We start from the raw sequence: 51,333 nt of genomic DNA on the forward strand, positions 1-51,333 counted from the left end.
TGGGTCCGATCAAGAGCCGCATCTGGCGGGCCGCTGACGGCAACACCAACCGTGTCGTCTACCTGCTCGACGGTCTGCGCGCGCAGGACGACCTGAGCGGCTGGGAAGTCAACACCGACGCGGGCCCGTTCCTCGCCTCGCAGAACATCAACGTCGTCCAGCCGGTCGGCGGGCAGTCCAGCTTCTACTCCGACTGGTTGTCGAACTCGAACCTCAACGGGCAGAAGACCCCGTACAAGTGGGAGACGTTCCTCACCGAGGAACTGCGCGACGCACTGGCGAACCGCCTCGGCTTCCAGCCCACCCGCAACGGCGTCATCGGCCTGTCGATGGGTGGCAGCGCCGCCCTGACGCTCGCCGCCTACCACCCGGAGCAGTTCAACTACGCCGGCTCGCTGTCCGGTTACCTGAACATCTCCGCTCCCGGCATGCGTGAGGCGATCCGCATCGCGATGCTCGACGCCGGCCGCTACAACGTCGACGCCATGTGGGGCCCGCCGTGGAACCCGGCGTGGCTGCGCAACGACCCGTTCGTCTTCGCGAACAAGCTTCGCGACAACAACACCCGCCTGTGGGTGTCGGCCGCCAACGGCATCCCCGCCCCCGGCGGAGCCGCACCGACCGGACCCATGGACGTGTTCAACGCGACCACCGGTGCGAGCCTCGAGGCGCTGTCGCTGGCGAACACCCGTGCCTTCCAGGTCAAGATGGCGACCCTCGGCGCGAAGAACGTCACCTACAGCTTCCCGCCCCGCGGCATCCACACGTGGCGCTACTGGCAGCAGCAGATCCACGATCTGGCAGGCGACCTCGGCAACACGATCGGGTAGCTCGGAAGTAACAATTGCACCAGCTGTAACAGCGCGGCACTCCCACTCGTCTGTTGTTTGCGTGTAGAAAGAACCGGAACGCGAGGCCGTGCTCCGTGTTGGCCTCGACGCGCAGAGAGAGAGTGAACGTCATGCGAGTAGGCCTGTTCAGGGCAGAACGTCAGCGTTCGTCGACCGGAAACGTTCGAAGGCGCGCGCTCGCCTCGCTTGCCGCTGTGCTCGTGGTGCCGGTGGCGGTCGGGTTCACCCAGACCGCCACCGTCTCGGCTGCGCCCGTCGCCGCGCAGGCTCCGGTGGCTACCCAGGCCCCGGGCGGCGCGACGATCCATCACGTCGACTGGCTCACCGACCGTCGCGTGGCGATCTGGATCAACTCTCCGTCGATGGGTGTACCGATCCAGGTGCAGATGCTGCTGGCGCGGGACTGGAACTCGAAGCCGACGGAGAAGTTCCCGTCCGTCTACATGCTCGACGGCCTCCGCGCGCAGGACAACGAAAACGGCTGGACGCTCGAGACCGACGCCGAATCGTTCTTCGCGGACAAGAACATCAACGTCGTCCTCCCGGTCGGCGGCCAGTCCAGCTTCTACTCCGACTGGGTGGCCCAGGACAACGGCCAGAACTACCAGTGGGAGACGTTCCTCACTAAGGAACTGCCCCCGATCCTCGAAAGCGATTGGCGCACCACGCAGACACGTGGCGTCGTCGGACTGTCGATGGGCGGCACGTCCGCGATGTTCCTCGCGGCCCGCAACCAGGGATTCTTCAAGTTCGCCGCGTCGCTGTCGGGCATGCTCACCACCACGGCGCTCGGCATGCCGCAGGCCGTCGCCTACGCGATGAGCGACGCAGGCGGATTCGACGCGGACGCGATGTGGGGTCCCCCGACCAGTTCCGCGTGGGAGGAACACGATCCGTACCTGCTGGCCGACAAGCTCAAGGGCGTCAGCCTGTACATCTCCAGCGGCAGCGGCACCACGGGCCCGTACGACCAGCCGTCCGGAATCCCGGGCGTCAGCACCAACTACGCGGGCATGGGACTCGAGATCCTCTCGCGACTGACGTCCCAGACGTTCGCGACCAAGCTCAACAAGCTGGGCATCCCCGCCCAGGTCAACTACCGGCCGTCCGGCACGCACTCGTGGCCGTACTGGCAGTTCGAACTGCACCAGCTGTGGCCGCAGCTCGCGAGCGCCGTCAATGTCGAACCCGAGAAGCCGGTGTGCACCACCGGTGGCTCCATCGCCGGTGTCGCAGGCGCGAACCCGTGGATCGGCGACTGCCTGACCCCTGAATACAGCCTCGCGGGCGGAACGGTCCAGGACTTCCGCAACGGCCGGATCTTCGCCAAGTCCGACACCGGCGCACAGCCGGTGGCCGGTGCCATCGGCGGCGTCTACCAGGCGACCGGCGGTCCCGGCGGGCCGCTCGGCTACCCGACGACGCCCGAACTGGCCACCCCCGACGGACGCGGTCGCTTCAACCACTTCGAGCACGGGTCCGTCTACTGGTCGCCGCAGACCGGGGCGCACGCCGTCCGCGGCGCGATCCGTGACGAGTGGGCCCGGCAGGGCTGGGAGTCCGGACCCCTCGGATACCCGGTGGCCGAGGAAGTTCCCACGCCCGGCAAGGACGGCGCGGTGCAGGGCTTCGAGATCGGCGCCATGTACTTCAGTCCTGCCAACGGCACCCACCGCGTGCAGGGAATGATCATGGGCAAATACGCCGAACTCGGTTACGAGGGCGGCTGGCTCGGATTCCCGAAGACCAGCGAGATCCCCGTCAAGGACGGCGGCCGGTTCAACCAGTTCGAGGGCGGCAACATCTACTGGAGTCCGCTGTCGGGCGCCTGGGCCGTCGAGAACGGGCCGATCTTCGACGCCTGGAAGAGCGCAGGCTACGAGGGTGGCCGCCTCGGCTTCCCGATCAGCGACAAATTCGCCATTCCCGGTGGCGTTCAGCAGAACTTCCAGACCGGATTCGTCACAGTGATCGACAACAAGGCCGAGATTCACTGATGGCCGGACCGTACTAGAAATCTCACACGCAGCGGGCGGGGCCGGGTCCGGCGGACCAGGTTTCCGCCCGAACTGCGTCTGTACCCTGTCGAGAGACAACGACTTGGAAAGCAAGGACGGAAATAGATGCCGCAGCACTCACGTATCAGCACCACCTTCCGACGGTCGATCGCGGTAGGCGCGCTCGCCGTCGCAGCGAGCGGATTGTTGGTCGGGTGCGGTAGCGACGACTCCACGGCGACGTCCAACCCGTCCACCAGCGCGCCCACGACGTCCGCGGCCGCGTCCAGTTCCGCCGAGAGTTCGGCGTCCGCCGCGCCCAGCGCGAGCGCGTCCGCGTCGGCCTCCGCGCCGGTGACGAGCCCCGGCGAAGCGGCCACCGCACCGCCCGCGCAGCCCGAGGAAGTTCCGGGCGACTTCCCCGGCCCCAGCGAGGTCCCGGTCAGCGCCGACGGCCAGAAGTTCCTCGACGCGCTGAAGGCCAAGGGCATCGAGCCCGCCGCCGACGGCACCATGGCCGTCAGCACCGCCGACTTCATCTGCCAGGCCAAGGCCGAAGGCAAGAGCGACCCCGAGACGATGGTGTTCGTCACAGCGATGGTCGGCACCGAGGCGTCCGCTGCGGGGAAGGAACTGACCCAGGAGCAGGCGACGGCCAACGCCACGACCTACATGAACGTCGCCCACGCGACCTACTGCAAGTAGACGCCGATGTCGGTGACCGGGCGCGGAACGCGGAAGAAGAAGAGCAGCCTCCTGCGCAAACTGCTGGTGCTGATCGTGATCCTGCTGGTGATTCTCGTCGCAGTGATCGCGCTCTGGTATCTGCTCGCAGGGCGGCTGCCCAAACCGATCCCGACCCCGCCCGGTCCCGAGCGTCCCAATGCCCAGCCGGCGAGTTGTCCCGACGTCCAGGTGGTCGTCGTCCCCGGCACGTGGGAGTCCAGCGCAACCGACGACCCGTACAACCCGACGGCCAACCCGGCGTCGCTGATGCTCAACGTGTCGCGGCCGTTGCAGGAGCAGTTCGAGTCCTCGCGCGCCGACGTGTACACGGTTCCGTACGTCGCGCAGTTCTCCAACCCGGTCGCGTTCCCGCCGGACGGGCAGCAGTCGTACAACAACAGCCGCGGCGCCGGCACCGCCGCCACCAACGACATCCTGATCCGCCGGCACGCCGAGTGCCCGCTGACCAGCTTCCTGCTCACCGGCTTCTCCCAGGGCGCCGTCATCGCCGGCGACGTCGCGTCGAGCATCGGCGCAGGTAACGGCCCTGTTCCGGCGGACCTGGTGCTGGGTGTCGGGCTCATCGCCGATGGTCGCCGCGACCCGGCCGCCGCGACGAACGTCGGGCAGCCGGTCGCCGGTGTCGGAGCCGAACTGTCCCTGGCCGGTCTGCAGATCCCGGGAATCACGATGACCGGTCAGCGGCCCGGCGGTTTCGGGGAACTCGCCGACCGGGCGGTCGAGATCTGCGCCCCCACGGACGGGATCTGCGACGCGCCGGCGCAGGCGCTGAAGCCGAGCAACTGGATCGGCAGCGGATTGCGTCTTCTCGAGTACAACAACAACCCGGTCCACGCGATGTACAACTCGTACGTCGTCGACGACTCCGGCACGACGGCCACGCAGTGGATCGCCGGATGGGCAGCCCAGAAGATAGAGGCCGCCCCGACCCCGGCCCACAGTTGATTTTGTGGCGGGTGGGTTCACCGTGGTCGGTGAGCCGTGAATCGTCCCGAACAGATAGGCACGACGCGTACTCGCCGGTAGTGTGCGTTTCCCGGCACCGGTAGAGTGCTGCACTGTTGCTGCACCACCCGTGCCCGACCCACCGATGTTCACGTCCTGAACGGGGGCGTTTCACCACAGGAGAAGCTATTCATGAGTTCCGACGCCAGCTCGTTGCGTAAGTTCCGATTCGCCGCAGGCGGAGAGGGCAACGCGGACGAGGGCGGCGCGCGTCGGTTCGTCAAGCTTGCGCAGAAGGCCGAGGAACTCGGGTTCGACAGCTTCATGATCCCCGACCACCTCGGTAACCAGGTCGGACCGATCGCCGCGCTGGGTGCGCTCGCGATCGCGACGGACAAGATTCGGCTCGGCACCGCCGTCCTCGCCAACGGCTTCCGGCATCCGGCGATCCTCGCCAAGGACGCCGCCACCATCGACGTGCTGTCGGGTGGCCGCCTCGAACTCGGCATCGGCGCAGGCTGGATGAAGGAAGAGTTCGACAAGGGCGGCATCGACTACGAGCGTCCGGGCGTCCGGATCGCCAAGCTCGAGGAGACCCTGCAGATTCTCGATGTGCTGCTGCGCGGTCAGGAGTGCAACTTCGACGGCAAGTACTACCAGATCAAGGGGTTGACGGGCAGCCCGCGGCCGCGGCAGGGTCCGCGTCCCCCGATCGCCGTCGGCGGCGGTGGCCCCAAGATGCTGGCGCTCGCCGCCAAGTACGCCGACATCATCTCCGTGGCGACGCCGACCAGCAAGGAAGGCAAGCTCCTCCTGTCGGGTGTCACGCTCGAGAAGACGATGGAGCGCGTCGACCGGATCCGGGAGGCTGCCGGTGACCGGTTCGACGACATCGAACTGAACTGGACGATCACCACCATCGTCATCACCGACGACCGTGAGCAGACCGCCGAGATGGCGCTCGCCGCAATCGACCAGGGCTTCCCGCCCAACATCGAGGCCGACGTGAAGCTGTCCGTCGAAGACATCCTGAGCTCGCCGTATCTCGCGATCGGAAGCTTCGAGGAGATCGCCGATCAGATCCGTATGGTGCGAGAAAAGACGACAATGTCCTACGTCGGTGTGTTCCCCACACAGATGGATGCGTTCGCGCCGATCATCTCCCAACTGAAGGGCGAGTAGACGCAGCGTACCGAGGGCGGCGATGCCAATCTGTAACATATCGATGGTTTGGAATCGATGAACTTATTCGGGTGAGTGGCGTGTTACGTCCTTTCCCATGAGTTTTACAAGATCCGATTCGGCGAAGGAAGTCTGGGGCGCAGTCATGCTGGGGCATGCCTGTGTGATCGCTTCGGAGGAGATGGAATGAACGCGAAGTTCGATGATTTTATCGACGAGAAGGGCCACATCAGGCTCGACTCGGGAAGCACGCTGGTCGACTACGTCCAGCGGCACACCCGGGAGAACTCGGACGAGCTGGCATACCGCTACATCGACTACTCGCGGGACAGAGACGGCGAAGCGCAGGAGCTGACCTGGGAACAGTTCGGCTACCGGCTGCGTGCCGTCGCGGCTCGCCTCCAGCAGGTCACCAAACCCGGCGACCGTGTCGCGGTCCTGGCGCCGCAGGGTCTCGACTACGTCATCTCCTTCTTCGCCGCCATCCACGCCGGAGCGATTTCGGTGCCGCTGTTCGACCCCGACGAACCCGGCCACACCGACCGTCTGCACGCCGTCCTCGGTGACTGCAAGCCTGCCGCCATCCTCACGGCCACCTCCTCCGCCGCGGGTGTTCGACAGTTCTTCCGGTCCCTCCCGGCCGCCGAGCGCCCCCGGATCATCGCCGTCGACGCCATCCCCGACAGCGTCGGCGAGTCCTGGGTGCGCCCCGAGATCGATCTCGACGACATCGCGTACCTGCAGTACACGTCCGGCTCGACCCGGGTGCCCGCCGGTGTGGAGATCACGCACCGCGCCGTCGGCACGAATGCACTGCAAATGGTCGACTCCATCGAGCTCAACGAGAACTCGCGCGGCGTCACCTGGCTGCCGCTGTTCCACGACATGGGGCTGCTGACCGTCATCCTGCCCGCCCTCGGCGGCAAGTACATCACCATCATGAGTCCGCGCGCGTTCGTGCAGCGGCCGTACCGGTGGATCAAGGAACTGGCCGCGGTGTCGGACGGTGCGGGCACGTTCGCGGCCGCACCCAACTTCGCGTTCGAGCACGCGGCCGCCCGCGGCCTGCCGAAGAGCGGCGAGAGCCTCGACCTGAGCAACGTGATCGGCCTCATCAACGGCAGCGAGCCGGTCACCACGTCGTCCATGCGCAAGTTCAACGAGGCGTTCGCGCCGTACGGCCTGCCGAAGACGGCGATCAAGCCCTCGTACGGCATGGCCGAGGCCACGCTGTTCGTGTCCTCCACCCGGCACTCGGACGAGGCCCGCGTCATCTACGTCGATCGCGACGAGCTCAACGCCGGTCGCGTCGTGAAGGTGGACCAGGACGCCGAGAACGCCATCCCGCAGGTGTCCTGCGGCTACGTCGCGCGCAGCCAGTGGGCGGCCATCGTCGACCCCGAGTCGCGCATCGAGCAGCCCGACGACCGGGTCGGTGAGATCTGGCTGCACGGCGAGAACATCGGCATCGGCTACTGGGGACGCACCGACGAGACCGCGGAGACGTTCCACAACAAACTCACCAACCGGCTCGCCGAGGGCAGCCACGCGGAGGGTACGTCCGAGGACGCCAACTGGATGCGCACCGGCGACTACGGCGTCTACATCGACGGCGAGCTGTTCATCACGGGTCGCGTCAAGGACCTCGTGATCGTCGACGGTCGCAACCACTACCCGCAGGACCTCGAGTTCTCGGCGCAGGAGGCCAGCACCGCGCTGCGCCCCGGCTTCGTGGCCGCGTTCGCCGTCCCGGCCAACCAGCTGCCCGCCGTCGTGTTCGAGAACACGCACTCGGGCCTGAACTACGACGCGGACGATTCCTCCGAGCAGCTGGTGATCGTCGCCGAACGCGCACCGGGTGCCGGCAAGGCCGACCCGCAGCCCGTCGCCGACACGGTGCGTGCCGCGCTGTCGACCAGGCACGGGGTCACGGCACGCGACATCCTGCTGGTGCCCGCAGGCTCGATTCCTCGTACGTCGAGCGGCAAGATCGCCCGCCGCGCGTGCAAGGCGAGCTACATCGAGGGGACCCTGCGCGGCGGATACACGCAGACGGCGTTCCCCGACAGCGTTTCCGAATAGTCCACTTCCTGACGGGTAGCTTGGTGAGTTGATGGCTGAAAAAGATGATGACCGGACCAGCACGGGTGACATGACGGTCGCGCAGCTGCGCGACTGGCTGCGCAACTGGATTGCCGACGCAACCGGGCAACCGGTCGGTCAGATCACCGACGACCGCCCGATGGAGGAGTTCGGTCTGTCGTCACGCGACGCCGTCGCACTCAGCGGCGAGATCGAGGAACTGGTCGGAGTCACGCTCACCGCGACGGTCGCCTACCAGCACCCCACCATCGCATCGCTGGCCACTCGCATCATCGAGGGCGAACCCGAGCAGCCCGACGACTCTGCTGACGCCGCGTACTACACGTCGGCGGCGACGTCGGACGCGCACGACATCGCGATCGTGGGCCTGGCCTCACGCTTCCCGGGCGCGGGCAAGACTCCCGCCGAGATGTGGCAGATGCTCGCGGAAGGCCGCGACGGCATCTCCGACCTGCCCGCGGGCCGCTGGGAGGAGTTCACCTCCGACCCGCAGATCAAGGCCGCCGTGGAGAAGGCCAACACGCAGGGCGGCTACCTCGACGACGTGAAGACGTTCGACGCGGAGTTCTTCGCGATGTCCCCGCTGGAGGTCGCGAACGTCGACCCGCAGCAGCGTCTCGCGATGGAACTGACGTGGGAGGCCCTCGAGCACGCCCGCATCCCGGCCAGCGACCTCAAGGGTGAGCAGGTCGGTGTGTTCATCGGCAGCTCGGCCAACGACTACCAATTGCTCGCGGTCAGCGACCCCGTCCACGCGCACCCGTACGCGCTGACCGGCACGTCGACGTCCATCGTCGCCAACCGGGTCTCGTACTTCTACGACTTCCGCGGACCGTCCATCGCCCTCGACACGGCCTGCTCGTCGTCGCTCGTCGCGGTGCACCAGGCGGTGCGCTCGCTGCGGTCCGGTGAATCGGATCTCGCGCTCGCCGGCGGCGTCAACATGCTCGTCGCGCCGCCCGCCACGCTGGGCTTCGACCAGCTGGGTGTGATGGCCCCCAACGGCCGCATCAAGGCGTTTTCCTCCGACGCCGACGGCATGATCCGCGCCGAGGGCGGCGGGCTCGTCGTCCTCAAGCGGCTCGAGGACGCCGAGCGCGACGGCGACGAGATCTTCGCCGTCATCGCCGGCAGCGCCGTCAACCAGGACGGCCGCTCCAACGGTCTCGCGGCCCCGAACCCCGACGCGCAGGCCGACGTCCTGCGGCACGCCTACCGGGACGCGGGCATCAACCCGGCAGGCGTCGACTACATCGAGGCGCACGGTACCGGCACCATCCTCGGCGATCCCATCGAGGCGGACGCGCTCGGACGCGTCGTCGGTCGTGGACGTGCCGACGACAAGCCCGCGCTGCTCGGTTCGGCCAAGACCAACTTCGGTCACCTCGAGGCCGCCGCGGGCGCCGCGGGTCTGATCAAGGTCGTGCTGTCGATGCGGGAGGACACGCTTCCCCCGACGTTGAACTTCGCCGGACCCAACCCGTACATCGCGTTCGACAAGGCGCACCTGCAGGTCATTCCCGAGGGTGCGGCGTGGCCGCGCTACACGGGGACGGCCGTCGCCGGTGTGTCCGGATTCGGGTTCGGTGGCACCAACGCGCACGTCGTCGTGCGCGAATACACCGGGCCTGCCGTCGACGACACCGCCGAGCCCGCCGACACGGTCGCCCCCGCCGCGGTGGCGGTCGCCGAGACCGAGCCGACGGTCGTCCTTGCGGTCTCCGGTGCGCTGCCGTCGCGTCGCCGCCGGGCCGCCGCCGATCTGGCCGACTGGCTGGAAACGGAAGAGGGCAGCACCACCCCGCTCGCCGATGTCGCCCGCGCTCTCGCGCGCCGCAACCACGGCCGCTCGCGGGCCGTCGTCCTGGCGAAGACCCGCTCGGAGGCCGTCACCGGTCTGCGGGCCGTCGCCGCAGGCAAGCCCGGGCAGGGTGTGTTCACCGCGGATTCGCCGTCGTCGAAGGGCGCCGTCTGGGTTCTGTCGGGCTTCGGCTCGCAACACCGCAAGATGGCCAAGCAGCTGTACCTGGAGAACCCGGTGTTCGCCGCGGCCATCGACGAGGTCGACGCGCTGATCGAGGACGAGGCCGGCTACTCCATGAAGGAGAAGTTCCTCGACGACGCGATCGACTACGACGTCGAGACGTCGCAGGTCGGCATCTTCACCATCCAGATCGGTCTGGCGGCGCTGCTGCGTCACCACGGCGCCGAGCCCGAGGCCGTCGTCGGCCACTCCATGGGCGAGGCTGCCGCCGCGTACATCTCGGGTGGTCTGCCGCTCGAGGACGCGGTGCGGGTGATCTGCGCGCGGTCCCGCCTCATGGGTGAGGCCGAAGCCACGCTCGAGGGCGACGACATCCGTCTGATGGCGCTCGTCGAGTACAGCGCATCCGAGATCGAGACCGTTCTCACCGATTTCCCGCACCTCGAGGTCTGCGTGTACGCGGCCCCGACGCACACCGTCATCGGCGGCCCCGAGCCCGAGGTCAACGCCATCGTCGCGCGGGCCGAGGGCGAGGAGAAGCTGGCCCGCGTCCTCAAGACGAAGGGCGCCAGCCACACCTCGCAGGTCGACCCGCTGCTGGGCGAACTGGCCGCGGAACTGGCGGGCATCGAACCGACCAAGCTGAAGCTGGGCGTGTACTCCTCCGTCGACCAGGACACCTACTACCGCGCAGGCCACGAGCCGATCCACCGCGAGGAGTACTGGACCAAGGGTCTGCGCCACAGCGTGTACTTCACCAACGCCGTCCGCCTCGCCGTCGGCAGCGGGCACACCACGTTCGTGGAGCTGGCACCCAACCCGGTGGCCCTGATGTCCGTGGCCGCCACCGCGTTCGACGCCGGCCTGCACGACATGCAGCTCATCCAGACGCTCAAGCGCAAGGAGGACGAGCCGCTCGGTGTTCTCGCCGCGCTCGCGCAGCTGTACGTCCACGGGCACGCCGTCGACCTGTCCTCGCTGCTCCCCGAGGGCGACTTCGCGGCCGTTCCGCGCACCGCGTGGATCCGCAAGCCGTACTGGGTGGAGACCCGGATCGACTCGAGTGGCAACACCCGGGTTCCGGGTGCGCACGTGTCGCTGCCCGACGGCCGCCACGTGTGGGAGGTCCAGGCCGGCGCGGTCACCGACCTGCCCGCACTGGTCACCGCCGCCGCGTCGCAGGTGCTGTCGGACGTGACGCTCGCCGCGTCCGTCCTGCACGCCCACGCGCCCGCCGAGGGAACGCTCACCACCACGCTCAACCCGCATCCGGGTGGCGCGTCGCTGCAGGTGCACGCGAAGAGCGGCGCGAACTTCACGCTGCTGTTCGACGCCGCCGTCACGTCCGGGGACGCACTGCCCGAGCCCGTAGTCGCAGCGCCGGTGCAAGTGGCGTCGCCGGTGGAGGAGCTGCCCGAGGTCGTCGAGGACATCGGCGAGAAGTGGGACCCGAACGGTTCGCAGACCCTCGAAGACCGTCTCGCGCTGATCGTCGCCGAGTCCATGGGTTACGCCCCCGAGGACCTGCCCGCCGAGATCCCGCTCATCGAGCTGGGCCTCGATTCGCTGATGGCCGTCCGCATCAAGAACCGCGTCGAGTACGAGTTCGACATCCCGCAGTTGCAGCTGCAGGCGGTCCGCGACGCGAACCTGATGGAGGTCGGCAAATACCTGCGCTACGCGGTCGAGAACCGCGAAGAGGTGCAGGCGCTGGCGGACAAGCAGAAGGCCGAGAAGGAAGCGGAGGAGGCCGCGGAGGCCGCTGATGCTTCGGAGGCCGACCGTGACGCCGCGGCAGCTTCGGAGGCTTCGCTCGATGCCGAGAACACGTCCGTGGAGGCGGAGGCCGAGGCGATCATCGAGGCCACCCCGGTCCCGCAGCCGGAGGCTGCTCCCGATGTCCCGCAGGCTGCGCCCGATGTCCCGCAGGCTGCGCCCGAGGAAGCCGCTGTGGACAGCAAGGAAGCGTTCGCCGAGGCGACCGGCACGGACGTGCCGCCGCGTGACGCCGCCGAGCGTCTGACGTTCGCCACGTGGGCCGTCGTCACCGGCGAGTCCGCCAAGGGCATCTTCAACACGCTGCCGATCCTGAACGACGACACGGCGGAGAAGCTGGCCGCCCGGTTGTCGGAACGCGCGAACGGTGAGATCACGTTCGACGACGTCCTGGATTCCACCACCATCGAGGAACTGGCCAATGTGGTGCGCGGTTTCCTCGAGGATTCCGGCAAGATCGACGGGCTGGTCCGCGCGCTTCGGGCTCGCCCGGAGGGATCCGACGCCGTCCCCGTGTTCGTGTTCCACCCGGCCGGTGGGTCGACGGTCGCGTACGAGCCGCTGCTGAAGCGTCTGCCCGAGGGCACGCCGATGTACGGGTTCGAGCGCACCGAGGGTCCGATCGACGTGCGGGCGGCGGAGTACCTGCCGTTGATTCGCGAGATCCAGGGTGACGGACCGTACGTGCTGTACGGCTGGTCGCTGGGCGGTGTGCTGGCGTACGCGGTGGCGAAGCTGCTGCGCGAGTCGGGCGCGGACGTCCGGATCGTCGGCCTGATCGACACGGTCATGGCCGGGGAGAAGGTCGAGGACACCCCCGACGAGATCCGTAAGCGCTGGCAGCGGTACGCGGCGTTCGCGAAGAAGACGTACAACGTGGACTACCCGCTGCCGTACGACAAGCTCGCGGCGGCGGAAAGCGACGAAGAGCAGATCAAGATCCTCACGGAACTGCTCAAGCTGAGTGGCACCAAGATTCCGGGCGGAATCATCGAGCACCAGCGCACGTCGTGGCTCGACAACCGGGCCATCCAGACTGCCGAACTCGAGCAGTACGACGGCGACGTCGTCCTGTACATGGCCGACCGCTACCACGACGACGTGATGAACCTGGAGCCCGCGTTCAAGACCCGGAAGCCGGACGGCGGCTGGGGCGACGCGGTGACGAACCTGGAGATCATCCACGTGGGCGGCGATCACATCCAGATCGTCGACGAGCCGTACATCGCGAAGGTCGGTGCCGACCTCACCAAGAAGCTGGCGGCGATCCAGGCCGCCGGAACCGGAGCGCATCAGTGACCACCACGACCGCAGAGAAGCTTGCCGAACTGCGCGAAAAGCTGGAAACGGCGAAGGAACCCGCGGGCGAGCAGGCTATTGCCAAACGCGCGAAGAAGGGCATTCCGAGCGCGCGCGAACGCATCGACATGCTGCTCGACCCGGGAAGTTTCATCGAGGTCGGCGGTCTGATGCGCCAGCCCGGTGACCCGAACGCGCTGTACAGCGACGGCGTCGTCACCGGCCACGGGACCGTCGAGGGACGCCCGGTCGCGGTGTTCTCGCACGATCAGACCGTGTTCGGTGGTTCGGTCGGCGAGATGTTCGGCCGCAAGGTCGCCGCGATCATGGAGTTCGCCGCGAAGATCGGCTGCCCCTGTGTCGGCATCAACGACTCCGGCGGAGCCCGGGTGCAGGATGCGGTGACGTCGCTCGCCTGGTACGCGGAACTGGGCCGTAGGCAGGAGCCGCTGTCGGGCATGTGCCCGCAGATCTCGATGATTCTCGGCAAGTGCGCGGGCGGTGCGGTGTACGCGCCGATCAACACCGACGTGCTGGTGGCCACCGAGGAGTCGTACATGTTCGTCACCGGGCCCGAGGTGGTCCGGAAGATCACCGGCGAGGACGTCAGCCTCGACGAACTCGGTGGTGCCCGGAACCAGGCCCAGTACGGCAACCTGCATCACGTGGCGCCCGACGAGAAGGCCGCGTTCGAGTGGGTGCGCAAGTACCTGAGCTTCCTGCCGTCGAGTTGCATGGAGAAGCCGCCGGTCGTCAATCCTGGTCTCGAGCCGGAGATCACGGACTCCGACCGTGATCTGGACACGTTCATCCCGGACGCCGACAACGCCGGTTACGACATGCACGACATCCTGCTGCGGATCTTCGACGACGGCGAGTTCCACGAGATCGGCGGGCAGGTGGCGCTGAACATCATCACCGGCTTCGCCCGCGTCGACGGCAGCACGGTCGGGGTGATCGCGAACCAGCCGCTGGTGGCGGCGGGTGCGCTGGACGCCCAGGCGTCGGACAAGGCCGCGCATTTCATCCGCATCTGTGACGCCTTCGACATCCCGCTGGTGTTCGCGGTCGACACCCCGGGGTTCCTTCCCGGGCTCGAGCAGGAGCGGATCGGTGTCATCAAGCGCGGTGGCCGGTTCATCTTCGCGTTCGTGACGGCGACGGTGCCGAAGGTGACCGTCGTGATCCGCAAGGCCTACGGCGGCGCCTACGCCGTCATGGGCTCGAAGCAGTTGGGCGCCGACATCAACTTCGCGTGGCCGACCGCCCGCATCGCGGTGATGGGCGCCGAGGGTGCCGTCGACCTGATCGGTCGTAGGCAGATCGAGGCAGCGGGCGAGAACGCGCCCGCCGTCCGCAGGCAGCTGATCAACTTCTACAACGAGAACATCGCGACGCCGTACATCGCCGCGGAGCGCGGATACATCGACGCCGTCATCGAGCCCGCCACCACCCGGCTCGAGATCCGCAAGGCGCTGACGATGCTGCGCGACAAGACGGTGCAGCGCAACCCGCGCAAGCACGACCTGATGCCGCTGTAGTTCGATGCCGCTGTAGTTCGATGCCGCTGTAGTTCGTTTCCGCACCTGCGGTCGGCGGTCATGCCGACCGCAGGTGCGTTTCGGTGTGCACGAACACCGGCGGCCGGGGACGCGACGCGGCCAGCGTGTACGCGGCGCGCAGGTCGGCGAGAACGGTCGACGGGTCGGTCCGGATCTGCTCCTGCAGGTGCGTCACGACGACGATTCCCTCACGTTGCATCCGGGCCCGCCGCGTCCTCGTCGCCTCGTGTAGTTCGGGCGAGAAGTGGTACTTCGGCGAGTCGATCTCCCAGGCGACGGCGACGTCGTCGAGCCAGCCGTCGGGTCGGGCGACCCACAGCCCGGCCGCGGACAGCACGTCGACGTCGTGCCGCATCGGCGGAAGCCCGCTCGTCGCATACAGATTCTGCGCGTGGACCCGGGCGACGGAATGCGCGTCTTCGGTCAGTTCACGCAGGACGGCCCGGGGCAGGTGGTTTCCGCGGTCGCTGCCGTGTGCGAGTTCACGGACCAGTTCGTCTACCGTCACGTCGCCGCGCCGGATGCCTTCCGCCAGGAGCGCGTGACAGGGCTCGGCCGTGAGCGTGCGACGTCCGGCGTCCAGAAGGCAGCGCGGCGGCGGAGCGAGGCGCAGAAGCCCCCGGTGGACGGGTGCGGGCAGGTGCCGCGTCCGCTCGACCTTCACATACGACCAGTCCCGGCGATGCCGGGTGGACGGGATGAGCAGCAGCACGTCGTTCCGGGACGACGACGCCGGGTACCCGAACGCGGCCAGCGCGGCGAGACCCGACAGGAGCGCGTCCGGGCCGCCGTATTCGAGCGCCGCCAGGTTGCGCTGCAGCGTCGTCGGTGGCCCGTCGTGCATAAGGACGACGCCGGGGAGGATCCGCTGCCAGGGACCACCGGCGCGGCAGCGTGCGGCGATCGTGCCCCTCGCGACGCCCAGCCGCTCGAGGGCAGCGACGCGGACTACTCCGTCGCGGCCGACAGCGGCTGTCCCAGGGAGGTCTTCGGCCCAGCTTCCACTTCGCATGGGTTCGAGCCTGCCCTGGGCGCAGCGGCCCGCTGCCGAAAAGCCCAGGTCGGAAATTGGCCTGTGGATGGACGGAAAGTTGTGGACAACTCCGCCCCCGGGCCCGCTACGGGGTGGGGTACACCCGCAGGGTGCCCGGCTTCCACAGACCGGACCGGGTGGCGGTCTCGGTGTCGACGGTGGCCGCAGTGGCGTCCGGGTAGTACCGGTCGAAGCGCTCGAGGGAGCCCCAGTCGCGTCCCCAGTCGTCCCGCATGTACGTGGGGATGGCGGTGGCGCTGGCGAGCAGTTCGGTGAAGCCGAGGGGGCCACCGTTCTCCGCGGACTGCCAGGTGTCGGTGGAGCTGACGGCCAGCGGACGGTCGGGGAGGATGCGGTAGTTCGGCATCTCCGCGACCCCGTACTGGTGGTCGAACGGACGCTGGCACGGGAACTGCAGTCCGACGGCCCAGTCCAGCAGCACGGGCTGCGAACTGCCGATCGTCGAGTTCAGGGTCTCGAGCTTCGGGACCCGCGGCGGGGTGAACGCCAGCCACTGGTCGCCGGTGAGGTTGGGGTCGTTGGCGACGATCCGCACGGAGTCGGCGTCGGGGGACAGTTCGCTGATCGGCACGCGCAGGTTGCGCCACGACGGCGCGGGCCCGATGTCCTTGGGCAGGTAGGTGCCCTGGGCCTGGACGGTGCCGTCGGGCTGACGCTTGCCGTATTCGAGCAGCAGCGACTGCCCGTACGTGAGGGCGCCGGTCGGGTCGACCGACCAGATGCGGCCCGCGGCGGACATGACGATCAGCGGGGTGTCGTCGCTGCGCTCGGGGAGGGCGTACCAGCTGGACGACAGCGTCGCCGGTTCTTGCACGCCTTCCTGGTAGCTGCCCATGACGGGGGTCGTGGCCGGGTTGAGCCCGAACGGCAGCTTGGCGGTGCTGCCGTTGACGCCGACATTTCCGGTGCCGCCGCTGGTTCCGGCGCTCGATCCGGTCTCGAAGCTGGGCCCGACGCTCTGGTTGTCGGTGTTACCCATGCCCTGCTTGACCTCGACGTAGTCGGCGGTCAGGTCGGACGGAACCCCGTTGGGGGAGAAGCCGACGGGGTTCGCTCCGCCGAGCGGGTCGGCGGGGTTCGCCAGCGGCGCTGCGGGATCGTTGATGGGCGTGAGGTTTCCGCTGTTGGTGTCGCCCTCGACGAGGACGTCCTCGGCGAGCCCGCACGTCTGCCCGGTGAGGGAGTCGAAGTTGGAGCGGGCCAGCGAGTACGCCGGGTACTGGGAGACGGCGCCCTTGAGTAGGGAGAGGACTTCGAACAGCACCATGATGCCTGCGATGACGGTGAGCGGGGCGGCCGCGAATTTCCTGATCCGCCTGCCCTTCTCGGTGTTCGCGCGGACGGGTGGCGCGGCGAATCCCTCACGCAGGTACTGCCATGCGGCAAGGGCGACGGCCAGCCCGAACAGGACGAGGAAGAACGTGTTGGACTGGCGGCCGCCGATGGAGACGGTCTTGTCGAACCACGGCACGCCGTAGCTCGAGACGTACCAGTAACCGTTGATGCCTGCGAACGTCAACGCCAGCATGAGCAACAGTCCGGCCAGGAAGATCGTCCGGTTGCGGCGCGAGCGCAGCGCGGACGCCGACACCGCGACGGCGGTGAGTGCGGCCAGTGAACCGGCGATGCCCGCGTACGCCCCGAAGTGGTGGGTCCACTTGGTGGGGTTGAACATCATGAAGAAGATCGTGCCGAACACGACGCCGAGCAGGCGCCACGACGGTCCGGTGGCGGCACCGGGAATCCGCCTGCGGCGCAACAGGATGAACAGTGTCGTCAGCAGGCACAGGATCATCGTCAGGAACGCGAAGCGGCGGGCGACGGAACCGTCGACGGTTGGGACGAACAGGTAGTAGTAGCGCAGGAAGTCCTTGTACCACTCGAGGTTCGGGCCGATCAGGGTGCGAACCCGGGTGGCCTCCATCACCGCGGCGACGGTCTGGTCGGCGAACACGACCACGAGGACGATCGTTCCCGCCGCCGCGATCGGCGCGAGCAGCGGCAGCGTCCCCACCTGGCGGTGACGTTTGACGATGATCCGGATGAGCGGGCGGGCGCCGGCGAGCAGGGCGGCCACACACATCAGGCCCGTGGGAGCGGCCGCGAGAGTGAATGCGCCGATCAGGACGGCGACGGCCGCGGGGAGGAGACGTCCGGTCGCGATGGAACGCTCGATGGAGCACCACGTGAGCAGGGCGCCGAGCGCCACGATGGGCTCGGGCCGCAGACCGTTGTTGTAGGGCAGCCAGAACGCGAGGAACACGAGTCCGCCGGTCCACAGCGCCACCTTGTTGCGCCGGACCGACCGGCCGAGGCGCGGAGCGACCTCCCGGCTGATCACCATCCAGCACAGGATCCCGGCGATGAGGGCGGGCAGTCGCATGAACGGGCTGGCCGTCGAGATCTTGGCCATCGCGGCGAGGACGTCGTAATACCAGCCGAACGGCGCCTCGGGGACACCGAACCAGCGGAAGTAGTTGGCCATGTAGCCGGCGTGGTCGGAGACCCGGGCCATGGTGAGCAGATAGCCGTCGTCGGACGTGTTCGCGCCGATGAAGTGCCACAGCACCAGCGTGCCCACGACGATCGTGTCGAGTCCGGTGAACTTCCACCAGTGCGAAGGCAGGAAGTTGCGGTGCCCGCGCCCGTCCGTGCCGTCGAGGCGGCCGAGGGCGACCAGGGCGATCGCCGTGGCGAGGAGGGCCACGATCATCGCGACCAGCTTGATCAGCGTGGGGCTCGACGAGAACCGGGAGTCCACGTTCATCGTGAACGACAGACCGGCAGGAGCCGCCCCGTCGCGGAGGTCGCTGAACACGCCCACCACCTGCGGGCGGAGGTCGCCGGTGAGGGAACCGGCGATCGGGTCGCCGGTCGGGGTGGTCAGGCCCACGAATTCGGCGGATGTCGCGTCGATGTTCGATGTGATGCGGATCTCGCTGCAGGCGCCCGACTGCACCTGCGCGCGCGGCGCCGTCGCGATGGTGACGTTGCGGTCGAGCACGTCCACGGACTTGTCCGACACCCGCACGAACATCGCGTTCAGCGCGGCACCCTCGCCCTGCGCGGGCGCCGTGGCCAGCAGGATCCCGCCCTGCGCGGGCAGCCCGGCTACCGCCGAACACGGGATCGTCGCCGCCAGGTCGATCGGGACCTGCGACACCAGCGGTGCCTCGAGGTCGCCGACGACGCCGTTCTCCGGCCAGTTCACCGCTGCGGTCGTCTGCTGCACCGGCATGAACGGCGTGGCCACTGCCAGCACGAATCCGATGAGGCCGGTGACGATGGCGATCAGACGAGCGGTCCGGTACTCGCTCCGCCGGTCCTGGCGAGCAGGCGGCGAAGAGACTTCGGGATCGGAGACGGAAGTTGTCAGAGCATCGGGCACGGTTGTCGATGGTATGTCAGGAACCTGAGGAGGCATATTGCCGCCTACCAGAGGGTAGGGGCGTCTCTAGTAGTAGCGCACCGGTCCGGCCGACCACGTACCCGACCTGGTCACCTGTTCGGATTCGACCTGGGCGGGTGTCGCCGACTCGTCCAGCGGTGTGTACCGCTCGAGTGAACCCCAGTCGCGGTCCCAGTCGTTCGACAGGTACGTGGCCAAAGTGCTCGCCGACAGCAGCTGGTCGGTCCAGCCCAGCGGGCCGCCACCGAACTTGTCCTGCCAGGCATTCGTGGACTCGGCCCCGATGCGGTCGGGAAGGACACGCCACTGCGGGACCTCGGCGACCCCGTACCGGTGGTCGAACGGGCGCTGGCAGGGGAATGCGAGCCCGACGGCCCAGTCGAGGAGCACCGGGTCGCTGGACCCGACGACGGTCTGCAGCGTCTGCATCTTCGGCACCCGCGGCGGGGTGACCGCCAGCCACTGGCCGGGATCGGTGTCCGGGTCGTCCGCGACCAGTCGGACGGTGTTCGCCTCGGCGGGGAGCTGATCGAGCGGCACCCGCAGGTTGCGCCACGACGGCGACGGTCCGATGTCGATCGGGTCGACGGTGCCGAGCGCGGTGACGGACCCGTCGGGTCCGGTCACCCCGTACTCGACCTTCAGACTCTGACCGGGGGTGACGACGCCGTCCGCGTCGACCGACCGGATGCGTCCGGCCGCCGAGATCGTGAGGATCGGTGCGTCGTCGCTGCGGTCGGGCAGCCCGTACCAACCGGTGGTGAGAGAAGCGGGTTTCTGCTCCCCACCCCGCTGGTAGCTGCCGAGAACGGGGGTTCGGGCGGGGTCCAGGCCGAACGGCAGCGTCACGGTGCTGCCGTTGACTCCGGCGGTGGCCTCGGTGCCGCCGCCGGTTCCGGAACTGGTGCCGGTGGTCGTCTCGTCGGTCTCGGTGTCGACGGTGTTGGCGCCGCCGGTGGCAATCTTCTCGGAGTCGGCGGTGAGGTCGTCGGCGATGCCGTTGGGGGTGAAGCCCTCCGCGGACGTCGCGCCGAACGCGCCCGCACCGTTCGGATCGGTGACCGGTGTGAGCGGCTGCAGCAGTGCGGCGGTCGGGTCGGTTTCGACGAGGACCTCGTCGGCGAGCGCGCACGTGCCGCCGGTGACCGATTCGATGTTGGCCTTCGCGATGGAGTACCCGGGGTACTGCGCGACCGCGCCCTTCAGCAGCGACAGCACCTCGAACAGGACGACGGCACCGGCGGCGACGGTCAGCGGTGACGGCGCGAGCATCCGGGCGCGCTTCCCGTTGGGCTTCTTGCCCGTCTCGTACGGCTCGCGGACGTGGTACCAGGCGGCGAGAAGCAGCGTGAGGACCGTGAGTCCGAGGAACAGCGTGGAGAAGCCCTTGCCCGCGATCATCGGCGGCTTGTCCCACCACGGGACGCCGTAGCTGGAGACGTACCACCAGCCGTTGGAACTGGTGAACGCGACGGCGAGGATGAACAGGACACCCGCGGCGAACAGCGTGCGGTTCCGTTTGGAGCGGATACTCGCTGCCCCCACCCCGACCGCGGCGAGCACCGCGACCGAACCCGCGAGCCCCGCGTACACCCCGAAGTGGTGGGTCCACTTGGTGGGCGTGAACATCATCAGCAGCAGCGACGCGAACACGATGCCGAGGATGCGGCGCGACGGTCCGATCGCGGTCCCGGGCACCTTCCCCTTGCGCAGGATCAGCATCACGCAGACCACGACGCACAACAGCATCACGAACACACCGAAACGTCGGGCCAGCGAGCCGTCCGGGGAGATCCCCATCAGCGAGTCCCAGCGCAGCCGCTCGTCGAACCAGGCCACGTTGGGGCCGAGGGCGGTGCGCACGCGTGTCGACTCGAGCACCGTCGCGAGTGTCTGATCCGCGAAGACGGCAACCAGCACGACCGTTCCCGCGGCGAGGATCGGCAGGATCTGGGACGCGAATCCCACCCGGTGGCCACGCGCGATGATGATCTGCAGGATCGGCCGTGCACCGGCGATCAGGGCGGCGATACAGATCAGCCCGGACGGTCCGGCGGCGAGCGAGAACGCGGCGATCAGCACGGCGACGGCACCGGGAAGCAGTCGTCCGGTGGCGATGGCCCGCTCGATCGAACACCACGTGAGGAGGGCGCCGAGCGCGATGACCGGTTCGGGACGCAAACCGTTGTCGTACGGCAGCCAGAACGCCAGGAAGACCAGGCCACCGGTCCAGAGGGCAGTCCTGTTGCGGCGCACGGCCACACCGAGGCGGGGAATGACCTCCCGGCTGATCACCATCCAGCAGAGCAGCGCCGCGAGCAGCGTCGGCAGTCGCATCCACATGCTCGCCGTGCTCACCTTCGCCAGCGCCGCGAGCAGTTCGTACGACCAGCCGAACGGCGCCTCGGGGACGCCGAACCAGCGGAAGTAGTTGGCCATGTAGCCGGAATGCTCCGACACCCGCGCCATGCCCAGGAGGTAGCCGTCGTCGGACGTGTTCGCGCCGACCACGTGCCACAGCAGCAGCGTCCCGATCACGACGGCGTCGACGCCGGTGAACTTCCACCAGTGCGCAGGCAGGAAACGTCGGGCGCGCCTGCCGTCGATGCCGTCCACGCGGTGCAGCGCGTACAGCGACGTCAGCGTCGCGAGGACGCACACGATCATCGCGAGCAATTTGAGCAGCGTCGGGCTGGACGAGAACCGGGAGTCGGGCTCGACGTGCACGCTCAGGTCGGCGGGCGCCGCGCCCTGCAGATCGGTGAACAGGCCGACCATCTGCGGTCGCTGGTCGCCCTCGACGGACCCGGCGAGCGGTTCGGCGGTGCCCGTGACCTCGGCCGACGTCCGCTGGTAGTCGGACGTGACGGTGAGTCCGGTGCAGCCCTGCAGATCCGCCGCACCCGCCGAGATCAGGGACCTGCCGCGCAGGGTGACGTCGATCGTGCCGCCGGCGCCCGCCTTCACGACGAGGCCGTTCTTCTCGAAGTCGGGCGCCCGGTTCGGGAGGGTCGAGACGACGGTGCCGCCGTCGGGCCCGAGTTGGGTGAACACCGAGCAGGGAACGTTAACCTGCATGGCCAGCGGCGTGTACGAGACGAGTGGCGCCTCGACACTGGCGAGGGTGCCGCCCTGCGGCCAGTCGATCGTCGCGGCGTCCTGCTTCACCGGCAGGAACGGGGTGGCCAGCGCGAGAACGAAACCGATCAGGCCGGTGACGATCGCGACGAGCCGGGAAGTGCGGATGCTCCGAACGTCGGGCAGCGGCGGTTGTGGCACAGCACGATGTTAGTCACCCGTGAGTACTTGTTAACCGCCGGACGTTAATAAGTACTCACGGGTGGCGCAGCCACCGGACGTCCCACACCCACACGCCGTCGACAGATTTCGCGGGCGCCCCGACGAGTTGCCGGACCGTCTCGCGCAGGACGCGATCGTTCTGGGTGTGCGGCAGGACCAGGACGTCGGCGTTCCAGAACTTCAGGTCGGTCAGCGCCTGGGCCCTTTTCGCGTCGTCGATGGCCGGCACCTGGCCGGACGACTGCGCGGAGGCGAGCAGCAAAGCGGTCGGGCGGTCGTCGGGCCCGTACTTGCCCCGCTGCTCGCTGCCGGCCGGGCCGACGAAATATCCACCGGCAATGGGGAATGCGAGATCCTGCTCGGTTTGCCAGCGCAGCATCCGGGCGTTCTCCGGGGAGGGCAGCGGCACCGTGACGACGGAACCGTCGGTGACGTATTCCCGCCACGTGCCGTCGGCGAAGAAGTTCGGTGCGGTGTCACGCTGCACGACGGCGAGGGGTGTCGGCGTCAGCGGAAGCAGCGCCACCGCGAGCCACCCGACCCACAGCAGGGTGGTGGTCCGCTGGCCCTCGCGGGCGGACGCCAGGGCGCGGTCGGTGCCCAGTGCGAGCAGCAGGGCGGCGGCGGGCAGGCAGCCCATCGCGAAGCGCGATTCGAGGACGGATTCGAGGAGCGGCAGGTGTGAGATCAGCTTCCACGGCAAGGGAATTCCGGTGTCCCAGCCGCCGATCGTCAGCGACATCCCGAGCGACAGGACGCCCATCACGGTGACCGTCGCGGCCGCGGCGCGCGCGAGCGGCATCCGCCACAGCCACAGCGCGGACAGGCCGAGGAGAATCAGCAGGGGCCAGCCGAAGTACGCGTTCTCCTCGGTGGCGTTCATGCTGAACTCGGCGGACCCGGGCTCGCCGGCCAGGGAGGACGTCGGGAAACTGGTGAACGATTCGGTGTCGTTGCCCACCGGGCCGTGCTCGATCGCCCGGTAGCTGTCGGGTCCGAAGAACTGCCACCACAGGGGAACGGCGGCGATGGCCAGCGCGACGCCGCCCGCGATCGCAAAACCCTTGATGCTGTGCCTGACTGCCGCGAACGCGGTCCGCGGTCGCGACGCCGCGTAGGCGACCCCGAAGACCGTGAACGCCAGCGCGTAGATCAGCAGGGGTTCCTCGCCGAGGAAGATCTGGTAGGCGATCAGCAGGCCCAGCGCGATGCCGTCGCGCACGGGTCGCGCGCCGCTGCCCAGCCGGATCACGGCGAGCGCGATGAAGGGCAGCAGGAACAGGGCGACGAAGTTGGGATGCCCGTTGGTGTGCGAGATCAGGGCGGGTGCGAAACCGCACAGACCGCCGCCGACCGCCGCCGCGAGTCGCGAGGACACGACGTGCCGTGAGAAGGCCCAGTACCAGGCAATTGCCGTGCCCGACAGGCCAAGTGTGAGTGCCAGAGTGAATGTGACGTTCGGTCCGAACAACAACGTGACGGGCGCCAGCGGAACGCTGATACCGAACATCGCCGTGTTGCCCATGAGATTGACGCCCAGCGGATAGTTCTGCAGGTCGCTGGACAGCGGGTTCTCCAGATGGACCAGCGAACGTGCGGCGACCGCGAAGAACCATTCCCACATGGTCTGGTCCTGGCCGCTGCGGACCAGATAGCCGGTTCCGAGGTGTTTCCACTGGCGGGCCAACACGAATGCGGCCAAGCCGACGTAGAAGACGACCACTGCGACATCGGCCGGGTGCGGCCGGAAACGCGAGCGGACAGGGCGAGCGGTGGTGCTGGTGCTCTCGGCGGGCCGAGTCGTTTCGACCGGGGTGAGTATCTCAGTCACGCAGCAGCGCCTCCGGTTCTCGGGTCGATGTCAATCGGTCGAGGGTACCGGAGGTCGCTGAGAGCTTCCTGGGTTGCGATCGGGTAATTGTTGCGTGTATCACATCAAGTTGATTTGTGAACTTCTGATCAATACAGGGATATTCTTCTGCCCCACTGGTTACGCTCAGCATGCTTTTCCGTATCGGTTGCAGTGCATTCTGAATGGGGTCGGCATGACGGACATCAGCACATCTCGATTTGGGTACAAACGCTTCACACGGACGGTTGCAGTCGCAGGCATCGCAGCGCTTGCCATGGTAATAGGCAACGGCTCGGCGTCGGCCGGCGTGGACAATTCCAGCTCCGTGATCGATTCACGAGGAAATCGCATCGAAGTCGTCCAGGGCGACACGCAGTATCAGACCGTACCGCCGCTCGACGGCGTACCTACCAGCGTGGAGTTCTTCCACAACGGTTACGCGGGGGTCGCCATCACCGGGCCGAACGCGGAAGAGTTCAAGGGAACTCAGCTCACCGTCGGTTATCAGATCGGTTACCCGGTCTCGTTGGCAGGCGCGACCATCGTTCTCAACTCGCCCGGGCTCGGGTTCGCAATCGGGTCGAGCAATGGAATCAACGTCGATTTCGGCCCGATGGGGATGCTCGAAGGTTTCGGACTGAACGCAGGGACCAACGCGGAACTCGCCGGCGACATCATTCCGTCGCAGGAACTCGACATCGACCTGGAACCGGGTGGAATCACCACCGTCCCGCTCCTGGAGGGTCAGGAGTTCGACGGATCGGCGGCTGTGGTCAGGATGCAGGGAGTTCACGGTTCCATCTCCGGTGCTATCGGACCGGTCACCATCCGTCCGTACGCCATGGCGGTGACGGAGAACGGTGACACCGTGATGACTTACGGTGTGCCGCAGAAGCTCAACTAGGCAGCCCGCCCGACAGGGTGCCTGACAGGGGTCGCCGGACCGAGGTCCGGCGACCTTTGTCGGCTCACATGGACGACGACGTCGCCGGCGACGAACACGGCGGCGCCGAGCAGTGCGATCACGAAAAGCGCCCAGTGCCCGACGTAGACACCGACGATCGCTCCGATCGTCGCGGCTAGTCCGGCATGCACGATCACCTCACCGGGAGCGGTGCCGAGTAGATAGTCTTCGGCACCGTTACCGGCGCGTCGAGGCTCCACTGCATCCGGCATGACCGCTCCTCGCGACGACCCGACATTTCCCCTCGGGGCGCGGAAAATACCCGCTTCCCTGATTGGGTGCGGAGTTCCCGCGGCGCGGCGAAATAAACTCGAACAGACCGATCAGTTTCTTGTGACGACGACGAACGGCCCGGTCTCCGACACCGTGAATCGCGGGTCGTCGAACAGTTCCTTCGGGAACGTGACGGTGTAGCGGCGCACGTTGGGGTCGTTGGGATACACGTCCTCGGCGAGCCGCAGCGTGTACCCGACGGGGCCCTGACGGAACACGAACGCGTCGGGGGCCCGCCACGGCGCCGCGTCGAGTGCGGCCACCAGCTGGTCGGGGGTCTCGAGTTCGCTCCACTCCGCGATGGTCCGCGCGCGTCCGGCGAAGTCCGCCAAAGGATTCGAGTAGTGCGACGTCAGCGCCTGGAATCCGAGGTAGGGGTAGAAGCTGAGGAAGCTGGTGTCGGCGGTGAGGACCACCGTGTCGTCGCGGTCGCGGGGGACCTGCGCCCGGATCAGTTCGTCGACTGCCGCGTAGTGGGCGGCGGCACCGGGTGGACGCTGGTCGGCGCGTTCTCCGTTGCCGTCGGTGTCGGTGTAGGCGACGGCGATGTCGGAGTCGAGGAACTTCGGGATGTTCTGGACGAACGACAGCGCACCGAGCACGCCGATCACCAGGACCGCCCCCTTGACCCGCGGGTTGTCGCTGGTCGCGAGCACGAGCCACCCCGCGAATTCGACGAATCCGAAGACGCCTGCCGCGCCGAGCAGGACGATCAGCACAGGCTCGAGCCGGAACGAGAGCAGGGTGCTGCCAAGCACCGTGAACGCCATCGACAGCAGCGACCACAGGTAGATGGCCACCACGCCGACGCCGAGGGCCTGCGCGCGCCGCGATGTCGACGCGCGGGCGACGAGCCAGATGGTGCCGAGCAGGCACAGCGCCCCGGTGAGGGAGAAGTGGATCATCGGCAGCGGCAGTTGTGCGCCTGCCTCGGGCAGGTAGTGCAGCGCGGTTCCCGACGCGGCGGGCGAACCGCCCACGACCTTCAGCAGATACGGCAACCACACGGTCAGGGCGAGGAGCCCGGACACGGCGGCGATCACGATCAGCCGGACCAGCGGGTCGATCGCTGCCCGCCACGACTTCCGGTCGCGCACCCGCAGCGCCGCCGCCAGTAGTGCGAGCAGGGTGATCGCGAAGGCGGCGAGTCCGAGATAGAGCGTGTAGAACGTGGCGGCGAGACCGAGGAACAGGCCGGTGCCGATCACGGCACCCCAGCCGCCGCGGCCGTCGACACGATTCAGTCCGCCCCAGGCGAGGACGAGCGCGGGACCGATCAGCAGCGTGATGACGGCGCCGTACGGTTCGGGCGAACCGTAGGCCAGGACGAGGGCCGTCGTCGCGAGGGACACGACGATGGCGAGGTCGTGGCGGATCAGGTTGCTCCACAACACCAGTGCCACGACGGCGGCGACGGCGAGGGATCCGATGGCGTACGGCTTGAACGCTTCCCAGCCGTCCATGCCGAGGAGGTTGGCGACGCGCCCGCCGGCCCAGAACCAGCCGGCCGGGTAGTACGGCGGCAGGTCGGCGTACGTCATGTCGCGCAGTGCGGCCGAGTCGGTCAGCCGCGTGAGGTATTCGGTGCGGAATTCCTGGTCGACGGAGACTCCGTGCAGGTACAGCTTGGTCGCGGCGAGCGGCAGACCGAGCGTGACGGTGACGAACCCGGACAGGCTCGCCCACGACAACAGTCGGGCGAATCGCACGGCCCGGTGCAGCCGGACCAGCAGCACCGACACCGCGATCCCCGCGATGGCCACGACCTGGCCGACCGTCGTGACGGCCTGGGTCACGTTGGACGAGTTGAACGCCGGCCACTGCACCCGCCCGAACGCGAACAGTCCGACCGCTGCCACCACCGCGGCCACGACGGCCCCCAGCAGCATTTCGACAGCTGTCGACAGGGACCGTCGGGCCGGTGCTACGTCTGCTTCCGTCACGAGGGCGAAGCTTAGATGGGCAGCTTCTTGAAGATCGGTCGCGGGATGTGCCGCAGGATCATCATCACGTACCGGAACGCGCCGGGCGCCCAGACGAGATCCTTGCCCTTCTCTGCCGACGTGACGGCGAGCTTGGCCACGTCTTCCTTGTTCACCGTCAGCGGCGCTTCCTTCACGTCCGCGGACATGCGGGTGCGGACCTGGCCGGGACGGATGACGAGGACGCGGGGGCCGAACTCGCGCAGGGCCTCACCGAGTCCGAGGTAGAAGCCGTCGAGTCCCGCCTTGGTGGAGCCGTAGACGAAGTTGGAGCGGCGCACGCGCTCGCCCGCGGCGGACGACATGGCGATGATCTGGCCGAAGCCCTGTGCCTTCATCTTCTCGCCGACCAGCACGCCGACGGACACGGCCGCGGTGTAGTTGACCTCGGCGATCTGGACGGCCTTGCGCTGGTTCTGCCACAGTTCCTCGGCGTCGCCGAGCAGGCCGAACGCGACGATGGCAACGTCGACGTCGCCCTTCGCCCAGGCGTCGTCGATGACCTTCGGGTGGGTCTCGGTGTCGACGGCGTCGAAGTCGATGACGTCGACGGCGTTCGCGCCGGCCGCCTTCAGCTGGGCCACCGCGCCGTCGCGCCCGGGGTCGCCCGGCAGTGCGGCGAGGATCACCCGCATCGGCGCCTTCTTCAGGTACTCCTCGCAGATCGCGAGACCGATCTCGGAGGTGCCACCGAGCAGCAGGAGGGTCTGGGGGTTCCCGACAGCGTTGATCACTACAGTTCCAACCTTCTGGACATATCGGAGGCGAAGACATTGGTGGGGTCGTACTTGCGGCGGGTGGCGATCCACTCGTCGATCCGCGGGTACATGGCGTGGAACGTCTCGGCGGTTGTCCGCGAGTCCTTGGCCGTGTAGAGACGGCCGCCGAACTTCAGGACCCGCTTGTCGAGTTCGGTGACGAACTCGTTCAGGCCGGGCTTGATGCGGAAGTCGACGCAGATGTTCCAGCCCGGGATCGGGAAGCTAAGCGGCGCCTGGTTGCCCTCGCCGAACAGCTTGAACACGTTGAGGAACGAGTAGTGCCCCGACGTCTGGATGTCGCGGATGATGGCCTTGAACTCCTCGACCGCGGTGGTCGGGACCACGAACTGGTACTGCAGGAATCCGTTCGATCCGTAGGCGCGGTTCCACTCACCGAACATGTCGAGCGGGTGGTAGAACTGCGTCAAGTTCTGAACCTTGTCGCGGTAGGTGCCGGACTTCCGGAACCACAGCTCGCCGATCATCGAGAAGTTGAACTTGTTCGCGAGGCCGTTCGGGAACACGTCCGGGAACGTCAGCAACTGCGGCGCGTCGAACGCCAGCGGGTTCTTCTGCAGCTTCGCAGGCAACTGGTCGAGCTTCGCCAGCGAGCCACGGGAGATCGCGGCCCGGCCCAGCTTCGGCGGCGCGGCGATGGCGTCGAACCACGCGCTCGAGTACTCGTAGTTGGCCTCGCTGCCGTCGCTGTGCAGCGCGATGGTCTCGTCGAGCGTCTGGGTGACGTCGCCGTCGGCGATGAAATACGCCGTCTCGGTCGGCGTCATCTTGATGGTCGCCTTGAGGATGATGCCCGTCAGGCCCATGCCGCCGATCGTCGCCCAGAACAGCGCGCCCTTGGGGTCGTTGCGACCGCCCTTCGGCGTCAGCGTCCGCACCTTGCCGTCGGCGGTGAGCAGGTCCAGTGACACCACATGGTTGCCGAAGCTGCCGGCGCTGTGATGGTTCTTGCCGTGGATGTCGGAGCCGATGGCCCCGCCGACGGTGACCTGCCGGGTGCCAGGCAGCACCGGAACCCACAGGCCGAACGGCAGCGCCGCCTTCATCAGCTGATCCAGGTTCACACCGGCGTCGACCTCCACCAGGTGGGTGTCGCGGTCGATGCGATGGATCCGGTTCAGCGCATTCATGTCGATGACCAGGCCACCGGCGTTCTGCGCCGGGTCGCCGTAGGAGCGGCCGAGGCCACGGGCGATCACCCCACGCTGCAGGTGAGCCGGCTTCGACTCGTTCTGCTCCGCGACCTGGGCGACCGCTTGCGCGATCACCTCCACGTCGGGAGTGGACAGCACCTGCGCCGTGGTGGGCGCGGTGCGCCCCCAGCCGGTGAGGGTGCGGGTCTGTGTGGGGAGCGCCTGGGTGGGCGTCTCTTCTGCTGTCGTGGACATCGGCATAGAGGCTACCGCCTGTGAGTACTTCTCAACCGCGGGCGGTTAAGAAGTACTCACGGGGCGCTAGCCTCGTCGTCGTGTCAGAAACCCAGCCGAGTCACGAGCACGAACCTCACGTTCCGCTCCCCGTCGAGATCCCCGTCACCGAGAACATCGCCGACGACGCACTGGACCTGAAGACGCAGATCGTCCGTTTCGTCCTGACCGGTGGGCTGTCGGCGGTCGTCGACTTCGGCCTGTACTTCCTGCTGTTCGAGGTGGTCGGGCTGCCCGTCAACGTGGCGAAGTCGATCAGCTTCATCGCGGGCACCACCACCGCATACCTGATCAACCGCCGGTGGACGTTCAAGGCGGAACCGAGCCGCGCCCGCTTCGTCGCCGTCGTGATCCTGTACGCGGTCACGTTCGCGGTGCAGGTGGGCCTCAACTGGGTGATGTACCACGCATTCCCCGACGAATGGTGGCGTCTGCCGCTCGCGTTCGTCATCGCGCAGGGCACGGCGACGGTCATCAACTTCGTGGTGCAGCGCGCGGTGATCTTCAAGATCCACTGAGGCGGCCGCCGGAAGCTTCCACTGACTGGCCCGGCAACCGGGCGGCAATGCCCCGGCGGGTGCTGCGATACCGACTGGTCGGGTGTTTCGGTAACGACTCAGCAACTTCCCTGGCGCTGCCGACGCGTTCGGTGAGAATCGATCAATGCTGATTGTTCTCGATACCTCGGCCGTCACGCGAGACGCGCGCTTCGAGACGTTCGTCCGCGACACCCTCGACCGGGGCAGCCGGGTGCTCGTCCCCCGACTCGTCCTCGTCGAGGTCGCCCACCGGTACCAGCGGGAGTCGGTCGCGATGATCGAGGCCCTCACCGTCCAGGCGCGGATGTACGACCGGCTCGGGCTCCGCGACGACCTGTCGGCGTTCGTGGACGCCGCGCGGGCCAAGGCCGACGGCTACGTCGACTCGCTGGCCCGGCAGCTGGAGGCGATGGGCTGCGACGTGATCGAGCCGGCGTACACCTCGCACCTCGAGGTCGCCGCCCGTGAACTGCAGCGCCGCCGCCCGTACGTGGACCGGAAGCGGCGCGGTTACACGGCCACGGTGAACTGGTTGACGGTCCTGGACATCGCGGATCGCCGCCCGTCCGAGGACGTCGTGTGGGTCAGCGCGAACTCCCGGGGGTTCGGGAGCGGCGAGCCCGGGGCGTGGCACGACGAGATCTGGGCCGAGCTGCAGGACCGCGGTCTCGACCACCGGCTGCGGTGGGTGACCGGGCTCGACGACGTGGATCTGCGGGACACCGGCCTGCCCCGCCGCGAACGGGTCTCCGTGCCGATCGCTGCCCCGCCTGCCGCGGTCCCCGCCCCGCCGTCCGCGGTCGCCGCCCCGCCGTCCGCGGTCGCCTCCCCGCCCGCCGCGGCACCACGACGACCCGTTGTCGCGGCCCCGCCACCCCGGTCGCCCCTCGTCGTTTCCGACCCCGTGGTCCCCCCGGTCGCGCAGACGCCGCGCCCCCGGGTGGCGCCGCAGCGGATCCTGCCCTCGGCCAATGCGGACACCGGTGGCCGCCGCGGTATCGGCCGAATGCGGGGCGGTCGCAAGCGCAAGGTCACCGTGGTGGAGGAGCTGGACGACCTCGATTTCGGCTGAGCCGACCCGCCGGTAACGATTCGGGCACCGGGCATAACGACTTGGGGCCGAAGCCGCCATCAGCGACACACGAGCGTGGCAGGTACTCCAAGGTTGAACTTACGTATCCGTCAACGGCGACGGGTATCGGCGACCAGGGGAGAAGGCATGAAATCTGTGCCGAACGACCGCAAGCCGTCTGCGCAGCAGCGGAATGGGACACCGACCGTCCAATACCGTTCGGGGGCGCGGCTGGCGGGGCCGAGTATTGAATCCCAGGTTCTCTACCAGGCATGCAGATGGTTCCTCCGGCCCGTGGTGCGGATGGCGCCGATCAACGAGTCGGCCATCCGCAGGGCCGCGCTGCTGGACCTCGCGGCGGGGATCCGCCCCGCGTCCGGTATCCGCCGCCAGAAGGTGCGGCTGCCCGGGTTCGATGCGGAGATCGTCCGCGCCCCGGGAGTCTCACCGGAGCTGAGCGACGGCGTCGTCCTCTATCTCCACGGCGGCGGGTTCCTGTGCTGCGGACTGAACACGCACCGGCCGGTGGTCGCGACGATCGCGAAGCTGACCGGACTGCCGGTGATGCACGTCGGCTACCGGCAACTGCCCGACACGAACATCAGCGGTTCCGTCGACGACTGCCTGACGGCGTACAAGTGGTTGCTGGAGAACGGCGCCCGCGCGGGCGGGACGGTGTTCGCCGGTGATTCGGCGGGTGGGTTCCTCGTATTCGCGACGGCGTTGAAGGCCCGCGAGGAGGGTGTCGATCTCCCCGCCGGACTGGTCGGGCTGTCGGCGCTGCTGGACCTGGACTGCGCCGACAAACTGGTGCACGCCAACGCCGCCCGCGACGTGTTCGCTCCCGTGGAGGCGCTCGTCACCATCGGCAAGCTGGGCGGCGAGGTGGACGGCGTGCTCGACCCCGCGCTGTCACCCGTGAACGGCGTGCTCGAGGGTCTGCCGCCGTCGTTGCTGTTCGCCGCGGAAGGGGAGGTGCTGCGGTCGGATTCGGAGCTGATGGCGCATCGGCTGAGCGCTGCGGGTGTGCCGGCGACGCTGCAGATCTGGGACGGTCAGGTGCACGCATTTCCGGCGTTGTGGCCCGGACTGCCGGAAAGTCGTGTGGTGCTTCGGCGTATCGCGCGGTTCGTCGCGTCGCGGGTGCGGCCGGACGACGGTGTGGCCCGGGACAAGACCGCCTGACTACCGCGGCGGTCCCTTCTCCAGGACGATCGTCGTCGACCGCGCACTACCCGCCTCGTCGAGCCAGCGCAGTTCGACCGCGTCGCCGGGGTGCCGCGCGATCATGAGTCCGGTGAGGTCGTCCGAGGAGCGGATGGGGATTCCGTCGAACTCGGTGACGACGTCCCCGATCTCGATGCCCGCATCGTCGGCGGGGGTGCCGATGCTGACCCAGAGGACCTCGGCGCCGCGAGCGTCGTCGGTGACGCTGATCCCGAGGAGGGGAGTGTCGCCGATGTGCACGGTGGCGGACGCCGCCCCGGCGCGGACCTGATCGACGATCGTCATCGCGGTGTCGATGGGCACCGCATACGACCTCGGCTGGGCGGGAGCGGGTTTCGCCGGATCGGAGTCGGCGTTGCCTGCGGTGTTCACGCCGATGACGGCAGCGGCGTCGTCGACGAGGGGGCCACCGGAGTCGCCGGGCCGGACCGCCGCATCGATCTGGATCAACCCGTTCAGCCGGTTCCGGGAACCGTCGGTGGAACTGCGGGCGGTGATCGCCTGCCCGAGATCGGTCACGAAACCCCGCGCCGCCACCGGAACTCCGCCCCCTTCGGCGTTGCCCACCGCGGTCACCGGGTCGCCGATGCCGATTGCGGTGTCCTTCGCGAGGGTCGCGGCGGGGAGGTCGCCCGCGCCCTGGAGCCGGAGGACCGCGATGTCGCGCGAACTGTCGTAACCGAGCACGTCCGCGACGTATTCCGCACCGTTACCGAGGCTCACCGCGCTGATGTCGAGTGCCCCGTCGATCACGTGATGATTGGTGAGGACGACGCCGTCGGGGGTGAGCACGATGCCTGTTCCCGCGGTTTCGACGAGCCCCGAGTCGGCGACGAGGGTGACGATCGCCGGGACCACCCTGGCCTCGACCTCCTCCGGGGTCAGGACGACGGGCGGCGGCGGTGGCGGTGGGGCGGGCTGGGCCACCGTCGCCGCGGGCTGCCGCGATTCGCGGACCGTCGGTGCGCTCAGCAGCAGGCTGCCGATCACCGCCGTGGCCACGGCGAGGACCGTTGCGGCGCGGGGCGTCGTCATGCCCGGGTGTCGTCGTCGCGGATTCGGTCAGGACTGTTTCAGCGACCCCCAGCCGTGCCAGGTGTCGATCTCGATCCACGCGCTGACCCGTTTCCGGTCGCGGACGGGGTACGGCTTGCCGCTGTAATGCGTCGCGAGGCGGTCGATGTCGGCGAGGTCTTCGTCGTCGACGAACTCCGTCACCCGGCCCTGGACGCTGACGTGGGTGATCCAGTCGCCGGGGTCCATCGCGGTGAGGCTGACCCGGGGGTCGCCCCGCAGGTAGTCGAGGCGCTTTCGCTCGGCGTCCATGTTGACCAGCACCCTGCCGTCCTCGTACAGATACCAGGTGGCCACGGACACGGGCTGTCCGTCGGGCCGGACGCAGGCGATGGTGGCGTAATTGGGCCGCGCGAACATCTCGGCGGCCTTCGGTGTCAGAGGTGGCTTCGACATGTCCGAAAGATACTCCCTAGCGTCGGTCCCGGAACTGCGGTTCGCGCTTGTCCTTCCGCGCGGTGGTTGCCTCCTCGAAATTGTCGGTCAGCAGCCGCACCAGCAGCTGTCCCAGGCCTTCCTGCTGGATGTGGGCTTCGAGCGAGGCGGCGTCGAGCCCCGACCACAGCGTGCGCTTCGTCAACTCCAGACCCGGCCGGGAGAAGCGCGACATGCGTTCGGCGAGGTCGAAGCATTCGTCCAGCACGTCCTCGCCGGGCACGCACCGCGACACGAGTCCGATCCGTTCCGCCTCCTCGGCGTGCACGTCGCGCCCGGACAGCATGATCTCGAAGGCCCGGGACGAACCGATCGCGCGGGGCAGGAGGTAGCTCAGCCCCAGTTCGCTGGCCGTCAGTCCGTTGTTGATGCCGGCCGCGCGGAAGTACGCGTCCTCCGCCGCGATCCGGATGTCGGAGGCGAGCGCGAGGCAGAGCCCACCGCCGATGGCGGCACCGTTGACGGCGCTGATCACGGGCTGGTGCATCCGGCGGAGCGAGAGCACCACGTTGTCGAGCATCTCCATGGCCCGCAGTGCCACGGTCGGCGGGGTGAGGCCGTCGACGTGGGGGAGCGGGCCCGCGGACCTCTGGTCGGCGCCGGAGCAGAAGCCGCGGCCCGCGCCGGTGACGACCACCGCGCGGACGGAGTTGTCGTTGCTGATCTCCTCCAGCGCGTCGCGGAACGGGATCATCACGTCGAACGCCATCGCGTTCATGCGTTCCGGGCGGTTGAGCGTCACCAGGGCGATACCCGGCCGGGGGTGGTCGACGACGACGAAGGTCACGCCTCGATACTAGAACACGTTCTCGTAAGTCACCCCCCATGTGAGTGTTTTCGTGTACCCGGGCACACGAAAATACTCACCTGGGGAAGCACACGAAAACACTCACGTGGGGAAGGTGGGGAGCACTCCGGTGGAGATGGCCTGCTTCAGCGACGGCGCCGCCGAATCCTTCTCGGACAGCTGGAACGTCAGCGGGCTGCCGTCCCGGCCCGTCGTCGGCCAGTCGATGCCCAGGTCCGGGTCGAGCGGGTGCAGGTCGTGGTCGAGGGCCGGCGTGTACTCGATCGAACACAGGTACATCACCGTCGACGCGTCTTCGAGGGACAGGATCGCGTGGCCGACACCGGCCGGGAGGTAGACGGCGCGGCGGTCGACGTCGTCGATGAGCACCGAATCCCACTGCCCGAACATCGGCGACCCGACCCGGAGGTCGACGATGACGTCGAGGAACGCGCCCTTGACGCAGGTGACGTATTTCGCCTGCCCGGGCGGGTTGTCGGTGTAGTGGATGCCGCGCAGGACACCGGCGGCCGACACCGAGCAGTTGGCCTGCGCGAGTTCGAGGGGGTGCCCGACGGCGGCCTCGAACTCCGACCCCTTGAACCATTCGAGGAACACGCCGCGGTCGTCGCCGAATTGCCGTGGGGTGATCTCCCACGCGCCGGGGACCTTCAGTTCCCGATACTCCACGTCACCAGTCCTTGCCGCGTTCGAGAAGTTCGAGGAGGTAGTCGCCGTAGCCCGATTTGCCGAGAGCCTCCGCACGCGAACACAGTTCGGCGTCGGTGATGAACCCGCGGCGCCACGCGACCTCTTCCGGGACGCCGATCTTCAGCCCCTGCCGGTGTTCGAGCGTGCGCACGAAGTTCGACGCCTCGAGCAGCGAATCGACGGTGCCCGTGTCGAGCCACGCCGTTCCGCGGGGCAGCACCTCGACCTGCAACCGTCCGGCCTGCAGGTAGGCCTGGTTGACGTCGGTGATCTCGTATTCGCCGCGGTCCGACGGCCTCAGGTCGCGCGCGATGGAGACGACGTCGTTGTCGTAGAAGTACAGCCCGGGGATCGAGAAGTTCGACTTCGGGGTGGCCGGCTTCTCCTCGATCGACATGGCGCGGCCGGTGTCGTCGAACTCGACCACACCGTAGGCGCTGGGATCGGACACCCAGTAGGCGAAGACGGCGCCGCCGTCGATGTTCTCGAAGCGGTTCAGCCGGGAACCGAGACCGGGGCCGTAGAAGATGTTGTCGCCGAGCACGAGGGACACGGACTGGTCGCCGATGTGGTCGGCGCCGAGGACGAACGCCTGCGCGAGGCCGTTCGGTTCCGCCTGCACCTTGTACGTGAGGTTCACCCCGAACTGCGAGCCGTCGCCGAGCAGCCGGCGGAACTGCTCGGCGTCGTGCGGGGTGGTGATGACGAGGATGTCCCGGATGTTCGCCAGCATCAGGGTGGAGAGCGGGTAGTAGATCATCGGCTTGTCGTAGACCGGGACCAGTTGCTTGCTCACTCCGAGGGTGATCGGGTGCAACCGGGACCCGGTGCCGCCTGCCAGGATGATTCCACGCATGTGCGCAGTGTTCCAGTGTTCGCGCCGGATAGAAACTCGGGCTCGCCACTAGGGTGGGTGCACATGAGGCTTCTCGTGACCGGCGGCGCCGGGTTCATCGGTGCGAATTTCGTGCACCAGACGGTCGCCGAGCGGCCGGACGTGCAGGTGACGGTGCTCGACGCGCTGACGTACGCCGGCAACCGGCGCTCGCTCGACGCGGTGGCCGACCGCATCGAGTTCGTGCACGGCGATGTGGCGGATTTCGCGCTGGTGGATCGCCTGGTCGCGGAGTCGGACGCGGTGGTGCACTTCGCCGCGGAATCGCACAACGACAATTCGCTGGCCGATCCGACGCCGTTCGTGCAGACGAACGTGATCGGCACGTTCTCGCTGCTGCAGGCCGTCCGCGCCCACGACGTCCGCTATCACCACATCTCCACCGACGAGGTGTACGGCGACCTCGAACTGGACGACCCCGAGCGCTTCACCGAGTCGACCCCGTACAACCCGTCGAGCCCGTACTCGGCGACCAAGGCGTCGAGCGACCTGCTGGTGCGGGCGTGGGCGCGGTCGTTCGGGGTGCGGGCCACCCTGTCGAACTGTTCCAACAACTACGGCCCCTACCAGCACGTCGAGAAGTTCATTCCGCGTCAGATCACCAACCTGATCGACGGGGTGCGCCCCCGCCTGTACGGCAGCGGGAAGAACGTGCGCGACTGGATCCACGTCGACGACCACAACGCGGCCGTCTGGACCATCCTGGAGAAGGGCAGTCTCGGCCAGACGTACCTGATCGGCGCGGACGGCGAGGTCGACAACCGGACCGTCGTCGGGACGCTGCTCGAACTGTTCGGCCGCGACGCCGACGACCTCGACTTCGTCACCGACCGCCCCGGCCACGACCTGCGCTACGCGATCGACTCGACGCGTCTGCGCACCGAACTGGGCTGGACGCCGCAGTACGAGGATTTCCGCAGCGGGCTCGAGGCCACCGTGCGGTGGTACCGCGACAACGAGTCGTGGTGGCGGGCGCAGAAGGAATCCGCGGAGAAGGCGTACGCGGCTACGGAATCCGTCATCGGCTGAGGCGCGCCGGTCAGGCCGGGACCGACCCGCGGAACGCCCACGCCCGCGCCGTCAGTGCGATGCGCCCGGCGTCGTCGCGCGGCAGTCGGGCATCGAGCAGGTCGCGAAGAGCGGTTCGGCGTCCGGCGGGCAGCGACGTGCAGTAGCCGGGCGCGGGGCCCTGACCGCCGAGGAACGGCCGCCAGAAGTCGTCGAAGCCGGCGAACACGGTGGGAACGTCGAGCGGGTGCACGGTCACCTCGGTGAACCGTGCGGTGGCCAGCGCGTCGCGGAGAGGCTGAGGCCGGCAGAGCGGGAAGCGGACCCCCTCGTCGAGGGTCGCGGCCGCCTCGTCGAGTTCGCGCGCGGCATCCCAGAAGACGCGGATCATCTGCATGCCCTCGGCGTAGTCCCACACGTACCCGGCGACCGTCCCGCCCGCGCGGGTGACGCGGCGCATCTCGGCGAGCCCCTCCACCGGATGCGGCACGAAGTTGAGGACCAGCCCGGACACCACCCGGTCGAACTCGCCGTCCGCGGCAGGGATCGATTCGGCGGTGCCCGGCCGCACGTCGAGGCGGGGATCGTCCGCGCCGGCCCGGGCCGCCGCGGCGAACGGCTCCGAAGGCTCGACCCCGACCACCCCGGCGGGATCGAAGAGGCGGAGCACGGTGTGGGCGAGGGCGCCGGTCCCGCACCCCACGTCGCACCAGACGCCGCCCGGACCCGCGGCCAGCCACCGCAGGAACCGCGGCGCGACCAGCCTGCTCCAGCGACCGATGTAGTTCTCGTACGCGGGATCGACCTCCCAGGCGTCCGTCATCGCGGTCTCCTCACGACGGCTGCGGCACCCGGGAATCCTCGTGCACGAGGGCGTTGCGCAGCGAACGCGAACCGGCGACCGCAGCGACGAAGCCGGCGAGCACCTCGCACAGCGTGAACACCAGGCGGGATGCGAGGGCCAGCCCGAGCGCCACCCCGCTGTCCATGAACGGCGACAGCGCCGCGACGACGACGGCCTCGCGTACCCCGATGCCGGACGGTGCGACGACCACCAGCACCCCGGCGCACATGCCGAGGGCGATCGCGCCGATGCACTGCACCAGGGTGCCCACCGCGAACCCCGACGTGCTCGACGCGAGGAGCCACAGATGCACGCCGTACAGCACCCAGCTGACGGCGCACCAGCCGAGGGCCCGCCCGATCTTGTGCATCGTCAACTGCCGGTGCAGCGGGGCGCGCCGCAGGATCCGCAGGGCCAGGTTCACCAGCCGGGTGAGGATCGGGGGATAGCAGCAGACCAGAGCGATCGGGACGAGCACGATCACCGCGACCGCCGCGACGGTGCTGATGTGGAACAGGGCGGGCAGCGCCAGCAGCCCGACGACCAGTGCGGATGTGATGCTCAGCCCGACGGTGACGAGGACGGCGACGAATCCGTTGGCACGCGACACCCCGGCCCGGCGGACGAGTTCGGTCTGGAGGACGAACGCCCACACGCTGCCCGGCAGATACTTGCCGAGCTGGCCGACCAGATAGCAGCGGGCGGCGTCGAACGCGGGAATCGGGTGTTCGAGGGCGCCGAGCGCGTGCTGCCACGCGCGCACCGCGGCGGCCATGCCGAGGAACACGAACACCGCGGAGGCGGCGAGCGCCCACCAGTCCAACTGGCTGATGGTGTCCCGGACCTCGGCCCACTGCGATTTCACGGCGAACACGACGGCGACGACGATCGCGAGGGTGACGAGGATTCGCAGCGCGTTCATCAGGACGGCGCGGCCGCCGCGGTCGGGGACGATCTCGGGATCGGTGTCCACGAGGACCACCCCCTCACCGGCAGTGCGCTGCGGCAGTGCAGCGTTCGTTTCCGACGATAGCAATCAGGGGGCGCAGGATCAGGAAACGAGCGGTTTCACCGCAAGCCCACGCCACCACGCGAACGCGTCGGCGAGCGACCGCGGGAGTTCCGCGTCCGCCTCGAGCCGCCCCGACGCGAACAGATTCACCACCGCCTCGATGTCCCGGTCGGCGATCCCGGACCGGCTCATCCCCACCCGGTTGGCGCCGCGCAGGACGGCGGGATTGCCGAACACCGTGGCGAACGGCGGAATGTCCTTGGCGACGACCGATCCCATTCCGACCATCGCGCGCGCCCCGATCACCCGCCGCTGATGCACCACCGCGCTCATGCCGATATTGACGCCGTCGCCGAGGGTCACGTGGCCGCCGAGGGTGCTCGACGGTGACAGGACGCAGTCTTCGCCGATCCGGACGTCGTGCTCGACGGACGTGTGGTTCATGACGAATCCGCCGCGCCCGATGGTCGTCGGCCGCTCGGCGCCTTGCTGGACGGCGCTCATCTCCCGGATCACGGTGCCGGCGCCGATCACCACACCCCGGTGCGGGCTGACCTCCGTCCACGTGCGGGGATGCGTCTTCCCGATCCACTCCGGCGGCGCCCCGAGCGTTGCGTGGGCGCCGATCCAGCAGTCGTCGCCGATGTCGAGGGGGCCGGTGAGGACGGCATACGGTCCGATGCTGACACGGTCCCCGACGGTGACGCCGTCGCCTATCACGACGGTCGGGTGGATCTCGCAGTTTTCACCGATGGTCATGAAAGTTTCGGATTCCTTCCAGGAGCCGTGCAGACCGTGGGAACCTTCAAGGGGTTGCAATCTGTGAAGACGGTGTGAACTGCACGTCAATCTATCGGAGGAACCGTGATCGCGATCTCGAGTATTTCCTTCGGAGAGGATGTCGAGCGCGAGGTCCTCGACACCCTGCGATCCGGGATGGTCGCGCAGGGACCGAAGGTCGCGAGGTTCGAGGAGGGGTTTGCCGAACTCGTCGGCACCCGGCACGCGGTGGCCGTCAACAGCGGGACCACCGCGCTCATCGCGGCGCTGCGGGTGCTGGACCTCCAGCCCGGCGACGAGGTGCTCACCACCCCGTTCACGTTCGTGGCGACGCTCAACGCGATCCTCGACGCCGGCGCGACGGCACGGTTCGCCGACATCGGGGAGGCCGACTTCGCGATCGACCCCGACGTCGCGGAGCAGTGCGTGAACGAACGCACCCGGGTGCTGATGCCGGTGCACCTGTACGGGCAGACCGCGGACATGGGTGCGCTGATGCCGCTGGCCGAGTCGCGGGGACTGGCCGTCGTCGAGGACGCGGCGCAGGCGCACGGCGCGACGTTCGACGGCAGGGGCGCGGGCAGTTTCGGGCTCGGCTGCTTCTCGTTCTACGCCACCAAGAATCTCACCACCGCCGAGGGCGGGATGGTCACGACGGACGACGACGCGGTGGCCGACCGGTTACGGGTGCTGCGGAATCAGGGCATGCGCGGGCGCTACGAGTACGAGATGGCGGGCCAGAATTTCCGGATGACGGACCTGCAGGCCAGTCTCGGGTTGCCGCAACTGGGTTCGTATCTGCAGCAGGTGGAGTCGCGCCGGCGCAACGCGGAGGCGCTGCGGACCGGGTTGAAGGACGTCGAAGGTCTGGTTCTGCCTTCGGAACTCGCGGGCCGCGGGCACGTGTGGCACCAGTTCACCGTCGTCCTCGCGCCGGACGCACCGATCGACCGCGACACCCTCGCCCGGCGTCTGGGCGATCGCGGTGTGGGCAGCGGCATCTACTACCCGAGAACCGTCTACGACTACGACTGCTACCGCGAGCATCCCCGGGTGATCGTCTCGCCGACCCCGATCGCGACGTCGGTGGCCCGCCGATGCCTCAGCATCCCCGTTCACGCCGCGCTTTCCACCGACGACGTCGACCGGATCGTCGCGGCTGTCCGCGAGGCGATGGAGGCGTGATGACGTCCACGCGACCGCGGATCGCGCTCGTCGGATCCGGGAAGATGGGTTCGCTGCACGCCCGCGTCCTCGCGCAGTCGCCGCTGTGCGACCTGGCGCTGCTCGTGGAACCGCGGGAAGACCACGGACGGGAAGTCGCCGAGCGGTTCGGCGCCGAGTGGGCCGCGGATTTCGACGACCTGGACGGCATCGACGCCGTCGTCGTCGCGGCCGCGACACCCGCACACTACGAGGTGGCCGGCCGCGTCCTGGACCTCGGGAAGCCGCTGCTCGTCGAAAAGCCGCTCGCCGCAACGTACGAGGAGAGCACCGATCTGGTGAAACGCGCCGCCGCGACGGGTGTCCCGCTGATGTGCGGTCTGCTCGAGCGGTTCAACCCGGCGGTGCGGACGGCGCGCGAATTCGCCGGTGACGTGTGGCAGGTCAACGGAATCCGGCACTCGCCGTTCGTCTCCCGCATCCCCACCGGCGTCGCGACGGACCTGCTGATCCACGACGTCGACCTCGCGATCGGATTCGTCGGATCGCCGCCGGTCGGGGTGAAGGCCGAATTCGGCTACTTCCACGATCGTTCGCGGCGCAACGACGCCGAGGACTGCGCGGAGGCGGTGCTGCGATTCGAATCCGGTGCGGTCGCCACCATCTCGGCCAGCCGGGTGAGTCAGCGGAAGGTGCGGCAGTTGTCGCTGCTGGAGCCGGACCGTCTGATCGAGATCGACCTGCTGCGCCGCGACATCACCATCTACCGGCACATCGACGACGACCTGCCCGCCGACCGCGACGGGTACAAGCAGCAGACGGTGATCGAGATCCCCACCATCCGCTACAGCGACGAACCCCTCGCCGCCCAGCTCGCGCATTACGTCGGGCTGGTCGGCGGCGAGGGGGACGCCGACGCGGAGCGCGAGTCGATCCTGCCCGCGCACCGCGTGGTCCACGAGGCGACCGTGTCGGCTACCGGCTGAGCGCTCCGGCGACCGCCAGGCGGGTGTCTTCCGCGATGAGGTCGGCGTTGAGGGTGGCGGCGGCGGTCAGTCCGGCTCCGGCGGCTACGATCACCTGCGCCTTCGGGTCCGCGACGTTGCCTGCCACCCACACCCCGGGAACCGCGGTGGCGCCGGTCGCGTCGGCGGCGACGGCGGTGCCGATCACGTGTCCGGCCATCTCCATCTCGGTGGTGCCGAGGCCGAGGGTCGTGAGGAAGTCGGCGCGGGCCCGGAACAGCGGCGGGACCACCACGGCGGCGAGGGGGAAGACCCGGCCCGTGCGCAGCCGGACACCGGTCAGCCGGTCGCCGCGCACCTCGAGTCCGGCCACGCCCCCGTCGATCACGGCGACGCCGCGGGCGGCGAGTTGCTCGTACTCCTCGCCGGTGGGTTCGTTCGCGTCGTTCAAAAACAACGTCACCTGATCGGTCCACTGGCTCCACATCAGCGCCTGGTGCACCGCCAGCGGGCTGCCGGCCAGGACGCCCACCGGCTGGTCCCGGACCTCCCACCCGTGGCAGTACGGGCAGTGCAGCACGTCCCGTCCCCACCGTTCGGCCACGCCGGGGATGTCGGGGAGGACGTCGACGAGTCCGGTGGTCACGAGCAGCCGCCGCGCCCCGACGGTCCGGCCGTCGAGAAGCGTCACCCGGAACTCTCCGTCCCCGATCTTCTCGGCGGATGTGACGGTTCCGGTGACGATCTCCCCGCCGTAGCCGGTGACCTCCTCGCGTCCGGCGGCCAGGAGTTCACCGGGCGGGGTGCCCTCTCGGCCCAGATAGTTGTGAATGTGCCCGGCCGGTGCGTTGCGGGGTTCGCCCGCGTCGATCACGAGCACGGATCGGCGGGCCCGCGACAGGGTCAGTGCCCCGCTGAGTCCGGCCGCGCCGCCTCCGATGACCACTACGTCGTAGCTGTCTTCCATCGCGTTCTCCTTCGTTCGTCGACCTCGTGACGTCCACTGTTCGGGGAGATCGCGATCCTGGCAAGAATGTTTGCCAGTGTGGCAACATGGTGGTGTGAACGACGATCTACTCGATCTGGACGGCGTCCTCGACGCCGTGGGACCGCGGCTCAAAGCGCTCCGGCAGCAGCGGGGCGCGACCCTCGCCCAGCTCTCCGAATCCACCGGGATCTCGGTGAGCACGCTGTCGCGGCTGGAGGCCGGTCAGCGCAAACCCACCCTCGAACTGATGCTGCTGCTGGCCCGCGCCCACCAGCTGCCCCTGGACGAACTGGTCGACGCACCCGCGACCGGCGACCCGCGCGTCCACCTGCGGCCCCTCGACCGCAACGGCACGACGATCATCCCGCTCACCCGCAGGCCAGGCGGGATCCAGGCGTTCATGCACGTGATCCCGCCGGGCGACCCGACAGCGGTACCGAACCTGCAGGTCCACGAGGGCTACGAATGGCTGTACGTCCTGTCCGGCCGGCTGCGACTGCTGCTCGGCGAACACGACGTGATCCTGACGCCGGGGGAGGTCGCGGAATTCGACACCCACGTGCCGCACTGGTTCGGCAATCCCGGACCGCAGCCCGTAGAGATCCTCAGCCTGTTCGGTCCCCAGGGCGAGCGGGCGCACGTCCGGACCGTCCCGCGGGGAACGGCGCAGGGCAGCGACCGTCGGTAGAATTCGTGCGGACCGGTGACGAGCGCTCCCTCCGAGGCGCAGGACGTGATGGGGAGGCCCTGTGCGACGCTGGATTCTCGGTGTTCCCGTAGCGGTGCTGATTCCGCTCCTCGCCGCCTGCTCCACGTCCACGGCACCGCCGGTGGCGCAGCCGCAGGAAGAATCGCCGCCCGTGGTCGCGACGCTCGTGGGCCTGGGCGATTCGATCCCGGCCGGTGACGGTTGCCCCGGATGTACGCCGTTCGTGGAACTGTTCGGCGATCAGCTGTCCGGCGACGACGCCGTGCCCGTCCAGGTGGCGAACCTGGGTGTCGGGGGCTGGACCAGCACCGACCTGCTCGACTCCCTCGAACCCGGCGCATACGACGCCGACGCGGTGAGTGCCGCCGATCTCGTCACCGTCACGATCGGCGCCAACGACTTCTACACCGAACTCGACGACTACCTGGACGGCGACTGCGGCGGCGACGACGGGCTCGGCTGCTTCGCGCCGGTGCTGCCGCAACTGCAGACCACGTTGACGTCCGTGCTCGACCGCATCGCCGAACTGCGGGCCGGTCAGCCGACCGCGGTGCTGGTCACCGGGTACTGGGACGTCTTCCCGGACGGCGACGTGGCCCGCGACTTGTACGGCCCGCAATTCCTCCGCGACAGCGCCGCGCTGACGTTGCGCGCCAACGACGTCATCTCGGGGGTCGCGGGCGCGGAGGGCGCCACGTACGTCGACCTGTTCAGCACCTTCAAGGGGACATGGGGCGACGGCGACCCCACCGGACTGCTGGCCGACGACGGCGACCACCCGAACCAGGTCGGCCACCAGCTGATCGCCGACGCGTTGTCGTCCGCAGCGGCCGCGGGATCCGGCTCCGCCGACGTGTCGGCGTTCACGTCGTCCGGGTGGTCGCCCCGCTGAGCTTCCGGCGGCGGACCACCGGGTCGACGACGGACAGGATCAGCACCACGACCGTCGCGGCCCCGAACGCCGCGACGGACAGGTTCTCCCGCGGCGGCCGGAACGTCACCACCAGTTCGTGGTCGCCTGGCGGCACCGACACCTGGAGCAGACCGTGCCAGCCCGCGGGCGCGTCCACCGGCTCGCCGTCCATGGTGGCCGAGTAGCCGGGCCACGCGAGGCGGGCGAACGAGACGGTGCCGCCGGCGCCCGTCACCCGCACGGTCTCCGTCGCCGCTTCGGTGTCGGACGAGAGCACCCGGACGCCGTCGGACGCGAACGACACCCGCCCGGGCAGGGGCAGCGGCCGGTCGCGCTGCAGCACCGTCCGGGAGTCGCTGCGTTCGGTGACGTGCCAGCCGGGTGGGGGCGGCGCCGTCTCCACCTCGGGCACCAGGTGGTGCTCCACCACCAGCGTCGACACCCGCAGGTAGTCGATCAGCGGAATCGGAATGTCCGCGTTCACCGGCTGCCACAGCGCCCCGTACACCCCGGGGCAGACGGCGCCCCGGTAGTCCATGCACAGGGCCTCCTGGAATTTGGTGAACCCGATGCCGGTGTACGCGTTGATGCTGCCCTCCGCGGACGACGCCATGATCTCGTTGCCGAACAGGATCCGGCCCGCGGTGACGTCGTCGGGGGAGGTGTCGGCCAGGTCGGCGAGTTGCAGGACGGTGCCCTGGTAGCGGTCGGTCTGCGCGGACAGCAGCGACGTGCTGGACGGGTCGACGCGGCTGTCGCGGTCGACGTCGTGGGTGAGGGACCAGACCTGCGCGGCCGTCACCGCCACCGTTCCCAGGACGAGGGCGGCGACGAGACCGCCCGGGCCCAGACTGCGCCAGGCGAAGTACGCGATCGCGCACAGCGCCGCGACGAGCAGCGTGAACAGCGCGTGCCTGCTGGTCAGGGCCGGGGAGGACGCGAACGCCAGATAGAAACCCAGCGCGATCAGCACCGCCGACGCCGTCGCCCGCCGGCGCACCCGGTCGCGGGACAGTCCCAGCGACAGCGCGAGCGACAGGCCGATCACCACGCACAGGTACAGGTATTCGACCAGCCGGATCGGCCAGCGGAACATCCCGACGTTCGACGGTCCGAACGTGAAGAGGAAGTAGACAACCGTGATGATCGCCAGGCTGACGAGCGGTCGCCCGTGAGTGCGCCGGAACCCCGGGGACGCGAACAGCATGCGGATCCGGCCCCACGGCAGCCACGGCAGCAGCGGCAGCACGAACCACGCGAGGTACAGCGACGGGATCACCTCGACGGGACCCCCGAACGTCATGATCACGGGCAGATACGACGGGCTGCTCATGCCCGCGGGGCCGCCGATCGGCGGTTGCAGGAACGTGTCGTTGAAGATGCCGGTGCTGCCTGCGCGGGTGGTGACGTCGACGCTGAGGAACAGCGGCAGGTACGTCACCAGCGCGGCGGTGCCCGCGCATGCACCGGTGATCCCGAGTACGAGCAACCGGAAGAACTCCCGCTGGACCAGGAGGCCGATCCCGAGGCCGAGGAGGATCACCACGGCGCCGAGCGCGGCGTACGGGTTGCCCATGCTCACCGTCAGCGTGCCGATCAGGAACGTGAACAGCGGGTTCGTGCGACCGCGGGAGAGGCGGAGCGCCGACCACCAGAACAGCGTCACCCACGCGACGGCCATCATCCCGGACGGCCAGCCCGCCGCCTCGTAGAACAGGGTGAAACCGCTGAACGGAATCGTCAGCCCGGCGAGCACGGCGGGACCGCGCCGGGCGCCGTATTCGCGGCACAGCAGATACGTGCCGAGGGCGAACAGCGCGAGGAACTCGGCCATGATCACGAACGACGCGACCGACAGGTTCTCGAACTTCGCGGCCAGCATGTAGTTGGCGAGGTTGACGGGGTTGTAGAGACCGTAGGCGGCCTCGCCCGCGTAGTTGCCGCCGATCCAGGCGTCGGGATTGACGGCGAGCCACCGCCCGGCGAGGAGTTCCCCGCCGATCCGGTGCCAGGACGGCACGAACGATTCCAGCATGTCGCCGCCGTAGTAGAAGCGGTCGTACACGATCCGGGGAACCGTGGCGACGGCCGCGGCAGCCACCGCGACTGCGAGTGCCACCGCCCATTCGGGGACGCCGCGTATCGATCGGGTGAACGTCGAGGACACGGACGCGGAGGGTGCCACGGACTCCGAGCCTACGAGTTAGGCTGCGCCCGTGCGCCTTTTCGGTTGTTCCCACGACCAGAAAGGCGCCCGTGCGCCGAAGGCGCTCTCCGTGGTCGTCCCCGCCTACAATTCCGCCGCCGTCATCGAGCAGACCGTCCGCCGGGTGGCCGAACGACTGGCCGGTCACGACGTCGAGATCATCGTCGTGGAGAACGGCTCGACCGACGGCACCGTGGACATCTGCACCCGCCTCGCCGCGGACTGGGCGCCCGGGCCCGTGACGCTGACCGTCCTGCGGAGCGAGAAGGGCATGGGCAACGCGTTGCGGACGGGCGCCGAGGCGAGTCGCGGCGCGCACGTGCTGCTGACCGCCGACGACCTGCCGTTCGGGTTCGACGACCTCGACGGCGCCGAGAAGTTCGCCGAGGACCACGACGGCCGGTTGCCCGAAGTCGTGATCGGGTCCAAGGCCCACCCCGACTCGCAGGTGCGGCGCGGCGCGCTCCGGGGAACCCTGACGTGGGGTTTCGCGGCACTGCGGCGGGTGGTCCTCGGGATGCGCACCGGCGACCCCCAGGGCACCGTCCTGATGGACGGCGACCTGATCCGCGGCCTGGTCCCCGACCTCGTCGAGCCCGGGTTCCTGTTCACCACCGAACTCGTCTACCTCGCGGAGCGGGCCGGCCTCGTTCCGGTCGAGGTGCCGGTGCGTCTGAGCACCGACCACGACAGCCACGAAACCCGCATATCCAGGGCCGATGTGCTCGCGATGGGGGTGGGACTGCTCCGGCTGCGGGCCCGTCACCGGGACGGAGGTCGCCTCGCATGGTCGGGGAGCGCTTCGCGAGGTTGATACCCTGCGAACCGAGAAGAGGATCGTGCCGTCGCGTTGGCGCGGTCCAGCCCACCTCTCGCGGGGAACAGTAGGAGCACTATGAACGAGTCTGCGTCGGTAGCACCTGTGGACGGGAGCACGGCCGCGGTCCGGAGTGCTCTCACCGAGCATCGCGCACCCGACCGCCTGGTGGTGGCGCGAGGTCTGTTCACGGGACCGACCACCCGGGTGAAGGACGACCTGTACGCCAGGATCGTCAAGGGCCGCGCCCACCGCGAGCGGCACGTCGTACACCTCGAGAAGGGTGCGACGGTCGACACCGACACCTACTTCGGCCGGTTCGCGGCCAGCTACTACCAGCGCTGGACCACGGTCACCGACGTGACCGTCGGTTTCCGCCACGAGGCCGACGGCCGCGCCGTGGTGGCGCTGCGCGGATCCGACTCGGGCGGCAACTCCCGCATCCTGTCGACGACGGAGATCGACGGCACGGGCACGGCGACGCTGTCCGCGAAGCTCGACGCCTACCTCGACGGCGGCTCCCTGTGGGTGGAGTTCACCGCCGTCGACGGCGCCCTCGCCGTGAGTGAACTGGAATGGACCGTCGCCGCGCCGTCGGTGATCCGTCCCGCCGCGATCGCGATCTGCACGTTCAACCGCGCCGACGACTGCGCCGAAACCGTCGCCGCCATCGCGAACGACCCGACGATGGCGTCCGGCATCGACGCCGTGTACGTCGTCGACCAGGGCAGCGACCATGTGTCGGACCGCGAGAAGTTCACGGAGGTCGCCGAGATCCTGGGCGACAAACTCGTCTACCTGCGGCAACCGAACCTCGGCGGGGCCGGCGGCTTCACCCGCGGCATGTACGAGGTGTCCGGCATCAACGAGCACGCCAACCTGATCCTGATGGACGACGACATCCTGTGCGAGCCGGAGTCGATCCTGCGGATGAACGCGTTCGCCAACGTCACCACCGAGCCGACGCTCGTCGGCGCGCAGATGCTGTACCTGATGAACCCGGAGCACCTGCACGTCAGCGCCGAGGAAGCGGACCTATCGAAGCTGAAGGCGGGGCGCTGGGCGGCCGGGTCGCGGCACGACATCAACCTGCTGAAGAAGAAGCAGCACAAGCGCGTCGACGCCGGCTACAACGCGTGGTGGTCGTGCCTGATTCCCGCCGAGGTGGTTGCGCAGATCGGGCTCCCGCTGCCGATGTTCTTCCAGTGGGACGACATCGAGTACGGCATCCGCGCCCGCGCGGCCGGATTCGTCACGGTCACGCTGCCCAACGCCGGTGTGTGGCACGCGGACTTCCACTGGAAGGACCGCGACGACTGGGCCAAGTACTTCAGCATCCGCAACTCGCTGATCGCCGCCGCGCTGCACAGCGACTTCGACGCCAAGTCGCTGAGCAAGATGATGACCCGGGAGATCACCCAGTACCTCGTGTCGATGCAGTACGGGTTGGCGTACACCATGATTCGCGGCATCGAGGACTTCCTCGAGGGTCCGAAGGTGCTCGAGGACGGCGGCCAGGCCGTGCTGGCGGCGATCCGGGAGGAGCGCAAGCGGTTCCCGGAAACCGTCAAACATCCCGCGACGAACATTCCCGGTGTCCGCAACTCCGACCTCGTCACCCGGTACGCCGGTTTCGAGCCGGACAAGAGCAAGATCGACCTCGTCCTCGCCAAGCGCGCGGCGTACCAGTGGCTCGGCCGCACCCAGCACGGTGTCGCGAGTATCCCTGTGGCCGAGGCGCACTGGTGGCACGTGTCGCTGTTCGACACCGCCGTCATCACCGACGCCTCCCAGTCCGGGGTGCGGGTGCGCCGCCGCGACAAGGAGACCGCGCGCGAACTCACCGCCCGGACCGCGAAGCTGATGAAGCGGTTCCGCGAGGATGCGGCGTCGACGCAGCGTCAGTACCGGGATGCGTTGCCGCAGCTCACCAGCCGGGAGAACTGGGCTCGCCTGTACGGTCAGTGACGTTGCCCGGACCGTCGCCGGCCCGCGATGTGCGTGGGCTGTCGCGGGATTCGCTGCTCGTCTTCGCTGTCGGTGTGCTGCTCGGTGCGGCGTGGAGTTGGCGTCCGTCGTTCTGGTACGACGAGGTCGCGACGCTGTATTCGAGTCAGCGGTCCCGGCCGGACCTGTCGAACATGCTCGGCCACATCGACGCCGTGCACGGGCTGTACTACGTCGCGATGCGGTACTGGTTCGCGGTGTTCGGGGCGTCGGAGTTCTCGGCGCGGTTCCCGAGTGCCCTCGCCGTGGGCGCCGCGGGCGCGGGTGTGGTGGTGCTCGGTGCGCTGATCTCGACCCGGCGGGTGGCGGTGCTGTCCGGGCTCCTGTTCGTGATCCTGCCCAGCGTCACGTGGGCGGCCGCGGAGGCCCGCGGGTACGCGGCCACAGCGGCGGCCGCGGTCTGGCTGACGGTGATTCTCCTTGCGGCACTGAGACTCCGGCGGTGGTGGCTGTGGGCGCTGTACGCCGCAGGCCTGGCCGTGTCGATCGTGCTGTTCGTCTACCTCCTTACGCTGGTCCCCGCGCACCTGCTGACGCTCCTGCTGCTCCGTGCGGCCCGGCGGTCCTGGCTCGGATGGGCGCCGGCCACGGCCGCCGGGATGGCGGTCGCGGCGCCGTTCGTGGCGTTGGTGCGCCGGGAAGCCGTCCAGGTGGCGTGGATCCCGCCGCTCGACGGCCACCTGCCGCGGGCCGTGGCCGAGTACCAGTGGTTCGTCGGCGCACCGTGGTTCGCGGTGCTGTTCGCCGTGCTGGTGGTGGCCGGGGCGGTGGCGCTGGCGCGCGGTCGCCGGCTGCCCCCGGTGCTGTCCGTCGCGCTGCCGTGGGTCGCCGTGCCGATGGCGCTGCTGCTCGCCTACTCGCTGCTGCGCAGCCCGGTGTACCTCCCGCGGTACTTCACGTTCACGACGCCCGCGGTGGCCCTGATCGGCGGGCTCTGCCTGGCCGCGCTGACCCGGAAATGGTGGCAGACCGCCGCGGTGCTGGCCGTGTTCGCGGTGGCCGCGTCGCCGGGGTACGTCGCCCAGCGCGAGCAGTGGGCGAAACCCAGCGGCATGGACTTCAGCACCGTCAACGTCTTCGCCGGGCAGCACCTCCGGCCCGGGGACTGCGTGCTCTTCGACAAACCGGCCTGGAACCCCACGTCGCTGCGGCTCGTGAAGGACGTGCGGCCGGACGCCTTCGACGGCACCCGCGACATCGGGCTCGGGACCACCGCCGCGAGCCGGGGGTCGCTGTGGGACGACGAACTCGCCGTCCCGGACCTCGCGAGCGCGCTCGACTCGTGCTCCGTGGTCTGGTTCTTCACCGACTACGAACGCGACAGCGAGCGCATCATCCGGCACACGTCCAACGAGGTGTGGACGCTGCCGCCGTACCACTTCGAGGACACCGAGGCATTCGCCGCGCTCGCCCGGTCCGGACTGCGGATCGACGAACGCGCGACGTTCAACGTCACCCAGGCGGTGAAGCTGGTGCGGTAATTCGCGCCGGGAGCGGGAGGTGCGGGGCATTCAGGTCATCCGTTATTCCGACGATGCCTCCACTGCGGATGCACGCCAGGCGGTGGGACTGCAGCCGAAGCTGGTTTTGAACCAGCGGGAGAAGTTGCTGGGTGAGGAGAAGGAGAGCATGTCGGCGATTTCGATGAGTGAGCGCCGCGAGTTGCCGACCAAGCGCCCTGCCAGTTCCGCGCG

The 51,333-nt window shown here is 68.7% G+C and carries 39 protein-coding genes (1 of these 39 running past the window's edge); 20 read left to right on the forward strand and 19 right to left on the reverse strand.

Going from position 1 to position 51,333, the window contains the following annotated elements:
• The 8 genes from CA951_RS34855 to CA951_RS34890 all read left to right on the forward strand — a co-directional run.
• A protein-coding gene (locus CA951_RS34855; RefSeq protein WP_087561210.1) for an alpha/beta hydrolase family protein crosses the window boundary here: on the forward strand, window positions 1–830 show its 3' portion. 166 nt of this gene lie to the left of the window's left edge; only the last 830 of its 996 coding nucleotides appear in the window; its start codon lies beyond the left edge, outside the window; it ends in the stop codon at window positions 828–830.
• 131 nt (window positions 831–961) lie between these two features.
• Entirely contained in the window at window positions 962–2,848 is a 1,887-nt protein-coding gene (locus CA951_RS34860; protein WP_087561248.1) for an alpha/beta hydrolase-fold protein, read from the forward strand.
• Between the two features lie 126 nt (window positions 2,849–2,974).
• The gene (locus tag CA951_RS34865) at window positions 2,975–3,553 is read left to right on the forward strand and encodes a DUF732 domain-containing protein (RefSeq protein WP_087561211.1); all 579 of its coding nucleotides are present in this window, start codon (window positions 2,975–2,977) and stop codon (window positions 3,551–3,553) included.
• A gap of 6 nt (window positions 3,554–3,559) precedes the next feature.
• A complete protein-coding gene (locus CA951_RS34870; protein ID WP_087561212.1) occupies window positions 3,560–4,540 on the forward strand; it encodes a cutinase family protein in 981 nt (326 codons plus the stop codon).
• A gap of 192 nt (window positions 4,541–4,732) precedes the next feature.
• Window positions 4,733–5,722, forward strand: a complete 990-nt coding sequence (locus CA951_RS34875) for an LLM class F420-dependent oxidoreductase (RefSeq protein WP_087561213.1) — start codon at window positions 4,733–4,735, stop codon at window positions 5,720–5,722.
• Between the two features lie 186 nt (window positions 5,723–5,908).
• Window positions 5,909–7,804: a long-chain-fatty-acid--AMP ligase FadD32 gene (gene fadD32 / locus CA951_RS34880; protein ID WP_087561214.1), complete on the forward strand. Its 1,896-nt coding sequence runs from the start codon at window positions 5,909–5,911 to the stop codon at window positions 7,802–7,804.
• Window positions 7,805–7,874: 70 nt separating this feature from the next.
• A complete protein-coding gene (gene pks13, locus CA951_RS34885) occupies window positions 7,875–12,884 on the forward strand; it encodes a polyketide synthase Pks13 (RefSeq protein WP_087561215.1) in 5,010 nt (1,669 codons plus the stop codon).
• Window positions 12,881–14,425 carry an acyl-CoA carboxylase subunit beta gene (locus tag CA951_RS34890; protein ID WP_087561216.1) on the forward strand — a complete coding sequence of 515 codons (1,545 nt, stop codon included), beginning with the start codon at window positions 12,881–12,883 and terminating at the stop codon, window positions 14,423–14,425. Before pks13 ends, CA951_RS34890 begins: the two co-directional genes overlap by 4 nt.
• A gap of 58 nt (window positions 14,426–14,483) precedes the next feature.
• Here the strand turns inward: CA951_RS34890 and CA951_RS34895 are convergent, their stop codons facing one another.
• From CA951_RS34895 to CA951_RS34910, 4 genes are all read right to left on the reverse strand, one after another.
• On the reverse strand, window positions 14,484–15,458 hold the full coding sequence (locus CA951_RS34895) for a hypothetical protein (protein WP_087561217.1): 975 nt from the start codon (window positions 15,456–15,458) through the stop codon (window positions 14,484–14,486).
• A gap of 106 nt (window positions 15,459–15,564) precedes the next feature.
• Entirely contained in the window at window positions 15,565–18,888 is a 3,324-nt protein-coding gene (locus CA951_RS34900; RefSeq protein ID WP_087561218.1) for an arabinosyltransferase domain-containing protein, read from the reverse strand.
• A gap of 66 nt (window positions 18,889–18,954) precedes the next feature.
• Window positions 18,955–22,188, reverse strand: a complete 3,234-nt coding sequence (locus tag CA951_RS34905) for an arabinosyltransferase domain-containing protein (RefSeq protein WP_087561219.1) — start codon at window positions 22,186–22,188, stop codon at window positions 18,955–18,957.
• Window positions 22,189–22,243: 55 nt separating this feature from the next.
• Window positions 22,244–24,040, reverse strand: coding sequence for a glycosyl transferase (locus CA951_RS34910; RefSeq protein ID WP_087561220.1), 1,797 nt, complete (start codon window positions 24,038–24,040; stop codon window positions 22,244–22,246).
• Between the two features lie 214 nt (window positions 24,041–24,254).
• Here CA951_RS34910 and CA951_RS34915 point away from each other — a divergent pair, with 214 nt between their 5' ends.
• Window positions 24,255–24,965: an MspA family porin gene (locus tag CA951_RS34915; protein ID WP_087561221.1), complete on the forward strand. Its 711-nt coding sequence runs from the start codon at window positions 24,255–24,257 to the stop codon at window positions 24,963–24,965.
• Here CA951_RS34915 and CA951_RS34920 read toward each other — a convergent pair.
• The 4 genes from CA951_RS34920 to CA951_RS34935 form a co-directional block, all read right to left on the reverse strand.
• Window positions 24,962–25,237 (reverse strand): hypothetical protein, encoded by a 276-nt coding sequence (locus CA951_RS34920; protein ID WP_087561222.1) that lies wholly within the window; start codon window positions 25,235–25,237, stop codon window positions 24,962–24,964. The two genes, CA951_RS34915 and CA951_RS34920, sit on opposite strands and share 4 nt — an antisense overlap.
• Window positions 25,238–25,348: 111 nt before the next feature.
• Window positions 25,349–27,241, reverse strand: a complete 1,893-nt coding sequence (locus tag CA951_RS34925) for a galactan 5-O-arabinofuranosyltransferase (RefSeq protein WP_179220424.1) — start codon at window positions 27,239–27,241, stop codon at window positions 25,349–25,351.
• Between the two features lie 11 nt (window positions 27,242–27,252).
• Window positions 27,253–28,014: a decaprenylphospho-beta-D-erythro-pentofuranosid-2-ulose 2-reductase gene (locus CA951_RS34930; RefSeq protein ID WP_087561224.1), complete on the reverse strand. Its 762-nt coding sequence runs from the start codon at window positions 28,012–28,014 to the stop codon at window positions 27,253–27,255.
• A complete protein-coding gene (locus CA951_RS34935; RefSeq protein WP_087561249.1) occupies window positions 28,014–29,447 on the reverse strand; it encodes an FAD-binding oxidoreductase in 1,434 nt (477 codons plus the stop codon). Before CA951_RS34935 ends, CA951_RS34930 begins: the two co-directional genes overlap by 1 nt.
• An 80-nt stretch (window positions 29,448–29,527) precedes the next feature.
• Between CA951_RS34935 and CA951_RS34940 the strand changes: the two genes are divergently transcribed.
• The 3 genes from CA951_RS34940 to CA951_RS34950 all read left to right on the forward strand — a co-directional run bounded on the left by CA951_RS34940 (window position 29,528) and on the right by CA951_RS34950 (window position 32,282).
• Window positions 29,528–30,004 (forward strand): GtrA family protein, encoded by a 477-nt coding sequence (locus CA951_RS34940; protein WP_072938553.1) that lies wholly within the window; start codon window positions 29,528–29,530, stop codon window positions 30,002–30,004.
• A gap of 145 nt (window positions 30,005–30,149) precedes the next feature.
• The gene (locus tag CA951_RS34945) at window positions 30,150–31,097 is read left to right on the forward strand and encodes a PIN domain-containing protein (protein ID WP_087561225.1); all 948 of its coding nucleotides are present in this window, start codon (window positions 30,150–30,152) and stop codon (window positions 31,095–31,097) included.
• A gap of 147 nt (window positions 31,098–31,244) precedes the next feature.
• The gene (locus tag CA951_RS34950; RefSeq protein WP_087561226.1) at window positions 31,245–32,282 is read left to right on the forward strand and encodes an alpha/beta hydrolase; all 1,038 of its coding nucleotides are present in this window, start codon (window positions 31,245–31,247) and stop codon (window positions 32,280–32,282) included.
• On the opposite strand, the gene CA951_RS34955 is transcribed toward CA951_RS34950, so the two are convergent.
• The 5 genes from CA951_RS34955 to rfbA all read right to left on the reverse strand — a co-directional run bounded on the left by CA951_RS34955 (window position 32,283) and on the right by rfbA (window position 36,187).
• Window positions 32,283–33,359, reverse strand: coding sequence for a S1C family serine protease (locus tag CA951_RS34955; protein ID WP_087561227.1), 1,077 nt, complete (start codon window positions 33,357–33,359; stop codon window positions 32,283–32,285).
• A 27-nt stretch (window positions 33,360–33,386) separates the two neighbouring features.
• Complete coding sequence (locus tag CA951_RS34960; protein ID WP_087561228.1) at window positions 33,387–33,794, reverse strand: TIGR03618 family F420-dependent PPOX class oxidoreductase; 408 nt, start codon at window positions 33,792–33,794, stop codon at window positions 33,387–33,389.
• A gap of 16 nt (window positions 33,795–33,810) precedes the next feature.
• Window positions 33,811–34,620 (reverse strand): enoyl-CoA hydratase, encoded by an 810-nt coding sequence (locus CA951_RS34965; protein WP_087561229.1) that lies wholly within the window; start codon window positions 34,618–34,620, stop codon window positions 33,811–33,813.
• Window positions 34,621–34,722: 102 nt separating this feature from the next.
• Complete coding sequence (locus tag CA951_RS34970) at window positions 34,723–35,310, reverse strand: dTDP-4-dehydrorhamnose 3,5-epimerase family protein (protein ID WP_087561230.1); 588 nt, start codon at window positions 35,308–35,310, stop codon at window positions 34,723–34,725.
• Between the two features lies 1 nt (window position 35,311).
• Window positions 35,312–36,187, reverse strand: coding sequence for a glucose-1-phosphate thymidylyltransferase RfbA (gene rfbA / locus CA951_RS34975; protein ID WP_087561231.1), 876 nt, complete (start codon window positions 36,185–36,187; stop codon window positions 35,312–35,314).
• Between the two features lie 63 nt (window positions 36,188–36,250).
• Between rfbA and rfbB the strand changes: the two genes are divergently transcribed.
• Window positions 36,251–37,255: a dTDP-glucose 4,6-dehydratase gene (gene rfbB, locus CA951_RS34980; protein ID WP_087561232.1), complete on the forward strand. Its 1,005-nt coding sequence runs from the start codon at window positions 36,251–36,253 to the stop codon at window positions 37,253–37,255.
• A 10-nt stretch (window positions 37,256–37,265) separates the two neighbouring features.
• On the opposite strand, the gene CA951_RS34985 is transcribed toward rfbB, so the two are convergent.
• The 3 genes from CA951_RS34985 to CA951_RS34995 all read right to left on the reverse strand — a co-directional run bounded on the left by CA951_RS34985 (window position 37,266) and on the right by CA951_RS34995 (window position 39,849).
• Window positions 37,266–38,057 (reverse strand): class I SAM-dependent methyltransferase, encoded by a 792-nt coding sequence (locus CA951_RS34985; RefSeq protein WP_087561233.1) that lies wholly within the window; start codon window positions 38,055–38,057, stop codon window positions 37,266–37,268.
• A gap of 10 nt (window positions 38,058–38,067) precedes the next feature.
• On the reverse strand, window positions 38,068–39,060 hold the full coding sequence (locus tag CA951_RS34990) for a lysylphosphatidylglycerol synthase transmembrane domain-containing protein (protein WP_087561234.1): 993 nt from the start codon (window positions 39,058–39,060) through the stop codon (window positions 38,068–38,070).
• A 69-nt stretch (window positions 39,061–39,129) separates the two neighbouring features.
• On the reverse strand, window positions 39,130–39,849 hold the full coding sequence (locus tag CA951_RS34995; protein ID WP_087561235.1) for a DapH/DapD/GlmU-related protein: 720 nt from the start codon (window positions 39,847–39,849) through the stop codon (window positions 39,130–39,132).
• A gap of 105 nt (window positions 39,850–39,954) precedes the next feature.
• Here CA951_RS34995 and CA951_RS35000 point away from each other — a divergent pair, with 105 nt between their 5' ends.
• Both CA951_RS35000 and CA951_RS35005 read left to right on the forward strand, forming a co-directional pair.
• Entirely contained in the window at window positions 39,955–41,055 is a 1,101-nt protein-coding gene (locus CA951_RS35000; RefSeq protein ID WP_087561236.1) for a DegT/DnrJ/EryC1/StrS aminotransferase family protein, read from the forward strand.
• Complete coding sequence (locus CA951_RS35005; RefSeq protein WP_087561237.1) at window positions 41,055–42,020, forward strand: Gfo/Idh/MocA family protein; 966 nt, start codon at window positions 41,055–41,057, stop codon at window positions 42,018–42,020. The genes CA951_RS35000 and CA951_RS35005 overlap by 1 nt, the downstream gene beginning before the upstream one ends.
• Here the strand turns inward: CA951_RS35005 and CA951_RS35010 are convergent.
• On the reverse strand, window positions 42,010–42,966 hold the full coding sequence (locus CA951_RS35010; RefSeq protein WP_087561238.1) for an NAD(P)/FAD-dependent oxidoreductase: 957 nt from the start codon (window positions 42,964–42,966) through the stop codon (window positions 42,010–42,012). The two genes, CA951_RS35005 and CA951_RS35010, sit on opposite strands and share 11 nt — an antisense overlap.
• Before the next feature lie 94 nt (window positions 42,967–43,060).
• Here CA951_RS35010 and CA951_RS35015 point away from each other — a divergent pair, with 94 nt between their 5' ends.
• Window positions 43,061–43,675, forward strand: a complete 615-nt coding sequence (locus CA951_RS35015) for a helix-turn-helix domain-containing protein (protein ID WP_179220425.1) — start codon at window positions 43,061–43,063, stop codon at window positions 43,673–43,675.
• 61 nt (window positions 43,676–43,736) lie between these two features.
• On the forward strand, window positions 43,737–44,588 hold the full coding sequence (locus CA951_RS35020; RefSeq protein ID WP_087561240.1) for an SGNH/GDSL hydrolase family protein: 852 nt from the start codon (window positions 43,737–43,739) through the stop codon (window positions 44,586–44,588).
• Here the strand turns inward: CA951_RS35020 and CA951_RS35025 are convergent.
• Window positions 44,560–46,776, reverse strand: coding sequence for a hypothetical protein (locus CA951_RS35025; RefSeq protein ID WP_179220426.1), 2,217 nt, complete (start codon window positions 46,774–46,776; stop codon window positions 44,560–44,562). The genes CA951_RS35020 and CA951_RS35025 overlap by 29 nt on opposite strands.
• A gap of 49 nt (window positions 46,777–46,825) precedes the next feature.
• Here CA951_RS35025 and CA951_RS35030 point away from each other — a divergent pair, with 49 nt between their 5' ends.
• The 3 genes from CA951_RS35030 to CA951_RS35040 all read left to right on the forward strand — a co-directional run bounded on the left by CA951_RS35030 (window position 46,826) and on the right by CA951_RS35040 (window position 51,120).
• Window positions 46,826–47,629 carry a glycosyltransferase gene (locus CA951_RS35030; RefSeq protein WP_087561241.1) on the forward strand — a complete coding sequence of 268 codons (804 nt, stop codon included), beginning with the start codon at window positions 46,826–46,828 and terminating at the stop codon, window positions 47,627–47,629.
• Between the two features lie 81 nt (window positions 47,630–47,710).
• Window positions 47,711–49,600, forward strand: a complete 1,890-nt coding sequence (locus tag CA951_RS35035) for a glycosyltransferase (RefSeq protein ID WP_087561242.1) — start codon at window positions 47,711–47,713, stop codon at window positions 49,598–49,600.
• Window positions 49,597–51,120, forward strand: coding sequence for a glycosyltransferase family 39 protein (locus tag CA951_RS35040; protein WP_087561243.1), 1,524 nt, complete (start codon window positions 49,597–49,599; stop codon window positions 51,118–51,120). Before CA951_RS35035 ends, CA951_RS35040 begins: the two co-directional genes overlap by 4 nt.
• A gap of 42 nt (window positions 51,121–51,162) precedes the next feature.
• Here CA951_RS35040 and CA951_RS35045 read toward each other — a convergent pair whose 3' ends face one another.
• On the reverse strand, window positions 51,163–51,312 hold the full coding sequence (locus tag CA951_RS35045; RefSeq protein WP_373414833.1) for a helix-turn-helix domain-containing protein: 150 nt from the start codon (window positions 51,310–51,312) through the stop codon (window positions 51,163–51,165).
• Window positions 51,313–51,333 lie beyond the last annotated feature (21 nt).

The organism is Rhodococcus sp. NCIMB 12038 (genome assembly GCF_002165735.1).
In the GTDB taxonomy this organism is placed as follows: Bacteria; Actinomycetota; Actinomycetes; order Mycobacteriales; family Mycobacteriaceae; genus Rhodococcus_F.

Bases quoted from the DNA above. Each gene is read 5' to 3' on its own strand.
- CA951_RS34895 (WP_087561217.1), bottom strand. From the start codon at position 15,458: ATGCGAAGTGGAAGCTGGGCCGAAGACCTCCCTGGGACAGCCGCTGTC.
- CA951_RS35010 (WP_087561238.1), bottom strand. From the start codon at position 42,966: ATGGAAGACAGCTACGACGTAGTGGTCATCGGAGGCGGCGCGGCCGGA.
- CA951_RS34995 (WP_087561235.1), bottom strand. From the start codon at position 39,849: ATGACCATCGGTGAAAACTGCGAGATCCACCCGACCGTCGTGATAGGC.
- rfbB (WP_087561232.1), top strand. From the start codon at position 36,251: ATGAGGCTTCTCGTGACCGGCGGCGCCGGGTTCATCGGTGCGAATTTC.
- CA951_RS34920 (WP_087561222.1), bottom strand. From the start codon at position 25,237: ATGCCGGATGCAGTGGAGCCTCGACGCGCCGGTAACGGTGCCGAAGAC.
- CA951_RS34945 (WP_087561225.1), top strand. From the start codon at position 30,150: ATGCTGATTGTTCTCGATACCTCGGCCGTCACGCGAGACGCGCGCTTC.
- CA951_RS34875 (WP_087561213.1), top strand. From the start codon at position 4,733: ATGAGTTCCGACGCCAGCTCGTTGCGTAAGTTCCGATTCGCCGCAGGC.
- CA951_RS34950 (WP_087561226.1), top strand. From the start codon at position 31,245: ATGAAATCTGTGCCGAACGACCGCAAGCCGTCTGCGCAGCAGCGGAAT.
- pks13 (WP_087561215.1), top strand. From the start codon at position 7,875: ATGACGGTCGCGCAGCTGCGCGACTGGCTGCGCAACTGGATTGCCGAC.
- CA951_RS35035 (WP_087561242.1), top strand. From the start codon at position 47,711: ATGAACGAGTCTGCGTCGGTAGCACCTGTGGACGGGAGCACGGCCGCG.
- fadD32 (WP_087561214.1), top strand. From the start codon at position 5,909: ATGAACGCGAAGTTCGATGATTTTATCGACGAGAAGGGCCACATCAGG.
- CA951_RS34915 (WP_087561221.1), top strand. From the start codon at position 24,255: ATGACGGACATCAGCACATCTCGATTTGGGTACAAACGCTTCACACGG.
- CA951_RS34865 (WP_087561211.1), top strand. From the start codon at position 2,975: ATGCCGCAGCACTCACGTATCAGCACCACCTTCCGACGGTCGATCGCG.
- CA951_RS35005 (WP_087561237.1), top strand. From the start codon at position 41,055: ATGACGTCCACGCGACCGCGGATCGCGCTCGTCGGATCCGGGAAGATG.
- CA951_RS34985 (WP_087561233.1), bottom strand. From the start codon at position 38,057: ATGACGGACGCCTGGGAGGTCGATCCCGCGTACGAGAACTACATCGGT.
- CA951_RS34960 (WP_087561228.1), bottom strand. From the start codon at position 33,794: ATGTCGAAGCCACCTCTGACACCGAAGGCCGCCGAGATGTTCGCGCGG.
- CA951_RS34860 (WP_087561248.1), top strand. From the start codon at position 962: ATGCGAGTAGGCCTGTTCAGGGCAGAACGTCAGCGTTCGTCGACCGGA.
- rfbA (WP_087561231.1), bottom strand. From the start codon at position 36,187: ATGCGTGGAATCATCCTGGCAGGCGGCACCGGGTCCCGGTTGCACCCG.
- CA951_RS34870 (WP_087561212.1), top strand. From the start codon at position 3,560: ATGTCGGTGACCGGGCGCGGAACGCGGAAGAAGAAGAGCAGCCTCCTG.
- CA951_RS34935 (WP_087561249.1), bottom strand. From the start codon at position 29,447: ATGTCCACGACAGCAGAAGAGACGCCCACCCAGGCGCTCCCCACACAG.
- CA951_RS34955 (WP_087561227.1), bottom strand. From the start codon at position 33,359: ATGACGACGCCCCGCGCCGCAACGGTCCTCGCCGTGGCCACGGCGGTG.